This is a genomic window from Polynucleobacter sp. AP-Sving-400A-A2 (assembly GCF_018688155.1).
Lineage (GTDB): Bacteria > Pseudomonadota > Gammaproteobacteria > Burkholderiales > Burkholderiaceae > Polynucleobacter.
The window spans coordinates 284,174-340,666 of sequence record NZ_CP061312.1 but is presented as its reverse complement, the minus strand read 5'-3'; the positions used below and the strand labels follow the sequence as shown (position 1 = coordinate 340,666).

Sequence of the window (56,493 nt, the reverse complement as noted above, 5' to 3'; positions counted from 1 at the left end):
TTATCCCAATAGAGTTCCGCGTTTTCCTCATGCAAGACATCTAAGTCGATCGAGCGCATAGACATTGACTTGCTCTTGAGCAGATCCAGAATGTTGCCAGTCTCACCTGCCTGCGCATTGCGAGTCACTACCTCGTCATCTGCACCCATCACCACACCGTCCTCCAACACAGTGATCTTTTGAGTCCGAAAGAAGAGCTCACCCATGCGTGCATCCAAAGGATGGCAATCCTCACCCAAAATATGCCGAATAAATATTTGTGCCAATTGAGAAATAAATAAGGGTGGTACATCTACGCCATCACCCTTAAACAAGCTCATGTAAAAGTTCTCCAAAGAAGTGGCGGCTAATAGCTTGGTCCGATACCTGAGCCACACTTGGTAGTTCACCTGAATATCGGGATCTGCCATGCCAGCAATTTCCTCATCGGAAATCACTGCGCGGGGATTCTCAGTTAAGCGCTGATGTAGGATGCGCTCAACATTACAGGATTCAGGAACGAGGTTTAACTCAGGGCGTAATAAGTAAGTACGCAGAAAATCATCGCTTACTTGTAATTGCTTATCAGACCCCACCGTCAGGGTTTTGTAAGCAGAATGGGGCCAGAAGTTTGTCATGTTAGTTTGCTCGAACAAAAAGATTACGCTCAGAATATACTAGCCCCTCATTTTCAGCCAAAGAGGAAGATAAACGTGAGCGAACTCCAAAAAATAGATACCATTGTGGGCGATGGTAAAGAAGCGACTGCCGGCAACCATGTAGACGTGCATTACACCGGATGGTTATTTGATGAACAGGCGCCAGATCATAAAGGTCAAAAGTTTGATAGCTCCCTCGATCGCGGCCAATTATTTAGCTTTCCTTTGGGCGCTGGCCATGTCATCAAGGGCTGGGATGAAGGCGTACAAGGCATGAAAATTGGTGGCAAGCGCACCTTAATTATTCCATCTGAGATGGGTTATGGCCCCCGTGGTGCCGGTGGTGTGATCCCCCCAAATGCAACCCTGGTATTTGATGTAGAGCTTCATGGCGTAAATTAATTTCCGCCCCTGCATTAGAAAGTAATAAGGCCACTCAATTAAATAAACTGAGTGGCCTTTATTTTTTCCTGGGAAAAACTGTAGAACTTATGAGCGCAAATCTTTGCCGTTCAAAGTGAGTTTGTTAGGTGCCACTGGCTGACACAAACTAATCAAACGATTTCTTTCCGCCATTACCTTATCGGTATAACCGCCGTCACTCTCTGCATTTGCCGCACCTACATAGTATTTCAAGCCATTACGTAATGAACCGCTAGTGGCAATCAAATACTTCAAAATATAAGCGCCTACCCGAATATTGACTTCAGGCTTGACCGCATCGGTTGCGCCACCATACAGAGCATATTTATCTTTGTGGATGTTAGTCATCACCTGCATTAGACCTTCAGCACCAGCATGGCTTTTAATCAGGGGATTAAAGTTGGACTCTACCGAAATCACGGCGAGCAATAACACTGGATCGATTTTGACTTCTTTTGCAATCAACACAGTATTGGAGATGTATTCCTCAATCTTGGCACGATCTAATTTGTACTTCTTCTCAAAGAAGTCAGCTACTGCGCGTTGGTTTTGAATCGAGACCATCAGCTTTGAATCTAATGCCTGAGGATCAATTTTTGAAGTGGGAATGCGATCAGCCAAATGGGAGATCGGTTTTACCTGGGTGTGCGCCACTGAGGGCATCAACAGGGCAACTGTTTGTTGCTTAGCGCCCATCAAACCAGTGCCTGGGATAGCCGATGCATTTCCGTAAAGCACATTGGCTATTTCTTCATCCGCAGACGCCTTAGCAGTCGCTTCTTGATACTGATCGAGCATGCTGAAACCATTTTGCCAAACTATATGGCGAGCTTCGTCTGGAACCAGGATTCGAGCTAAATCGAAAGCACCTGCTTGAGTTCCGTTACCGGAAAGCCAGAGCCCAACGGTCATGAACACGGTCACAATCAATAGACCATTCATGACCCTGTACACGGGGGATAGAGCATGAGCGAGCAAATTCTTAGCGTGAGCCGTTGCTGGCTGTGCTAGTTGCGTGTCACTCGAATTGGTAGAAAAACATTTAATCATCCGTAGTCTTGCAGTACCCCAAAAACCCAGCTTCAGATTTATGTTGCAACGCAATAAGTAAAAAACATGACTCACTCTAAAAAGGTTCTTATATCAAGTCAAGAATAAAGAACCTGATTTCAATAACTTATAGGTCTTGAAACCGGGATGTTCCCTACTAACATCTCTAAAATGGATATTTATCCATTTAAATTCAATAGCTTAAAGAAGTTAGTGGGGGCTTATTTCATATAATAAAAAAGTGCTTAAATTCGGACTTTTTTACTAATTTTTCTCTTCAAAAGAGATGTCTGACCCGTACATCTAGTATTTGATGGGCTAAATTTTCTACTGGTAGTGTTTTTTCGTTCATGAGCTCAAGTTATGCATTGGTCTGTTGACATGTGTTTTGCACAAATGAAACATCAGATAAAAGAGTTCTAAGCGCTCATCAACACTAGCCATATAGCTAATTTGATCGCGAGATACGCACAAAACGTTCATACCCTGATGACGACACTCATTACACTGGCATTCAATGAAATTCTTGGCTAAAACCCTCTTATTAATCTCGCTTTGGCTCCCACTGAGCGCATCAGCTCTCTTTGATCAATGCCAGGATCTATTCCCAAATCACCAAATACCTAGCACTACACAGGTGGGGCGAGACCTGTGTTTTGATGATTTCGCGATCTACTACTCGCCTTTAGACAAAAAGCCTATCTACACCGTTGAGAGACTCAATGGTGAGCAACTCCAGGCACCTCATCCTCGCCGTACCAATCAATTCTATGAAGAGGCCAGACTCCCAGCCCATGAACGCGCCCTACTGGCAGACTATCGCGGCAGCGGATATGACCGGGGTCACAACGTGCCAGCTGGTGACATGACAACCGAGAGGGGAATGGCGCAGTCCTTCTCCCTGGCAAATATGATGCCGCAGGCTCGGCAAAATAATCAGGGCATCTGGGCTAAACGGGTTGAAGAGCCTACCAGGATGTATATCAAGCGCGTACAAGGCGATGTCTATGTCTACACTGGATCAGTGGGTCATGCTGGCAGTATTGGTAAAGGCAAGGTCACCATTCCGAGTCACCTTTATAAGCTGGTCTACGATCCTGCCAAAAAATTAGCTTGGGCTTATTGGGTTGAAAACACCGACGATGCGCAAATGAGTGCACCGATCTCCTATACCGAACTGATTCAGAAGACCGGCATCGACTTTCATCTACCGATTGAGCTTGGCGCAAGCCAGTCTAGCAAACCAGCTGAAAAGAGTAGTCCGGAGGCTAGGCCTATAGTAGGTGGCTGGTATCCCATTTTTTTCGATCAGTACTCTCCTGAAAAGCTTGCGTCACTCGCCGCGAACATCAAAGCGGGAAAGGTTGCCAGTGTGCAGATTCAATACGACCGCAATCTAGAGTTAGCTCAAAAGCTGGCGCTAGAAATTCAGGCGCAAAGTGTATTGCAGGCCGCCCTCTCCCAGAGCAGTCCGCCATATTCACCTAATGTGGTCTATGAACGCAATCGCGTGATAGTGATAGTTCACTCCAAGTAAATCTTGCCTACTCGCGGCTACGGGGAATAATTCCATGAGCCCGTTGGATAGGGGCCAATAAACCGCGCAAGCCATTGTGATCCAGGGTGTGCATTAACTCCAGCAATTTCCCAAGCTCACTCTGAGGAAATCCCTCACGAGCAAACCAGGCTAAATAATTACCAGGCAGTTCTGCAAGTGCACGGCCAGCATGCTTGCCGAATGGCATCTTCATTGTGACCAGCTTCACCAGGGCTTCTGAATCCATAGACCCAAATCTTACAAGCTCAGGCTAGTCCTAGGCAAAAACTCGACACCAAAGCGCGCAGGGTCAATTTCTCAATTGAGAATTGTTCTCATTTACTGTATATTGAGAATCATTCTCATTTACTTTTATTGACCACCCCACTAGACCATGAAAATGACCATCAAAAGACTTGTTGCCTTTAGCATCCTCTTAGCCACAGCCCTGCACTTCTCATTCGCAAATGCGGGTGAAGGTGCATTTGGCTGGATTTACACCCTCGACCTCCAGCCCAAAGGGAAGCTCGAGTTTGAACAACGCTTGCAACTCAACAAACAACAGGCTGCCGGTACCTATGATGCATGGACAGCTAGAACCGAGTTGGAATATGGCCTGACCAATGATTTACAAATTGCTGGCTATATCAATTCCTACTACACCAGCGCAAGTCAGAATTACACCAACTCAGAAGCCTGTGGCGATAGCCCAAGTTGCACAGGTGGGTATGGGGTGCCATCCAGCCATGACCCAGCTACTCCCTATAGAAAAAGTGGCATTGAGGGTGGATCACTAGAAGCTATTTATCGACTCACTAATCCAGTGACATCACCCGTTGGTGTGGGCCTCTACTTAGAGCCGACTATTGGTAGAAATAAAAATGAGATTGAGGCACGCTTACTTTTGCAATCAAATTTCATTGATGATCGCTTAATTTTGGCAGGTAACGTTGTTGTAGCGAATGAACGCTTAAAGTTTATTGAAAATGGCAACGTACCAGAGTCAATGCTCGACTTCCTTGTGGGCGCTAGCTATCGGTTTGCCCCTAAATGGTCTGCTGGCGTTGAGGCGCGCTTCCATAATGACTACTCAGAATTGAATTTGCGCAATCAAGTCCAGCGTGCCACTTTTGTGGGGCCCAATATGCACTACGCCGCCAAAGACTGGTGGGTCACTGGCGCTTGGCGCTATCAACTCAAAGGTGGCAACTGCATGGGTGGCGGAGAAGCCGAATGCTCCAATGCGCGTGTTTGGGATAGTCATTCAGTGAATGAATTTATCGTCAAAGTTGGATTTCCGTTGAACTAAAGAAATGAATATGCACTGGAAACCTAACCCCCTATTCATCATTGGTCTAGCTATGACAACCGCACCAATCATTGCACAGGCCAAGATTTATGTATCCATTGAACAAGCTCAAAAGATACTACTACCCAATAAATCACTTGTTAAAAATCCCATCATCATTACCGATGATCTACAAGATAAAATGCGCTCAGCTTCGAGTATTCGCCACCCCTTTCAAGGGGACCGAATTTGGAGGGCGGCTGACGGAAGCTGGTTCATCGTTGATGAGGTAGTCGGTAAACATGAAATGATTACTTATGCCGTATCACTCAATCCATCGGGCGTAGTAACTGGAATTGAGATTCTGGAATACGTTGAATCTTACGGATACGAAGTAGCAGAAGCCAATTGGCGTAAGCAGTTTGTCGGAAAGACCGCTGCAGATCCCATTAAGCTTAATCAAGATATTCAGAATATTGGTGGTGCAACGCTCTCCTGCAAACATTTGACTGATGGCGTTAAGCGGGTTGCGGTCTTATATGACATCGCTTTAAAAAATCAGACCTTGAGCCTAAAAGCAAAATGATTCGTTGCAAGCCGCTTTTAGGCACCTTCGTAGAAATCAAGATTGAAGATCCATCACCCCCATTGAAAGCGCTAGATGAGGCTTTTTTAGCTATTGAACAAGTACTATCTTTGATGAGCTTTCATAATCCTGACAGCGAGCTTTCCCAGATCAATGCTAGATCCTATTTAGAACCTGTTCGAATTCACCCGTGGACAGCTGAAGTTCTCAGGATCGCAAAAGAGGTTTACCTCCAATCCCAAGGCATATTTAATTGTGGAGTTGGTCATCGCCTAGTGGAAGCAGGTCTACTCCCTAAGCATGGCAAGCTCAATGATTGCTCATTTGGAGGTATTGAAGATCTCCAATTTATTGAACTCTCCTTGCTTCGATCGTCTCTACCGCTTTGCCTTGATCTTGGCGGTATCGCCAAAGGCTATGCAGTAGACAAAGCGGTTGAAGCATTAATCGCTAACGGTATCCAATCTGGATCGGTCAACGCAGGCGGGGATATCCGCGTATTCGGGGATCGCTCTCAAGCCATTCAAATTCGTAATCCATCAAAACCGCATGAACTCATCCAGATTGGTAGCATGTCAGCAGGTGCGATTGCCACAAGCAGTCTCTACTTTGCAAACCGCACTAGCAGCTCAAAGAGCTTTATGGTGAACCCCCTGAATCAAGGACATATTGAGTTTTCAGAGTCTTACTCAGTGGTCGCTACTAGATGTGTCTACGCAGATGCCTTAACTAAGGTAGTGAGTATTTCTAGGAATGTTCAGCATCCTTGCTTAAGTCATTTTTCTGCCCAAGCAATCCGCGTCCCCAACACCCAGTCTCTATGAAAAATACAAATCGCCTTGGCAAGATGCCAACATGGCAAAAATACTTTGTTCAAATCGGCATGTTGGCTTGCTCCCTCACTGGGACGGTTTATTTACTTGGCCATGAATTCCGTATTGAACGGGCCGTCTTGGGAACCCATTCGGTATTGGCATGGCACGGCATTGCTGCCATATTGGCTACGATAGCTCTAGGCTCAGTTTTACCCTTTCATCTGAAGGCGGGCCTGAAGTCCAAGAGGAAACTGTGGAGCGGCTTAAGTCAATTGGCTTTTTTAGCAATCTTATTAGTATCGGGCGCCCTGTTGTACTACGGCCCTGAGGAAATGCGAGATGGGGTCATTGCAACACACTGGATGATTGGTATTACCTTCTTTGCTATCTTTTTGCTACATGGCGTCTATGCTAAAAAACTACCGTCTTGAATGCAAATAAGCCATATTGAGTCACTTGATCTCAATATGGCTTAGTCCAGATTTGGGACGATTACTTAGAGCAAAAATTATTTCCTAGTAATAAGTAGGCTGGGCAAAAACGGAAAATACCAGTAACCATAGGGATGAGTCCGAGCCAACCCCACCAGCCTACGGTACCGTTAGCTGCAAGTGCAACCAGTAGAAGGCCTACTGAGATTCTTAAAATACGATCGATACCGCCGACGTTACATTTCATATTGAACTCCCTTGAAAAACGATTGAGGAATGATTACTTCTTACAGAAATGCTTGTAGAGCAAACTCATCACTGCGACAGCAACCTCACTGGATAGGGTGTAATAAATTTGCTTTCCTTCTCTACGTGTTTTAACCAGCTTTTCTTTGCGCAACACAGTCAATTGCTGCGAGAGGGTAGGCTGATGTAAATCCAGTGCAGCCTCTAACTCACCAACACATTTTTCTGCTTGACCGATTTCGCATAAGAGCATCATGCGATCTCGATTGGATAAGACCTTCATGAGCTTGCAGGCATCATCTGCCGCTGACTGCATCTTCTTCAATTCCGCTTTGGAGATAGGTATATTCATCGTCATTCTCCGATCAGAGGGCATTCAAAGGAATCTTTAAATACGAGACTCCATTGCTATCGGCATCAGGAAAATGTCCGGCTCGTATATTGACCTGAATAGAAGGCAAGATGAGTGTTGGCATCTCTAAAGTGTGATCTCGTGTGGTGCGCATTTCTATAAATTGCGCTTCAGTCACACCATCATGCACATGAATATTATTTGCCTTTTCATCAGCAACAGTACTCACGCCAGTTGCAGGTCGGTTATTTGGAGGGTAGTCATGGCACATATACAACTTAGTCTGGCCAGGATAAGACAAAATCTTTTGAATAGACTGATAAAGCATCTTCGCGTCACCGCCTGGAAAATCACAACGGGCTGTGCCGACATCTGGCATAAATAAGGTATCGCCCACAAAGATGGCATCGCCGATTTCATAAGCCATGCAAGCAGGTGTGTGACCCGGCACAAAGAGTGCCTTTAAAGAGAGATTTCCGAAGGCGAGTGATTCACCCTCTTTTAGTAAGCAGTCAAATTGAGTGCCATCCGCTTTAAAGTGGTCATCTAGATTGAAGACGCCTTTAAATACTGCCTGCACACTCTTAATGTGATCTCCAATCACCAACTTACCGCCAAGTTGTCTTTGTAAGTAAGGAGCAGCCGTTAAATGGTCTGCATGAGCATGGGTCTCTAGGATCCAATCCACTTGGAGTTGGCGCTTCTTAACAAAGGCAATCAACTCATCAGCAGACTTGGTGCCAGTCCTGCCTGATTTAGGGTCATAGTTCAAGACAGAGTCGATGATGACGCATGGACTTCCCTCATCCTCATAGACCACATAGGTGTAGGTCCAGGTTTCTGGGTCAAAAAAGTCTTTAATCAAGGGGGTGGGCTTTGTCATCAACCAATTCTTTCGGGTGTCTAAATAATATATATATTTATATAATATATTAATATAAAATAAATTGCAATGGATTACTCAACTCTCATTAGCCCCTCGCTAGGCATCCTAGTAGGTATCCTCATGGGCCTTACTGGAGCCGGGGGCGGGATTTTGTCTGTACCGCTCTTAGTCTTCTTTCTAGGACTGCCGATTGCAGAAGCGGCGCCAATTGCCCTATGTGCAGTTGCCCTAGCTTCTACCATTGGCGCCATTCTGGGCCTCAAAAATAAGATCTTGCGCTATAAAGCAGCAGGTTTTATGGCAATCTTTGGATTAGCGCTATCGCCACTAGGACTTTGGCTTGCGCCTCAGATTCCGAATGCGCCCTTACAGATCCTCTTTAGCTTGATCTTGTTATATGTGGCTATTCGCTTGTTGAGTCAGGCTCGCAATCTGATTCGGGGCATTCCGGAGGAAAATAGAAAGCCCCCACCCTGCCTCATTAACCCTACTATCGGGAAACTCCAATGGACCCTGCCCTGTGCTCGCGCCCTTATGATCGCCGGCAGTATTGCAGGCTTCCTATCTGGTCTATTGGGTGTTGGCGGTGGTTTCATCATCGTGCCTGCACTGAAACGCTATACCGACCTACCTGTTAAATCCATCGTTGCCACCTCACTGGGAGTGCTCGCTATCATCACCGGTGGCGGAGCAATATTCTCAGCCGTTAGCGGTAGCTTAAATATCTTCGTTGCTGCGCCTTTTGCACTTGCTGCCTTAGGCGGGCTATTGATTGGGCTACTACTGGGTAAAAAATTAAGTGGGCCGCATACCCAACTCATTTTCTCGATCTTCACTTTAGTAATTGCAGTGAGTTTACTAATTAAAGGCGTGCTAACTTTGAACCTGTGAGGCCATCTTGCTTATTCAGAACTAGCAAAGTAGAAGGTTGGTTTGCTCTCCAATAGAAAAAGCCCTCTTTCGAGGGCTTTTGAATAACACGGTGCTGCTAAATATTAGTGGCTGCTAGCTCCACCTAAGTAAGCCGCTTTAACTGCTGGATCATGCATTAACTTATCGGCTGGGCCATGCGTTGCAATCTTACCGTTCTCAAGAACATAACCGTAGTCTGCTACCTTTAGAGCCGCTGCAGCGAACTGCTCAACTAATAACATCGTCACACCTTGTGATTTAAGATTAGAAATAATTCTGAAAACTTCCTCAACCAAAATCGGCGCCAAGCCCATTGAAGGCTCATCCAAGAGAATGATCTCTGGGTTAAGCATCACCGCACGAGCCATTGCCAGCATCTGTTGCTCACCACCTGACAATGTTCCAGCCAATTGATTACGACGCTCTTTTAAGCGTGGGAACATTTCGAGAGATCTCTCAAGATCATTCTTAATGTCGCCTTTTGGACGACTACCCGTAAAACGTGGAAACGCACCTAACAGGAGGTTGTCATTTACAGACATAGTCGTAAATACACGACGACCTTCTGGGCTATGTGCCAAACCGAGACGTGCGATTTTATGAGAGTCGTAACCATCAATTTTTTCGCCGCCCAGGGTAACTTCACCGCTGGTTGGTTTAATCATGCCAGTGATAGCGCGCATCGTCGTTGTTTTACCAGCGCCGTTAGAGCCAATCAAAGTAATAACTTGTCCTTTTGGAACATCAATATTGATGCCGTGTAGAACTTTTACTTTGCCATAGCCTGCTTCAAGATTCTTAATAGATAACATGGTATTTACCGATTCAATATAGTTCTAGTGATTAAGTACCCAAGTAGGCATGAATCACCTTCTCGTCTGCCTGAACTTCAGCTGGTTTACCTTCTGCAATCTTCTGACCGAAGTCCAATACAGAAACGATATCGCAGACTGACATCACCACATCCATATGATGCTCAATCAGGATGAAGGTAATACCGCTATCGCGGATCTTACGAATAATGCGCAAGAGCTCTTTAATATCTGGAGCTGTCAAACCAGCAGCTGGCTCATCCAACAAGAGCAACTCTGGATCTAAAGCCAAGGCGCGGGCAATCTCTAAAGAGCGTTGTTTACCGTATGGCAAATTACGCGCCTCTTCATTCGCTAAATCTTCCAAGCCCACAAACTTCAACAAGGCCATCGCGCGAGCATGTGCTTCTTGCGATTCCTTTTTGTAGCGCGGCAAGTTCAGCGCAATCTCCAACATATTGGATTTAAAGGTGTGATGCAATCCAACCAAAATATTTTGGATGGCAGTCATCTCACCAAAGAGCTGTACGTTTTGGAAGGTACGAGCGATACCCGATAAGGCGATATCAGAAGACGTACGGCCAACGACGCTTTGACCGGCATACAACACATTACCGGCCGTAGGCTGATAGATACCAGTCAGAACGTTCATCATGGTGCTCTTACCGGAGCCGTTTGGTCCAATCAAACCATGAATGGTGCCGCGCTTAATGCTGAGGTCAACATTATTCAAGGCCTTCAGACCACCAAACTGCATCAGTACAGAGTCAACCTTCAGAAGCTCAGTGCCTGCATTTTGATTATTGACTGCGCTAATGAAGCTGATTGAATCATCAATGTCATCTGCTTTTTCACCACGAGTTGTCACTGTCTTGCCGATGATAGATTGGTAGAAGCTCTTCGCAAAGCCAACGATACCGTTTTGCAAGTAATACACCACTAACAAAATCATGAAGCCGAAAATACTCAAACGCCAATCGGAGATTCTGTCTAACCAGAATGAGAATGCTGCCAGACCAACCACTCCTGCCAAAGGCACCATCACGCGTCTTGGTGTGGTGACTTTCTTGGAGAGAGCCATAGCAGCACCTACTGCAACTACAACCGCGATCGTAGTAGCAACAATACGGAATAAATTAATATCGTCGAGGAGTTTAGGCAGCAGAACAATAATGGCAGCGCCTAGTAATGAACCCAAACGAGACTTACGACCACCCATAATGACCGCTAACAAGAAAAGAACCGCTAATTCATTGTTGTAGGTATTTGGGGAGATGTATTGCTCCGAGTAGGCATATAAGCAACCAGCCAGACCAGCAAAGCCAGCACTAATTACGAACGCAATGACTTTAAAGCGGTAAACCGAGACACCCATACAGTCGCAAGCCACCGGACTATCACGTAAGGCCTCAAAAGCACGGCCCATCTGGGATTTAACAAAACGATCGACCACTACCATCGCAATAATCAAAACAATACAAACCAACCAGAAAAACTGCGCCTTTGACATTGGGGCGCCCATCAAATCAGGCTTAGGAATCTTGATTCCTAATGGGCCTTCTGTGAGCCATGTCATCTCGTTAATTAAGATCTGGGTGATGGTTCCAAATGCCAAGGTCACCATCGCCAAGTAAGGTCCGATAACTTTTAGCGCGGGTAGAGCTAAGATTCCGCCAAAGATCGCTGTGACAACGATTGATGCTGGCAAGGTAAGCCAAATCGGAGTGCCGAAATGGAAAAACAATACACCGGCGGTGTACGAACCAATTCCGAACAATGCAGCATGACCCAAGGAAACTTGACCAACGTAACCCACCACGATATCTAAGCCATACAACAGAATGGTGTAAATCAGAATCGTTTCTATCAAGTGAATGTAGTACGGATTACTAATAAATAAAGGTAGGCTAAATAAGCCAACAATTGCAATTAATAGAGGTAATAGAGACTTCGATTTCATTATTAAACTTTCTTGATTGCAGTTTTACCAAAGAGACCAGATGGCTTAAATGCAAGCACTAATAAGAGCAAGATCAAGCCTGGTACGTCTTTGTAGCCAGTAGAAATATAAAAGCCTGTGGCAGTCTCAACAATTCCAAGAATCAATCCGCCCACAATGATTCCCATACCACTTGAGAGGCCGCCAATAATGGCCACTGCAAATGCTTTTAAACCCAGAGCGCCACCCATAGCAGCGCCAGTTAATGTCAACGGAGCAATCAGCACACCTGCAAAGGCAGCCGTTAAGGATGACAGTGCATATGAGAAGGTGATTACCAAGCTGGTATTAATACCCATTAAGCCGGCAGCATCGCGATCGTTTGCTGTTGCAACAACCGCTTTACCGTAAATTGTTTTACGATTAAAAAACTCTACCAACATCATCATCACTAAGGCGCCAACTACGACCAAGATTTCCATTGGCAAAATATTTGCTCCAAGGAATTCCATTGGCTCCATCGGCAGCGGGGATGGAAATGGCAATGCATCACGACCCCAAATGTTTTCAGCCACGTTTTTGAAAATAATACCGAGTGCGATAGTGGACATAATCCAACCAAACTCAGATTTGATCTTAATCGCAGGACGAACACCAATCAGCTCTACGAAACCACCTTGCACCATCCCGAAAAGACAGACGATTGGAATCATGAGCCAGTAGTTCATGCCGAACATATCAACGCAGGTCAGACCAACTAAGGCGCCCAACATCAAGGCCTCACCTTGACCGAAATTCAATGTGCCAGAAGTGGCAAAAGTCAGCTGAAAGCCGAAAGCAATGACCGCATAGATCATGCCGACCGCTATACCGCTGGAGAGGATTTGTGCAAACATTTCCATGATGTAGACCTAAAAAATTCTAAAACTGTTTTATGAACGATTCGACATTGTAAGCAAAACGCCGCTTTGTGGGCGGCGTTTTGTTCATTAATACCTCTTAAATTGCTGCAGTGCGGAAAATTTGAGTTTCCGCACCCACTCTAAGAAGTATTACTTCTTCTTAGCTGTTGCATCTTCAGCATTCAAGAACTCAACCTTACCGTCCTCAACAATGCCCATTACTACGTCTTTAGCTTTGATAGCCTCATGGTCAGCTGCGGAAAATGGCTTGTTATAAGACATTACAACGCCATCAACAGGAGTTTTCAGGTCTTGCAATGCTGCCAAGATCTTTGGTCCCTCTGTACCTTTAGCTTGCTTGATAGCAGCTGCCAAGAGGTATACAGAGTCGTAACCTTGAGCTGCTGATACTGGGGAAGCTATGATGCCGTTCTTTGGTTTGAAATCCTTCAGGTAAGCCTCAACGAAAGCTTTACGCTTTGGTGTTGTTGGGGGGTTCTGAATGAAAGTCTCTGGCATGGTTGCGCCGTTACCGTTCTTACCGGCTGTATCAATGAAGCTGGCCATAGACAATGTCCATGAACCGATCATTGGCTTTTTCCAACCCAATTTCGCCATACCGTTCGCAATTTGTGCCAACTCAGGTCCGATTGCGTAAGTCAAAATAACTTCTGCGCCAGCATTTTTTGCCTTAAGCAATTGTGAAGTCATATCAACGTCACCGAGGTTGAACTTTTCAGTAGCAACTGGAGTTACGCCATAAGTCTTGAGCGCCTTCTCTAAGTCTTCACGGCCTAACTGACCGTAGTTAGTAGAGTCAGCCAAAATAGCTACTTTCTTCAAGCCACGCTTCTCAACCGCTTCTTTAGCGATCATTGGAGCCTGGATGTTGTCAGCAGCAGAAGTACGGAAAACATAGTTCTCAGCGGCATTTGGAAATTGCTTAGTAATCAAAGTACCAGTTGCAACGTTGTTGATGACTGGGATCTTCGCCTCTTGGAAGAAGCGCTGTGATGCCAAGGCAACACCAGTGTTGATGTAACCCAAAGTAGCAGCTACTTTTTCGTTATTGATCAATTCTTGAGCGATTTGTACGCCACGCTCGTTTTTAGCTTCGTCATCGCGCTCAACTAAAACAATCTTGTTGCCGTCAATGCCGCCAGCAGCGTTAATTTCTTTAGTAGCCAAACGTACGCCATCACGCATACTCACGCCCATGGAAGCTGAGCCGCCAGTGAACGGGCCAATAACACCCACTTTGATATCGGCAGCGTAAGCTCCGGTTGATAACATGGCAGTAGCAGCTACTGCAAAAATGTGACGACGAATATTCATAAAGTCTCCATGACTAAAAATGCTAATTAAATAAGTTCTTTTTTGGGTACAACTTAAAACGAATAGCCATCTTACAGTCAATGTAGAGGCAAAAAAAGGGGTTTGTATTAGGGTTTTACATTAGCCCCTAGTGATAAAAGCCGTTTTAAAAAAAATGACGACTTCGCTCCCGCAATGCGGGCCAGAAAAGATTTACCACTAAACCAGCTATTACGAGGCCTGCAGCCATGATTTTCCAGCTTGGCAGGGCCTCGCCCAAGAAAAAAGCTGACGCCCCCATCCCAAAGATGGGTACCAGCAAGGGGGCGGGGGCTACTATGGCCGCTGGATGCTTTGAGAGCAGCCAACCCCAGGCGGCATAGCCAAACAGGGTATTAGCCCATGCCTGCCAGAGCACCCCAATCCAAGCACCCATGGGGGCCACTAGAGTGACCCCCCATAAATGAGTGGCACCGCCCTCAAAGATAAGGGAAATGATGAGTAAAGGGGGTATCGAGAACGCACTTGCCCAAACTACATAGGACAGCATATTGATGGCTCCAGCCCTGCGACTCACCGTATTGGCAACCCCCCAAGAGAGGCCGGCAAACACCACTAAGGCCAGGCCCAGGAAAGTCGTCATAGCATCGGTGTGCAGAGCAATGATGACCAAACCCGTCATTGCTACCGCTACGGCCACTGCCTGATAAAGCCTCAGACTTTCTTTTGCGAAGAACATCGCAAAGCCAATCGTAAAAAATACCTGCGTCTGAATTACCAATGATGCAAGCCCAGGGGAGATAAGCCCATCAATCGCGAAGTACATCACGCCGAACTGCCCTACCCCAGTTGCCAAACCATAGATGCACAGGTTAGTCCAAGAGACCTTGGGTTTAGGCATAAAAAATACTACTGGCAATAAAGCAAAAATATATCGCAGGGCAGCGAATAAAAATGGTGGAAAGCTCTCAAGAGAAATCTTGATCACTACAAAGTTAGTTCCCCAAACGGCAACGATGGCGAGCGCTAACAATAGATGGCTCGCAGGGAGCCCGGGATGTAACTGTGTACTTCCTAATGTTTTTGAACTACTCACCAGTAAGCAGTTCAGCAGCGCGTTGCGCAATCATCATGGTGGGCGCCGCAGTATTACCAGAGGTAATTGTTGGCATTGCAGATGCATCAACCACCCTCAGATGATGAATGCCCCTAACTCGTAATTGCGAATCCAGCACTGCCATCGGATCATCATCGCGCCCCATCTTGCAAGTGCCTACAGGATGAAAAATTGTTGTGCCAATGTCACCGGCAGCTTTAATCAGTTCTTCATCGCTTTGATATTGTTTGCCTGGCTTGTACTCATCTGGCGTGTACGGTTTGAGCGCAGGACTCTCCACAATCTTGCGTGTGAGACGCAATGCGTCTGCTGCTACTTTGCGATCCACGTCGGTAGATAAATAATTTGGCGCAATGACTGGGGGCGCTTCTGGATCGATCGAGCTAATGTGTACAGTACCGCGAGAGCTTGGTCGCAAGTTACAAACGCTGGCAGTAATTGCATTAAAGGAATGTAAATCTTCGCCGAACTTTTCTAGTGATAGTGGCTGTACGTGATATTCCAAATTGGCTGAAGGCTGCTCAGGTGAGCTGTATGCAAATGCGCCCAACTGAGATGGAGCCATCGACATCGGGCCAGAGCGCTTCAACACGTACTCCATGCCAATCATGAGCTTGCCTAATAAAGAGTTCGCTTTGGTATTGAGGGTCTTAATGCCATTGACTTTGTAGATCATGCGCAACTGCAAGTGGTCTTGTAAGTTTTCACCTACGCCAGGTAAATCTGCAATGACAGGAATGCCTAGTTTATTTAGATGCGCAGCTGATCCAATACCCGAGCGCTCTAGAACTTGCACGCTGCCAATGGCGCCTGCACTCAAAATCACCTCGCCTTGAGAATCAGGATTTTGATTGCTGCAATGAACGTCTACTGTTTTGCCATCCTGAATATATTGCACGCCGTAGCAATTTTTAGAGCTTGGATCAATCAATAATTTATTGACCATCGCTTCAGTAAGGACAGTGAGGTTAGATCGCTTAGCAGCATCACGCAAAAATGCTTTGGAGGTATTGAGACGCCAACCTTTGCGCTGACTGACATCGAAGTAACCTACCCCAAAATTATCGCCCTGGTTAAAGTCATCTGATACTGGTATGCCTGCTTGTACTGCAGCTTCTCTAAAGACGTCCATGATGGGCCAGCGCAAACGCTGCTGAGATACAGTCCACTCCCCGCCTTTGCCATGCCACTGATTTGCGGAGCCGTGATAATCCTCAAATGATTTGTATCGACGCAATGCATTTTGCCAAGACCAAGAGTCATCACCAGTGGCTTTAACCCAAGATGCGTAGTCACCCTCTTGTCCGCGCATGTAGATCATGCCGTTGATAGATGAGCAGCCACCCAAAACACGACCACGTGGATAGAGGAGTGAGCGTCCGTTTAGGCCTTTTTCGGCAGCAGTCTTAAAACGCCAATCTGCTCTTGGGTTATCGATGCAATATAGGTAGCCAACCGGTATATGTATCCAGATGTAGTTATCGTTCTTACCAGCCTCAATTAAAAGAACCCGTTTAGCGGGATTCTCAGTCAGGCGCTTGGCCAACATGCAACCCGCGCTGCCAGCGCCGATGATGATGTAGTCGTAGGTATTTTGATGGCTTGTTGTGCTCATATCTTTAGTTATATAGACGCCCATTTGTAAACTCCATTATTTACCAAATCTCCCCATAAGAAGAAATTAGACGATTCAGCTAGAAACGGTAAATACCTGTCTAAAATACCACCATGCATGTCAATGAAAAGAACCGCACCCCCAAAAAAGATGATCTTGATGATGGGCCCAGCAAATCCGAGCTAAAGCGCTTGATGACTGAGCGCCAAAAGCTAGCTGAAGTTCTAGCAGCGCTTAGCAGTGATGCCTTAAAGACCATACCTATGGATGAGGCTATTAAAGCCTCCATTGCGGAAACCAACAAGATTAAGAGTTTTGAGGCGATTCGTCGTCATAAGCAGTACCTTGGCAAGCTCATGCGCTTTTTGGATTCGGAAGAGCTCGATGCGATTCAAAAGCGCTTGGATGCAATTCAGGGTGTTAGCAAAGCAGAGACTGCAAAGCTGCATCATCTAGAGTCTTATCGTGATCGCCTAATCGCAAATGACGAAACCTTTACGAAGATGATTGAGCAATATCCCGATATGGACATCCAGAATATGCGCACGCTCATTCGTAATGCGCGCAAGGAAAAAGAAAGCAATAAACCTCCTAAGGCTTATCGTGAAATCTTTCGCGTCTTAAAAGAAATGGGACTTTAGAATTTAATTCTCCTAGATGGTAGTTCCACCCATCGATAGAGATAATTAGCAGCCTGCCAACTTGCCACAATAGAAAAAAACATCAGGGCGATCGCCATTGCGCCATCATGGTGCTGACTCATGCCCCAGCTGATATAAATCGTATTAGCCAGCAAAATAAAACAGAAGTGTATTAAAAAAACGCAGTACGACCTTCTGCTGCTCCATAAGATGGCATTCACCAACTTGTGCATTCGTGAATTTTTCTTTTCACGCCATCGATCAAGATATGCCCAATCACCCCAAAAGACTAGCGTAATCGCCACAACATAAGCCAGAAGATTACGAAACCAAATCTGCTGGAAACTGCCAATAACAATAGCAACCCCAATTACTATCATTAGTATGCTGGCAAGGCGATTAATCAATCGATCGGGATAGTTTTTGCAAAGCTGTGCTAGTACGCCCAAACCATAAGGACCCATGAAGTAAATAAAATAATTTTCATATTCACCATGTCTATTGAAGTACAACAAAGATAAAACGCAGACCACAGCCAAAATCCAGATTGCGGATCTAAAGGCAGGAAACATGCCTAAGAGGATCGCCAAGATAGCATATAGCTGCCAATCTATTCCCACATACCATATGCCAGCAGAAATTGAATCTAAACCTAAAATGCCCTGAAGGAAAAATAAATGCGCTAGAAATTGCCCTAAGGTTTCTGACTCTCCAACAAATTCATCTTGAACCCAAAAACGTGCAAGCCATGCGCAAGTAATAGTAATAATTAACGCAACTAAATAAGGAGTAAATAATCGTATATAACGATTGAAAATCGTCCTGAGGAGAATGTGTGGATTTTTTAAATCTTTTGCACGCGTGAGTGACTTAGCCGCCAAATAACCACCCAACACCAAAAAGATCTGCACAGCAAAACGACCATATTCAAACAGCCAGGCCATTATTGTTGGCAAAAAGTTTTGAGCATCCTCTGCCAATTGACCATAATTTGAAAAATGGTGAAGAACAATCGCAAAAGCTGCGAAAGTTTTTAAAAAATCAACTAGTAGGTAATGATTTTTAGATTGCAATGTAGCGATCTATTTTGACTTTGTCTTAGTCTTACCCATTAAAGAGGCGAGCATGGGATTGCTACTGGCAAGCTCTTTTTTGGTTTTAGCAATACCCTCTGCCGTACCCGGCTTTGGCGTCTTAGCAGCATTTTTCATACGCTGTGCAGTTGCCAGGGCGAGGTTTTTATAGAGATCCGTTTTTTTCATTGACATGGCGCTTTAATTTTTAAATACATTTCTACAAAGTGTTGTCCACTGTATCAATAAAGTCACGGACAGTGCGATTAAATTCTGCTGGTTGCTCGATGTTGGACAGGTGTGCAGCATCTTCCAATATGACTAACTTTGAGCCATCAATCATGCGATTGAGCACAATGGCTTGATCCACGGTACAGGCTGGATCCTGACGCCCTGTCAGAATTAGTGTGGGGGTCTTAATTTTTAAGAGCATCGTAGTTTGCGCCATATCTCTTACTGCACTTGCGCAACCTAGATAACCCTCAACCCCGGTACCCAAAATCATCTCACGCACTTTGGCGATATCTTGAGGAGCGCGGGCAATAAATGGAGCCGTAAACCAGCGCTTAATGGTGCCGTCTACTAAGCCGGCAATACCTTCTTTGCGCGCAAGCTCAAAACGCTCCTCCCACAAACTGCGTGGCGGCATTTCACTTGCTGTGTCGCAGAGGGATAGAGAATAAACACGCTCCGGAAAACGAGCGCCTAGTTGCTGACCAATCATGCCACCCATCGACAGTCCAATGAAATGCACTTTATCAATCTTTAAGGCATCGAGTAGGGCAACCGCGTCATCCGCCAATTGGGGAATGCTGTAGGGTGCTGGTGTTGTTTCAGAATCGCCATGCCCTCGCTTATCAAAACGGAGGACTCGATAACGATCGCTTAATGCAGGTACATTCCAATCCCACATACTGCAATCTGACATGAGGCTATTCGCCATCATCACCACATGGCCATCACTAGGACCATCAAAACGATAGGCGATATCGACCCCGTTGACCTTGATGATCTGTTTTTCTAGTTTTTGGCTCATTTGTCCCTGCTTTCTAGCTGGTGTAGCAATTTTTATATTTCCCATCTTGATCATGGAGATCTTGAAAGGAGCATGGTAGATTATCCAATGAAACTATAAAAATACTAAGGAGACATGATGCGAAAGACATTGCAATCCCCTCACTTGCTTAAGCGCAACTTATTGTTGAGCTTATTTATTGGTCTGGGCTTGAGCCTGAACCTGATTTCAACGGCCGTCAGCGCGCAAAGCTACCCCAATCGTACGGTAAAGATGATTGTGCCCCTGACTGCTGGTTCTGGTGCTGATATTGCCGGCCGTATTGTTGCCAAAAACCTTTCTGAGACTTGGAAACAATCAGTCATTATTGAAAATCGTCCTGGTGCTGGTGGCTTAATCGGCACCGGTGCAGTTGTTGGTTCCGAGCCAGATGGCTACACTCTTCTCGTGCAATCAGCCTCATACGCAGCCAATCCTGCAATCTATAAAAAACTGCCTTATGACCCACTGAAGAGTCTGATTGATGTCGATATCCTTGGACAAACTCCTTACGTCTTAATCACGTCTGCAGAAGGCCCATACCAATCCATCAGAGATCTGGTGATCGCAGCCAAATCCAAACCTGGTGAAATTACTTTTGCATCTGCCGGTGTTGGTAGCTCAACCCACCTTGCTGCCGAATACTTTAATCAGATGATGGGTATCAAGCTCATTCACGTTCCTTACAAAGGATCTCCAGAAGCCATTTCAGACACGATGGCTGGACGTACTGCTTTTTATATGGCTCCACTCGATACCGCTATCGGGCAACTCAAAGGTGGCAAAGTAAGAGCGCTTGGAGTTACTAGCAAAGTGCGCAATCCTGCCGTACCAGATATCCCAAGCATTGCTGAGTTGGGTTACTCCAACTTTGAAATTGGTCTTTGGTTTGGTGTGTGGGCACCTGCTGGCACACCAGCAGCAATTGTGAAAAAGATTAATCAAGATATCAATTTGGCAATGCAATCTCCCGAAGTGAAAACTGCTTATGAGGCCAAAGGCATCAAAGCAACTCCAATGAGCCCGCAAGAGTTTGCTAAGTTTGTTCGCGAAGAAATGGCGAAGTATCAGAAGATTGCTAAAGATGCCAACATTGAACCCCAGTAACTAGCTAAAGTAAATTGAACTCAATTCACGCTGCACCACTCTGCCAAGCCCCAGATCCAGAAATTCGATCACCCAAGATTCAATTTCCTCCTGGGGCGGTAGATTGTCATGCCCATATCTGTGGGCCAGCTCTAAAGTTTCCCTATGCTGATGAGCGCATCTACACACCACCCGATGCCACACTGACCCAATATGAATCTTTATTAAACATGCTGGGTGTTGATCGCGCGGTCTTAGTGCAGCCCAGCGTATATGGCACTGATAATCGGGCCATGCTCGCTGCGCTCACCAGCAACCCTAATAAATTTCGCGGGGTTGCAGTCATTGATCCGAAAATCTCCGATGCAAAATTGGAGTCCATGCATCACGCTGGTGTTCGTGGCATTCGTTGCAATGTAGTGGATGTTGCCGATAAATCAAAAGGTTTACCGATTAATGAATTAACTGCAATCGCCAAGCGCATTAAACCTTTTGGTTGGCATTTAGAGTTACTCGCCCACGTCAATGAATACCCCGATCTCGCCAAAACATTTACAAACTTTCCGGTGGATTTAGTATTTGGTCACTTTGGCTATTCCCACACAAGACATGGTGTAAATGACGCCGGCTTTCAAGGCTTACTAGAACTACTACGAGAGCAAAAGGCTTGGGTCAAAATGACTGGCCCCTACCGTATTTGTGATGGGGACTTTCCCTATTCAGATATGCGAGCATTGAATGATGAGGTAATTCAGGCCAACAGCAAGCGATTAATCTGGGGTAGTGATTGGCCCCATGTCATGGTCAAAAAACAAATGCCGCATGATGCCGATCTCTGTGATCTATTCGGGTCTTGGGCAGTAGATCCAAGCCTCAGAAAAGCGATTCTCTCGGACAATCCCTGTATGCTATATGACTATCCAGCCTTCATCGGCACCCAATAGACATCAGCAAGGAAGAATACAAGCCCCATGGATAACACGCTCACTATTATTTTCGGCATTGTTGCCATGATATTTCCACTGGTGATAGGTCGCCTGGTATGGAAACGCTTTGATCAATACTTTGGTCGTAATGATGAAGCGTATATGGATACTCTTGAATACTTTCTCAAGAAGCTCGGCCTCACGATCTTGGTTGCTTTTATTCTTTTGTGGATTGGTATCAGCCTTGTGTTTAGCGGTAGTGCTAACTCCTAAATATCTCACCAACAAAGACTGCCTACCGTGAATGATCAATTTAAAACTCTTTTCAATAAAGCGAAACTGAACTTTGCGGTACTTGCCAGCATTTTGATGTTGGCAGTCTTAGGAAAGATGACCAACCCTGAGCTCACCAATCAAATTTTTCAGACTGCAGATCAATTGGTTTCAGATCTGATTTTGTTATTTGTGGCCATTACGCTTGGCGCTTTTATTCCTAACTTCAAACTCGTAGTCTTCGGAGCGATTTCAGCCTTTATTGCAGCTGCAATAGCCATTCAAACAGGTGTATTTACATACCTGACGATTGAATACCTTTTTGCTGTTCTGATCGTGGTTCTAGGCTTCGCATCGATTGCGAATCTGTATCGACACTACAGAGAAGTTCAGTTTTAAGCCCTAATTTAGGCTATTTTTACTAATTTCTTGATTTTTCATGAAATTTCAAGAAAAATAATGAAAAATACTGGAACAAGTCTATGGGCACTATTCACTTAAGCAAATTCTCCTCTCAGGCAAATCCCGAGATACTCAATACCTTGCGTCAAATTGCCGATATTGAAGGTAAAAAGTTTCATGCGGTTTTGGATGAGGCCTTTCGTGACTTCTTAAACAAGAAGGGGGTATCAACCCCCGATCGCCAAGTAATGGCTAGCTTTGCACAAAGCCTGCATGAGTTTGAGGATCTATATAAAGAGCTTGCCAAGTAATGCTCTTTATTACCATGCAAGACATCATGCTAATGCACGGTGTCTTGATTAATAGATTTGGTGGATCACCGGGCTTAAGAGACAAAGCGAGCCTTGAGTCGGCGCTAATGCGCCCTCAATCAGGATATTACCCAGATGTTATTTCTCAGGCAGCAGCATTGTTTGAAAGCCTCATCATTAATCACCCTTTCATTGATGGCAATAAAAGGATTGCCTTTGCTGCAATGGATACTTTTTTGCGCATCAATAATAAAAGACTCAATACAGATTCGATAGAAGCCTACCGTCAAATAATGCACATGTTCAAAGTGCAGGAGCTCAAGTTCGAACAAGTTGATGCATGGCTCCGAACTATCTGCAAATAAACAAATTTTCCATTCCATGCTCATCAATGAGTCGTTGCATTAATAATCTTTCCCGCTCATCAATCTCGTGGATCTCGAGGAAGCGCTTGTTTCGCTCATAAATCCCTATCGCTTCTTTATCAGTTAAAAGCATGTTGTGATCAAGCTGCCATGACAAGCTTCTTAACTGTGGATAGTCTCGAATCCTAATATGCGCTCCATCAATATTGAATTCGCCTACATCCTTATTAATTTTAGACATTGGTAAACCCAACCATAATCATGCTGCTGATTTTTTCTTCTTAATGTACGTGACATAACAAACTCCTTTTTGATAATTACGTCATGTCGTTCCCCTTAAATCAATGTCATACAAAATGTTGATGGCTAAATTTTAGTTGCCCACAAAAACCATGAAATGGAAAAGGTTGGTGGCGACCCAGTAATCCCAAAGATGGTAATTGTCATAAAAGGTAAATATTGATTAGGGTATTTACTCATCAATACTAAAAAGGTGAGGCTGCCGAAGGATTTATTGCACCTCGCCCAATTACAGATGTGCCAAATCCTCCACAATCATTTAAAGTAATTCAAAACAGTAGAGGAGATCTTTATGCAGCTATCAGTTAATGGCAAGATTCACAATATTGATGTCGAGCCAACCATGCCCTTGCTATGGGCCATTCGTGAAGTAGTTGGCCTTACCGGAACGAAGTATGGATGTGGTGTGGCTCAGTGTGGTGCATGTACGGTTTACCTCAATGGTGAACCCGTGCGCTCTTGCTCATTACCAGTCTCTGCAGTGGGTACAGCCAAAATTACGACCATCGAGGCGCTTTCTAAAAACAATACGCATCTCGTGCAGCAAGCCTGGATTGCTCTTGATGTTCCTCAGTGCGGTTATTGCCAATCTGGACAGGTGATGGCTGCTGCTGCTCTATTAAAGAGAATTCCAAAACCTACTGATGCTGACATAGATAGTGCCATGGGTAATCTCTGTCGCTGTGGTACCTATCAAAAGATTCGTGACGGAATTCATGTTGCCTCTGGTCAGAAGAAATTGGCAGAAGTACTGGCTCAGTACGACGCATCTCCTTCAACACGCGGCTAAGGGAATCGATATGACACTCAATACACTAGACACTCCATTAGTTAATAGCTCACGTCGCGACTTCATCATTAAAGGCACCCTAGTAGGTGGAGGCTTAATGCTAGGCGTAGGCGTCCTACCCGAGGCATTTGCTCAAGCCGGGGCTAGTTATGATCCCAATACCCCTACCCGTTATGGTGATGCAGAGGTCAATGCCTGGGTCAGCATTAAACCGGATGACACTGTGTTCATTCGGGTTGCTCGCTCGGAGATGGGGCAAGGCACGCGCACTGGCTTAGCTCAGCTTGTCACAGAGGAGCTGGAGTGCAATTGGAGAAAAGTAAAAACGCAATCAGCAACCCCTGGGCAGAGTTTGGCTCGTAAACGGGTGTGGGGTGAGCATGGTACTGGTGGTAGTCGTGGCATTCGGATATCGGAAGATTATGTGCGCCGAGGTGCAGCAGCAGCACGCATCATGCTCGTACAAGCTGCCGCTAATCAGTGGAACGTTCCCGTTAGTGAATTAAAAGTAGATAAGGGTGTCATTACCCATCTTCCGACAGGGCGCAAGACTACCTATGGCAAAGTGGCTGAGCTAGCATCCACCCTCACTCCACCCGACCCAAAATCGATTACCTTAAAAGATCCCAGAACTTGGAAGGTTGCCGGCCAGCCTTATGCCCGATTAGATACAGCCGATAAAGTCAACGGTAGCAAGGTATATGGTGTTGATCTGCAATTACCTGGAATGCTTTGCGCATCAGTCAAGTCTTGCCCTGTATTTGGGGGTAAGTTAGTAAGTTATGACGAAGCCAAGATCAGTAATCTGCGCGGAGTAAAGGGTGTTGTCAAAATTGATGACAGCACTGTAGCGGTTGTAGCTGATACTTGGTGGCATGCCAATAGCGCACTCAATGCCTTACCCATAGTTTGGGACGAAGGCAAGGGAGCCAATACTTCACAAGATGGCATCAATAAAACATTGCGAGACGGATTGGATGAACAAGGTGATTTCTGGCAACGTAAGGTTGGCAATGCTCCTGAAGTCATTCAGTCGTCCGCTAAAAAAGTAGAGGCAATTTATTTCACACCATATAGAGCTCACGTCACGATGGAGCCTATGAATGCGACCGTTAAGATTTCTGGTGATCGCGCGGAGGCTTGGGTACCCACGCAAAACGGTGAAGGCTCTCATGCGGCTCTGTCTGAAGCTACTGGTATACCACTTGCTAATTGCGAAATCTACAAACTAGATTCAGGTTGTGGCTTAGGTCGGCGTGGATCGACTCAGGACTTTGTCACTTATGCAGCAAAAGTAGCGCAGAAATTTCCCGGAGTTCCAGTCAAGTTGATTTGGAGCCGCGAAGAGGACATGACTCAGGATTTTTATCATCCGATTGCCATGGCAAAAATGACGGCAGGCTTGGATGCGACTGGCAATATGACCGGCATGCATATTAAGGTTTCAGGCCCATCCATTAATGCGAGAGCTGCCCCTCATAATATTAAAGATGGTAAAGATGATCGTCAGATGCAAGGTTTTTATGAAAAGGGGCCAGATGCGCAATTAGGCTATACCTTCCCAAGCCTACTAACTGAATATGTGATGAAAAATACGCACATACCAGTCGGTCCTTGGCGCGGTGTGAATACCAATCAAAATGGTATTTTTATGGAATGCTTTATGGATGAATGCGCCAAGGCTGCAGGCAAAGATCCAGTGCAATTTAGGCGCGCTTTAATGCAAAACCATCCTAAGCATCTGGGTGTTTTAAATGCAGTGGCCAAAAAAGCGGAGTGGGATAAGCCTCTGCCAGCGGGAACCTATCGTGGCGTGGCGCAATTTATGGGATATGCCAGCTATTCTGCTTGCGTAGCTGAAGTCACGGTCCAAAACAATGTCGTGAAGGTCAATCGCTTAGTGTTTGCGTTAGATGCCGGTCACATTGTGAATCCGTATTTAGCTCGTGAGCAAATTGAAGGGTCCGTAGCAATGGCACTTGGAGCGATCTTTCTTCCAGAAATTACCGTGGAAAAAGGTCGTATTAAACAACAGAACTTAGATACCTATCCACTGCTGAAGTTGAGCTCCACACCTAGAATCGAAACCGTACTAGTTCCAACCTATGACTTTTGGGGCGGTGTTGGGGAGCCCACCATTTGCGTAGTAGGTCCTGCCGTAGCAAATGCAATTTCTGCAGCAATCGGAAGACCGGTGCGCAACTTCCCACTATCCAAGGAGAACCTGAGCTTAGCTTAATCGGCAATTTAATCGGAAGCTTATCCTGAGATGTTGCAGTAATACAATCCGAGCAAATCAAAAACCCCTCAGTGAGACGTGATGTTCAGCTGAGGGGCTTTTTTATGGGGAATCAGCGTTAACTTGCATTAACTTACTTCTCAAGCGCTCCATAAATTAATGCATTGAGCTTCTCACGATGCACCTTACGGATCTCGCCTGGAGCAACACCCATCATGACAACGACCATCTGCTCTTTTGGATCAACAAAAAAGATGGTTCCGTAAGCGCCATTCCAAGAGTAGTCCCCAACGTTACCGTTATTAGCCGATAGACCTCGCTCCGTTCTCACGGCTACCCCCAAGCCAAAGCCATAACCAACGCGGGCAGGCTCAGTACCGCTCACATTATTTTTAATATCTTTGTTTAAATGATTGGCCGTCATGAATGCCACTGTTTGCGGACCTAAGACACGCTTGCCATCAATACTGCCGCCATTGAGTAGCATTTGACCAAAGCGCAAATAATCTCCTGCAGTTGAGTAAGCACATGAACCACCACAATCAAACTTCACTTGCTTGGTATGAATATCAACCTTTTGCGGCTTTCCTGTTAAGGGATCTAATGGCAATGGTTGGGCTAAACGTGGGCGATCTTTTTCAGCCAACTGAAAGGATGTATTTGGCATACCTACTTTGCTCCACACTCGCTCTTGCAAAACACCGCCAAGAGACTTACCTGCAATTTTCTCCTCAATGATACCCAGTACATCAAGTCCAAAGCCATAATCCCAAACAGTGCCAGGTTCATATATCAATGGCGCGGCAGCTAACTTATCAATGAATTCTTCAGTCGAGAGATTGATTGCAGCGGGAGCTGAGCCAGCAGGATAAAACTGGTGAATCGGAGTTGCACCACGACCGCCATAAGTAAGACCATTGGTATGACGCATCAAATCTTGTACGGTGATGGGATTTTTTGCAAGAGTCGTAGTGAGCTTGCCATCAGCGTCTACCTGGCCGACTCTCATATTCTTAAATTGAGGTAACCAATCTGAGATTGGTGCATTGAGGGGCAGCTTTCCTTCTTCATAAAAAGTTAAGGCGCCTACTGTTGCCATTACCTTAGTCATCGATGCCAAATTAAAAATGGCATCGGTTGTCATAGGTTTTTGAGCATCTTTATCGAGATAGCCATAGGGCTTAAAAATACTTAACTTGCCATTTTTGGAAACTGCCAAAACGGCACCCGGCATCTGATTACTGGCAATTTGGTCTGCAAAGAAAGTATCAATACGCTTGAGACCTTCCTGCGTAAAGCCTTGACCTGATGCAGGTGGTAATGGGGATTTGCTAGATTGCGCACTAACAAAAGATGGGGTAGCCAGCAATCCAATGACAGCGCTAGCTAAGAGTAATTTTTTCATTTGTTCTCCGATATCTATTTTTTATGTCCAACTGAGCAATCTTAAGCCCCGGGATAGTCCAAATTAGTCTAGATCAGCTAGGACTTACCCATCCCAACCTATATATACTTTTCGTTATATAGATTCAATATTTAAGTATTTGTAGTTATGTTCATAGCCCCAGACAATACAGGGCTATGTACAAATATGACCATATTGACCAAACCCTTGTAGATCAACGGGTTATCCAATTCCGCGACCAGGTTGAGCGACGCCTCAACGGCACCCTAGCCGAAGAAGAATTCCGCCCCCTTCGTTTACAGAATGGTCTTTACCACCAGCGCCATGCGTATATGCTGCGTGTCGCCATTCCTTACGGCTTGCTAAATGCTAAACAGCTTCGCACCTTAGCCCTCATTGCCGATAAATACGATCGCGGTTACGGGCACTTCACAACCCGTCAAAACATTCAGTTCAACTGGGTGGAGCTAGAGCAGACTCCGGATATCTTGGCTGAATTGGCCAAAGTAGAGATGCATGCGATTCAAACTTCAGGCAACTGTATTCGTAACATCACAAGTGATGCATTCGCAGGCGTTGCCGCAGATGAATACATCGATCCAAGACCCATCTGCGAATTACTCCGCCAATGGTCAACCCTACATCCCGAGTTTGCACATTTACCTCGTAAATTTAAGTTTGCGATTAATGGTGCCAAAGAAGACCGTACAGTTTTGCTTTGCCATGACGTTGGCATTGAGCTCAAGAAAAATCCGAATACTAATAATGGAGAATTAACTGCAGATATCTATGCTGGTGGCGGCATGGGTCGTACCCCAATTTTGGGCTCTTTGATTAAGAGTCATGTGCCGTGGCAAATTCTGCCAAGCTTCTTAACGGCCCTCTTGCGCGTCTACAACCGCTTTGGCAGAAGAGATAATCTCTACAAAGCACGTATCAAGATTTTGGTGAAAGCCTTGGGTCCAGAAGAGTTTGCTCGCCAGGTTGAAGGTGAGTGGAATCAACTTCATAACGATATTAAGCAGAGTAAAGATAATTTCACTCAAGCTGAGTGGGAGCGCGTCGCTAAGCACTTCACTAAGCCGAACTACAGAGCTCTTACAGCATTGAGCAATGAACAATTGCAATCCCATGCTGACTCCAAACTCAACTCTAGTGAGAAAATTGGGTTTACTCGCTGGCTAGAGCGTAACGTAAAGCCACATCAAGTGCCTGGATACGCTTCGGCCATACTCTCACTAAAGCCTCATGGCTCTGCAGCTCCTGGCGATGCCACCAGCACCCAAATGAATGCCATTGCCGACTTAGCAGACCAATATAGCTTTGGCGAACTGCGCGTTACCCATGAGCAAAATCTAGTATTGGCAGATGTTGAGCAAGCTGAGCTATTGAATCTTTGGCGTGCAGCTAAAAATTACAACTTGGTCTTACCTAATATTGGCCTACTAACTGACATCATTGCTTGCCCTGGTGGTGATTTCTGCTCATTGGCTAATGCCAAATCACTGCCGATTGCCAAAGCCATTCAAGAACGTTTTGATGATTTGGATTACCTGCACGACTTGGGTGATATCACTTTAAATATCTCTGGTTGCATTAACTCCTGCGGTCATCATCACGTTGGAAATATTGGCGTTCTCGGTGTCGATAAAGATGGTGAGGAGTGGTACCAGATCACCCTAGGTGGCGACCAAGGTAACGATGCTTCTATTGGCAAAGTGATTGGCCCTTCTTTCTATGCCAATGAGATTCCGGATGTGATGAGTAGCCTGATCAATACCTATGTCGAGCAGCGTACAGCAGACGAACCTTTTATCGATACTTATCGTCGCCTGGGAGTGGCACCCTTTAAAGAGGCCGCCTATAGGAACAATGGTAAACACTCCAAAGAATCAAGCAAAGGTGCGATAGCCTAGCCATCAAAAAATAAGTATATGAATAAACAAATTATTTCTTTTCCAAAAGATGGCAAGCCCTCTCTTATCCCCAATGAATGGCAGGTATGGGATGGTGAACATGACGAAGGTGGCATTCCGGACCTAGAGCATGGAATGCATAAGGTACTGGGGCCATTTCATTGGTGGATCACGCGCTATAAAAATCCTGACATCATCCATCGCGCAAATCAAGGTGAGATTGGTGTTTGGTTTTCAGCAGATGATGACATTCTGAAACATGCTGACATCATTGAAGCTGGCAAATCACTATGGCCAGTAGTTGGCGCTCATTTTCCTATTTTTAGGGATGGTAGAAGCTTTAGTACTGCAGCACTACTGAGGGATCGCTTTGCATGGCAAGGTGAAATCCGTGCAATTGGTGATGTCCTTATTGATCAGCTCTTACAAGGTGCACGAGTAGGATTTGATGCTTTTGAGCTACGTGCAGATCAAAATCTGGATGTTGCCCTTAAACAATTTGATCTCTTCTCAGTAGTCACGCAAAACAGCTGGCGCGATCAACGCGCCACTATTGCAGCATCATGAAAAACGTTACCCTCGGCAAAGTCTATTTAGTTGGCGCAGGTCCTGGTGCCGCTGACCTGATTACCGTGCGCGGCGCCAAACTCCTAGAGCAGGCCGATATTGTTTTTCATGATGCATTAGTTGATCCAGCCATGCTGGAGCTATGCCCTCAAGCCATTAAAGTGCCTGTAGGCAAACGTTGTGGCAAGCTATCTTCAGCGCAGCACTTCATTAATAAGCGCTTAATCGATGCGGCACAGAAACACCAAATCATTGTTAGGCTTAAAGGTGGCGACCCCATGATGTTTGGTCGCGCTGATGAAGAAATTCAAGCGCTCAAACAGCATCACATTGAAGTCCAAGTGGTGCCAGGCATTACTGCTGCCCTAGCAGGTGCAGCAGCTATCCAGCAATCACTGACATTACGTGGCGTTAGTAGAAGTGTTGCTTTTGTGACTTTGGCGCAAGCTGATGAAGCGGAGGAGAACAAGAGCCAACCCTTGCAAAACCCAAGTGCAGATACTGTGGTGTATTACATGGGCCGCAAAGATGCTAGCAATATTGCCAAACAATTAATTGGAAGCAACTCCCAACACACCAATCAAACTCCAGTTCATATTCTAGAAGCGGTCAGCACCAAGAATGAGCGTCACTGGTCAAGCACACTAGGTGAATTAGCTAACGGCAAGGCCAATAACTGGTTTGATAGTGCCTCGCCTGCACTTATCATGGTTGGTCAAGCCCTAAGGGAGCATCAGCAAGCCACTACTCAAACCGATGCACTAGAGAGCTCTAGCGCCAAAATCGATGATGGCTTGCAAGACAGCGCCATCCTCCCCGACAGCAGGCGTTGTGCTTAATTTAACCCCAGGAAACTTCTCCTGACAGGATGACAGTAGCACCGGGAAGTCATTGCGTAAATGACCACCCTGACCAAAAAAAACAGGTACCACTACGACTTCGGTAGCGCCAGCAGTCCACAAGGATGAGATGGCTTCCTCAAGACTGGGTTGCATGAGTTCCAGAAAGGCTAATTCCACCATAACCTTGGGGTGTTGAGCCTTCCAAAGAGTGGCCAAACGATCAAACGGCTCGCGCCAACGTGTATCACGGGCACCATGGCCAAATAAGACGACTGCCTTCGTATTAATATACATGCAAACCTTTTACACTATCAGTGTTTAACCATCCTCTAGCTTAACCTGAAATTAAGCACCGCACCCTCTAGATAAATGACAAATCTTCTTAGCCAAACTTGGTTCATCGTCTTAATGGGCATCACTCTGTTCGGCGCAGTGCTCTCAGCCGTTCATCATGCAGAAGTCATTGCACACAAAACAGGTGAGCCATACGGAACTCTAGTGCTTTCGATTAGCGTCACAATTATTGAAGTCTCTCTCATCATCGCCATGATGCTATCGGGTCATGAGGGTTCTGAATTTATTGCCCGTGATGCTGTCTTTGCTACAGTCATGATCGTAGTTAATGGAGTAATTGGCCTCTGTATCTTTATGGGCGGATTTAAACATCATGAGATGTCTTTCCGTAATGAGGGTACCAATTCAGCGTTGGCCGTTCTAACCGCTATGGCGACCTTTATCTTGGTCATGCCAATTGTCACAACCAGTACGCCTGGGCCTGATTTCACCAAGAGCCAGCTTGCTTTTGCAGGTATTGCTTGTTTTGCACTTTATATCGCCTTCTTATTTTTCCAGACAGTCAGTCATCGTGACTACTACCTTCCGAAGAAGGAGGGAAATAAAACCAACAGTGAGACGCATGCTGATAAACCCAGCAATCTCAAAACAGCTGTCAGCGCAGCTCTGTTATTAACCTCACTCATCGTGGTTGTGGGGCTGGCGGAAGCGCTCAACCCAGCAATTGAGGCTGGAGTTAAAGCGGCAGGTGCACCAAAGACGGTAGTGGGAATCGCCATTGCGATGCTGGTATTGCTGCCAGAAGGCTATGCAGCAGTCAGGGCTGCTAGAGCCAATAGATTGCAAAGTAGTTTGAACTTGGCGCTGGGGTCGGCATTAGCAAGCATTGGGCTCACCATTCCCACAGTGGCAACCATTGCGATTGTTTTTAACCTACCCCTAAGCCTGGGCATCAGTAGCCTGAATATGACCCTAATGTATCTGTCATTCTTCATTGGAGCACTAACCCTGGCAATTGGCAGAACTACCCTATTGCAGGGCGTGGTGCACTTGATTATCTTCTTTGAGTTTTTGTTTTTGAGTTTGGTGCCTTAAGCCCCAAACCAAGCGAGGCTGCTACGATAGATTAAAATTGGTTCATCAAAAGTTATAAATTTTATAATTAAGGAAGTATGAGTGTTTTAGCCGTCTCTTTTCTTGCATCCGTATTAATCACTTTTTTGGTGATTCGTAGCAGCCATTTGCATTCCAAATTTAGTGCCGACTCTGACACTACCGCAATACAAAAATTTCATAGTCATATAGTTCCAAGAATTGGTGGCCTTGGAATCCTACTTGGGCTGATCGTCTCACTAATAGTTCGGCGCTTTGAGAATGAAGCCGTTGGTAATTTTGGTTTACTCTTAATTGCATCATCACTACCAGCCTTTCTGTTTGGGTTTCTCGAAGACATTACAAAAAAAGTGGGCGTTAAGGCTCGCCTGATTGCAAGCTTCATTGCCGCTGCAATTGCTGGTCACCTCTTGGGAGGCTGGCTAACCTCAGTCCAGATTTTGGGCATTGATAACTTAATGCTTGCCTACCCAGCACTGGCCATTGGAATTACCTGCTTTGCAGTTGCAGGAGTGGCAAATGCCTTTAACATTATTGATGGCTACAACGGTTTATCGAGCATGGTGGCAATTATCATTCTTGGTGGCCTGACTTATGTGGCTTTTCAGGTTGGCGATACCCAAATCATGATTGCAGCACTAGCTATGATTGGTGCCTTATTGGGTTTTCTGGTTTGGAACTATCCACGCGGTCTCATTTTCTTGGGCGATGGCGGGGCTTACCTAGTAGGTTTTTGGATTGCGGAACTCTCAGTCCTCTTAACAGCAAGACATCCAGAAGTATCCAAATGGTTTCCGCTATTACTTTGCATTTACCCTATTTTTGAAACACTCTTCACCATTTACCGAAGAGTGATTCTGAAGCGCGTTCATCCTGGCATGCCAGATGCTCTTCATCTGCATCAACTCATTTATCGCCGAATAGTGCGCTGGGACAATAGCGATCAGGATCAACAAACCCAGATCCATAGAAATTCAATGACATCACCCTATCTTTGGCTGCTCTGCCTTTTGGGCGCTATTCCTGCGGTGCTGTTCTGGCGCTATCACCTTGCGCTAAAGGGATTTGCAATGCTCTTTGCAATATCTTACGCTTGGCTCTATTGGGCTATAGTGCGCTACAAGGCGCCAGAATGCCTAATTATTAGAAGATAAGTTTGCCGAGGAGTATTAGCCTTCTTACATCGTTCTATTCAATAACAAATCAACAATTCTTAGGTCACTTTTAATCTTGAAAAAGAGGTGATTTTTTACCCTACTTTTACGTCAATAAACTATCGAGAAATAGAGAATATTGAATAGCAACATCAGGCTTTTCGGTTAACCAATTAAGAATGAATCATTTCTGTAAATATGCGATTTTTACCTGAAATTTTGTCTAAATTACGCTTTCCTAATGCTTGATACTTTTAGGCGCTAACTTTATATGGACATCAATCACCCCTTGCTTTTTGCGCCACTCAATTTGACGGCGTAGCTCTTCTAAAGTTTTAAAGTAAGCGCGCTCCAAATATTGAGCGACTCTTTGCGAGCGATTGAGATTTAAATATTCGACCAAACGTTTATCTCGATTTTGCAGACGCACTTTAATGAAACGCTCTTGATTCTGAATCACCCAAATCTCACCTTGTAGTTACTCCATCAATTAGTCAGTCATATCCTCATAGGAGGAGTTTCCGCACCATGTTGGTAGCGAGTCCCAACCGTGCCCGAGATGGATGAATCTTTAACACCAAGAGAACTTAGCAAAGATTGCAAGCGTTTGAATATTGCTGACAAGTCTTTCTTAAAAGATTGCATTTCATCTAAATCAAGATGACTTTTCTTAAGCACCATTAGAGCCCATTATCAGCTCTTGGCTTGATCAAAAAAGCCTATGATTATGAATAAGAGTCGGTGGTCTAAAACAGATACCGTGATGCGCCACCTAGAACTAACCAAATTAAATTAGACCATAGGTTGTATTATCAACATCCTCTGGATATTGCGTTTTAACAATATCATTTACTTTTACGTTCCATGATAAGAAAGAATCAGAGGTCTTCTTAAATAAAATACTTGAACCTTCAAACCCAGCAGACTTTTCAGCTGTAAATTTATCTGGGCGCAAAATGAATGGAATAACATAAGTAGGGTAATCAAGACTCCTATCTAAAATTTCAAAACCTGTAAATTTATTAAACAAACTGTCCCAAGCTGAGTCTGAAAATCTAAAAAAATCCCACGGTAGATCATGCATTCCAATTGTTTGGTGAGTAAAAATAAATCCTACGCCATCTCTTTTTAAAACCTTGTTAATCTCCAAAATCACTTTCCAAGGCATCAAAAGGTGCTCAAACACCGAGACAGAATACACAGCGTCAAAATAACCTTCAGAGAAACAACTACTCAGCTCATGCGCATCTCCAACTACATCAACGTTATCTCCAGGCAATATATCAATCACAGTGACATCACAACCAGGAAAAGCCTTTGATCGATCCAAGCCACTTCTAGCCCTCCCGCCAATATCTAAAACTTTGGGTCTATAAGCATTTTTTGAAGCGATATTATTGAGGCATAAGTTAAATTTCTCACCAAGGGTATTCCCATGTGATCTTGCTAATCTATCCGAACAAAGTTCGGATAAAGAAGCATTAATTACAAGTCCAGAAGATCTCATGAATGAGAGGGTTGAATCAAGCAAGTCATCGGGAACCTCATCAAAAAAAACTTCAATCCGAAAACCTAGGCTCGGCCCAAGCTCCGAAAGAACTCCGCCATAATCGAACCCTATTGTTTTTTTAACCGAATTGACATTGCATCCATGAATTGATAAATCTATCAATTTATCGCCCTTGCTTGAATGGAACCAGCCCTCAATAAATACATATGAATGAAATTTTGAAACTGAATCAACAATGAATTCGCAATCATCCACAAGCATGCCGACCCTCCTTAAGTTTAGAGCTGTTGCTAAGTAAAAAATAATTTATACAAGCCCACAAGAAGCCTTCAGCCGGAAATAGAGATTAGTTTTTGAAACAGACCCCTTAGCCACCATTTCTCTGATTGCATTTTGAGCCTCGCTGTAATCAACTCGCATTATTTTAAAAGCGCCACCAATTTGATTTAAAGAAAAGGTACCCCTGAAAACTAAATCTCGTTTTAAGATGCAAGTAGAGGTTACAAAAGGCGCGAGAAGCCCCAAAGAATGGGAAGAATTAATTTTTTCAGCTGCAGCTAAAGATCGGTTAATCGCAATTTTTTCCAAATCAATAATAGTTTTTGGATCTGAGTCTGTTGTAAATTGCATACGCCCGTTCATAAACTCAATCAATTCAGATCTTTCATCTCCCATATCTGGAAGCAGATCCAAGAGAACTCTACTTCCATCTTCCGTAAAAGCATCCTCAACAGAAAAAGCTTGAATAATCTTATCTACTCCATAATAAACTTCTCTATCTTCTGCATAAAAACTTAAAACATCCCTAGAGAATTTAATTTCACCATTAACAATAGAATGTGGCCTGGAATTAAAAGGTCTATATTCACTCCAAAACTTTTTGAATTTATTAGATAAAAATATATTTTTATCTAATCCTAAAAAATGTGTCTGAGCGTGCCAAAACCTATCAAAGTTTTCAGTGAGGGCTACAAGCATTCTAGGACTATCAATAAAATTCTTAAAAAGAGTATTTAGATTTTTAGAAAAGTAAATCAATGAATCATTGATAAGAAGCAGCTTCTGATATGACTTAAGATCAAGGATATCAATTGCATCCTTGTATGCACCAAAATCTCTCCCAAAATTTTTCCGCAAAATACATAAATGACAGTTCTCAACTAGCCAATTAATTTGCTCACTACCTATATCGTCATTTACCGTAACAACAACGTTTACATGTAGCGAATTCAAAATATTAAGTACGTTTTTTACGTAAAATGGTATAGGTCCATTCTGATAAATCACAAAAATTGCAACGGAAGTTTTATTATGCAATTTTTTACCGTCAATAATATTTGAAACTCTCATCTTTTTAGAGTGGAGCTTAGGGTTAAATAAGTCCCCCATCTTATGAAAAGCATCAAATATCAAACGAAATAATGTACGCATTATTTGTTTTACAAAATTCATTATTTTTCTTTCGCTATATAAACTTGAGATGATGTATCTACATCAGACCGTAAACGAATAATTTCCTCTACCTCAGAATTGTTCATTTGATTCTCTCGGGGAGCAAATAATGCGCGGCCGACTTGTGATGCATTACTGGCAGGCTGACAAAGATAATAAATTGCCAAACTTTTTCGATAAATTCCAGCTGGTTGAGTCAGTGGCCTACTCATTCCATGCCAAGAATTTTGAGTAGTATCAAAAATAACGGCGCGATTAAATAAGGGTTCGATCTCTCTCTCCAAGCTCTTAGGCCTATTGGTTGAAGGATCATGACCCCACAAACCCAGATGTCCGCCATGATTCTTAGGGTCCAACTCTTTTGAGAGATAAATAATGATGTTTAACCGCCTTTGTAGACCCACTTTGGGGTGAATGGAGTAATCCAAATGAGGGTTTAAAATTCCGCCGGTGCTATGGATGTGCCATCCACCACCATGAAGCCCATGATCAACATAAAGCCTCTCTCCAACGGCGGCTGACAATAACTGCACAAATTCATCTGACTGTAGTCTAAAAAAACTTTTATATGTAGTTGGTGGAAAAGCGTTCCAGTCATTTAATGCTTTTTTATCCTCAATTGGATTCTGGTAGCAAAACCATTTATCAGAGTCATAATCAAGATACTCATCTGATATTTTTCTTGCAAAATATTCTGTAAAAAAATTATCAACTATGCAGTGATCAAAAGGGATAGCCCCTTTAAAATTTTTGAGGGAGGCCTCTACGTTTATTATATTAATCATAATCAACCCAATGATCTTTTGAGATACTGATCGATAACAACTTTTGATGCGCCATCATCGACAACTACGCCATGCTCAATACAAATTACTCGATCACAAAACTGCATCAACAAACTTGGATCATGCGAAACCATCACCATAATATTTGATTTATTTATCATTTGATTCATTCTCTCAGTTGCTTTTTTAATAAAGCTCGCATCACCACCAGCAAATAATTCATCAAGAACCAAAATGTCGGGCTGAACAGCAGTGGCGATCGAAAATGCTAACCTCAAATATATGCCTGTCGAATAATATTTCACTGGCGTATCAATGAATTGCTCAATCTCTGCAAATTTAATAATTTGCTCTTCGTAATTTTTTAAATCCGACTTAGAAAACCCCAGTATTGAGCCATTAAAGAATAGATTTTCCCTACCTGTAAATTCAGGATGAAATCCAGCACCAACCTCCAATAATGGAGCAATATTTCCATGGACGGCAATCCACCCACTAGATGGCTCATATATACGACAAAGGGCTTTTAACAAAGTACTTTTTCCAGCTCCGTTCGCTCCAATAATGCCAACTCTTTCACCCGAATTAATCTCCAGCGATACATTCTTAAGGGCAAAAAAATCCTCAGCGCCAATCATCATTTTTCGATTAAAGATGTTTGCAAAAGACTCCTTCAAGGAAGGGGTTCGATTGTGATAAATTTTGAACTGGATCGAAAGGTCGTTAATTCTGATATGTGACATCTCTAAAGTCTATAAACAATGATATTTTTATATCGATTAAATACGAATACCCCAAGAATCATAGAAACAAATGCATAAAGACTGCAGATAAAGATAATCGCTTCGCTAGGAAGCTCATGAAGATAAATAGGGGCCCTGAACAATTCAATAAAAGGGGTTACTGGATTGGCATTAATTAAAATTGCAGCTTTTTCTGAGACACCATCAACCTTATACATCACCGGTGTCAAAAAGAACCAGCCCTGCATCAAAATTGAGAGAATGTATTGCAAATCTCTGAAAAATATTGTTGCAATACTCATAGACAAAGCAATTCCAAAAGAGAAAATAAATAGTATTAAATACGCAATCGGAATAAAAAGAATAGCGCTTGTTGCAACAGGATTCATAAATAAAACAATAAGATACATGGCCAAAAAATTAAAGAAGCAGTCAATAAGCACCCCAAAAGATTGGCCTAAAGGGAAAATTATTTTGGGTAAATATATTTTCTTAATTAATGCTTCATTTGCAATAAATGCTCCGCTGGTTTGAGTCACTATCCCACTAAAACAGTTCCAGACTATCAATCCAGAAAAGAGATAGACAACATAAGATTTCAACTCCATTTGAAATAAAGAGGAAAATACAAAGGCGGTAATGGACATAGTGATGAGGGGGTTAATTAATGTCCATAAATACCCAAAAACAGTCCTTCGATACTTGAGGATTAGCTGCTGTGAAACCAGCTGCCACATTACAGGCCAATATTTAATTAATTCTGCCATCTCTTTATTAATTTGCATTATTAAATTTTATTGATCAAAGTTGCTAAGTAAAGGTTGAGTGTGTCTTTTTTTGTTTGGCGGTAGAGACCACAAACTTCTATGAGCCTAAAGCGGTCTTTGAGTTTTGCTTCTCTCATTTTTTTAAAGAAGTAAAGCACATCTAAATTTTGGGGTGCAATAATTGACTCGCAGGTAATTAGTGCAGATACATTTTTTTGATTCCACTCCTTAAACCTTCCCGTCAATACCAACCAAGTTCTCTGTAGCCTTGAGGCGATAGAAGTATTTCCGCCAACTAAAGTATTTTTGTGCTGGCGATATAGCAATTGAGGAGCGGGATCATAATAAATAATTCCATTGGAGGCGCTAATTAACTGATATACCCACCAATCATGTGATGGCACATCAACCACTCCCACTTTTTCAATTAAATTTTTTGTAGCAATATTAAAGACCATCGTATTACCACCAGCAATACTTTGCACTAAAGCGTTTCTAAAGCTTGGCGGAAATACAAACAGTGGCGACATGCCGCACGGTTCTAGATTCTCGGTAACGTAATTAGTGCGGCCACAATAGAGGTAAGCTACATCATCAGATTGATTGCTAACAATATTTTCAAGCGCAACTTCTAGCTTTTCGGGCAACCACACGTCGTCTTGGTCACAAAATGCGTAGTAGTCAGTCTTAATTTCAGGATCACAGGCAAGGGATAAAAAATTCTGGCAAAACCCCTTTTGCGGACCACTACGAATCGTCAATTTCCCGACAGGCCATTTGGCTTGATATTGCTGCAATATTTCTAGGGTTTGGTCGGTAGAGCCATCATCACTGGCGATAACGACCCAATTTCGGTGGGTCTGACTTTCCAAAGAATCAAGCTGCTCAGCCAAAAACCGTGCCCCGTTATATGTACACAGCAGTATTGCCATCAAAGAGGCATCAGAAAGAGGGCCCAAATGAGAATTTTTCTTAATTAGATCGGTTATTTACGATGATTTTACCCAACATTGACCAATTTATTGGCAACAAAATCTACTCTACAGAGATTTGATCCTATCCATATATGCCAATTATAAGGATTGGAGTATAAATTTAGTCTTTATCCGCACAAATTCTCAGGAGCCCCCCTAATTTAGAGGATAGAAGCGCTAATGCAGTCTAGCACTCTGGGACACGACCTCATTACTCTGCTGCTTACAAATAAATCATTTAGCAGATTTGAGAATTTGACCAACCTTGCTAATATTTTTCCAAATCAAGGCACCAAAACCACCAACCCTGTTTTGACGCAACGCACGATAGTCTTCAACCATTTTTCTCATAATTTGCCTGAGGGATCTATTGCTTTCACCACCAACACGCATTTTTACTAAAACGCGCTTTAGGTATATCGCCCTAGCTTTACCGCGCCCAAAGTAACGGAGTAAGGAGTCATAATCACCAGAAATTCGATAGCCAGTATCGTAAGCCCCATATGCCTCAATAATGGAACGTCGAATAAATACCGTTGGATGAGGCGGCATCCAGCCCCATGAAAGCTTTTTCTGTGAAAACTCTCCCGCTAACCAGTGGCGGATAATCTTATCCGAATCGATGCTGGAAACATAATCCAAGTCACCGTAAACAATATCTATTGATGGATCTTCAAATAGCTTTGCCACTTGGGAAATCACCAACCCATCCGAAAAATAATCGTCAGAATGGAGTACACCAATAACATCGCCAGTTGAATTTACAATCCCTTTATTAAGAGCATCGTATATACCGCCATCCGGCTCACTAATAAGAACTGTTTTTTCTCCAACCAATTTCTGAATAAGCTCCAGAGTTCCATCGGTAGATGCGCCGTCAATAATTACATGCTCTATATTCTGGCAATCTTGACTTTGAACACTTGAGATGGCTTGGCCGATCACCTTTATGCGATTTCGTACTACAGTAATTATTGATATTTTAATATTCGACATTTTCAATCAACGGCCAGTGGATTAATGGCTAAATCTAAAATTTTGGATGCAACACCGTCCCAATCTTTTGGAATGCCTCTAAGCTGCCCACTCCAATCTGGCCTCCAATTATCAGATAACAACCCCTTTAATTCCATCAAAGCGGCTCGTAAAGACTCAACACTAACGGGGTCGAAGTAAATTCCCTGATCACCACATAGCGTTCTAGCGTATGGCAAATCAGGGCAGATGACTGGCAAGCCAAAGAACATGGCTTCTACCAGAGGAAAACCCAAGCTCTCTTTTTTTGAGAGGAATAGGATTCCATCAACACTTCCATATGCATGAATCATTTCAGCAGGTGAAAGATGGCCAACGCATTGGACCCAGCCAATACTGGGTGCTGGATTCACAATCTCCCTAATCGTGAGATGTAGCTCCTCAACAGGCCATAACCTAGATTCAGCAACATCAATTTGACTCAACAGGGAATGATTCTTGTGAGGATATTCTGCAGCAGGATAAATGAGTCTCAAATTGCGAATCTCAGCCTTACGATGCCGCTCTGGTATTTTGCAGTCTAAAAGCCATCGAGGTGGCGGATGGGAAATAATTCTAACCCTGTCCTTTATTGATGGATAAGAAGCAATTAAAGAGGTCTTCATTATGTCTGTTTGGACAATGAAGGTGCTTACCCTATTCATATTCAGACGGAAAATGAATCTTGTTATTAAATACTTCCACTCCTTCGGATGCCACGCAAAAATTTTGGAGGAAATTAAATGCGGGGTTTGCACAAATAGGGTTTGTCTACACTGAACTCTCAAGGGGAGATCGCCCAGAACCAATATAGGGGTTGAGTCGTTAAATTTATAGGCAAATAATGTGCACTCTAAAAATCTTGAAATAGCCTTTGGAAGAAATCGTCGGTATTGTTTAATGATGACACTCTCAGATACCAATGAAAATCCAGACAAAATCCCCGTATCTGGTAGATAAATTTGCGTAACATGCGCTTGCTCAGAATCAACTAAGGCGGGAAGCAGGGATTCTAAGAGTTGACTTGCTCCCGTTCCAGTTACATTCGTAAGGTGGATCCTGATGGATCGTTTGGGTGAAGTTGTGGAGTGCATTTCAGTACCAAGGCGAATCAATCATCGCCCTTCTTGATGGTGAAGATTCAAATACTGAAAGCATGTATTTAGCAGCAATCTTTGGCTCAATACGCTCTCGGTTACTAATAGCTCGTTCGCTTAAGGAATTTAATAGCTCAGGATCATCTTCGATCTTCCTCAAGATCTCAAGAAGAGCGTGATGATCTCCTGACTTAAATTCAAGGCCGCAGGCAAACTTATTAACCAGAGTACCAGCCCCAACCTGGTCGCTACAAACAACAGGGGTGCCAGCAAGAATAGCCTCATTAACTGCAACACCCCAGCCATCATGACGACTTGGAACAATCACCAAGTCATATTGAGCCATCTCTTTCTGAGCCATTCCAAAGGGTATTGCTCCTTTATAGCTCAGGTTTGGGAAATTCAAGAGGGGCATATCCTTACTCTCTGGACCATAAACATCAATAGAAATTCTGGAGCCCCGGGCCAATAGGGCTTTACTTACATCGATGAGTAAATCAACGCCCTTTCTCCTAATTAAACTTCCAACAAAAATAGCATTAATACTAGAGTGGGGCTGTCGATGCAATCTAAATCTCTCTTCATCCTTAGATCCAAATTGGCCTGGAACAAAATATCCAAATGGAAATAACTTGGACGCTGGAAAGCCAAGTACTTGAAACTGAAAAAGGGCGAGGCGAGATATTGCAAATATCCCCGTAACAGATCTTCTCAAAAGTAGTCCATACAACCTATACAGTTTAGGACGAAGGAGCGCCTTAATTTGTCCCATTACTAAAGAGGTGTCACTTAAATATCCCTCCGATTCCGGAGAATATGGCTCAGAGATAATGAAGTACTCAACATTTAACCAGGCTGCATAGAGCATGCATGGAATAAATCTCCAGTCTGAGAATGGCGCAGCAAATATGTGAATAGAGTTTTGATGATCCCGAATAACGCCAAAACAATATTTAAAGAAATTATTGCGGGGAATTAAAAATCTAGAAAGTGATTTAACCTGAAGATCAAGCCAGCCTTGCTTTTTTCTGGCCTCATCCTCCAGCACTACGACATGGGATAACACCTTGACTCCAGCTGAATCTGCAAGAGCCTCATAAGTAAACGCTTGATGATCCGTTAAAACTACTTGCCAGGTTACGATCGGGGCCTTAGTCATCAAGCCCCTCCAAAGATAAACTTCTGCAATATATTGCCAACCAATTTTGGCGAGCAAATTTCTTGAACGGCTTGTTGGCCAGTCTTTGCAATCATGAATACTTCATTTGGGTTAGCCGCAATAAACTCAAGATGCCGGATAAGCTCTAGAGGATTGTCTTGATTTAAATACAGCGCACCATCCCCAAAAATAGTGCGAACATCGCTAATATCCGTAGTCACAATTAATAATCCTGCAGCTGCATACTCAATCACTTTTGAGGGGAAGGTAGTATTTGCGTAAGGGCCCTCATTCAACTTAAGAGATAAACCAACATCAGCCCTATTCAGGACTTCAGCGTAATCTAAGTCAGTAAGACGCCCATGAACCACTATTTCAGGAACGACTGTAGTTCTTGCTAATTTCACAAATTCATCAAGCGACTCGCCTTTACCGGTGATTTCAAACCGAATATTTTTCAGCCGCGGCGTCTCGCTAGAGGCAATCATTCGAATAGTATCGATTAATAAATTGGAACCTGTCTCCTTGCTTAAAGTCCCACTCATCAGTACCGTTATAACTTTAGGATCAAACTTAATTTTTTGGTGAAATTTAAATATAGCACCGTAGTAACAAAGTATGGGGCGTATTGAGGTGGCCTGTTTAAGTGCAGAACAGGCAAGTAAAGCGCGATCGCATAAGACATCAAATGTGCAGGTGATCATCCTTGCAAAACCACAACTTAGGAGACGCCTACTCCTACGGACTTCGCCATCCTCAAGGTCAAGGATATTTTTAAACCTTAATACTGAGCTCGCCAACAGCGATGGAAGAAATGCCTCCATACGATTATAAAAAATGAGGTGCTTAATCCTTCTAAGACGCAGCTTACAGACAACATACATCAATGCAAAGGCCGACAACAGCTGGGATAGAATTGGAATTGATGTAAACGGAATGTATAGCAATGGCAAGCCATCAACTCTTCGCACTACACTTGAAAAACTTTTCCACTCCGACATTGATCCCCCTCGACCCATGCTCAAAATGATTGGCCTCACGCCGGCAAGACGTAAAGCTTTGCACATTAAGATTATTTTTCTTGTGGCAGCTGGGCTATCAGTTGATATTCCCCGCTCTGAACGAGTCAAGTCATCCAAAGCATTGCACATGAAAACCACCCTCTTTGTCATAGAGGCAGAGATCGCTTAACTACTGCTGGAACTCCAGCAACCAATGAATTGGGTGGCACATCAGATCTAACCAAAGAACCAGCCGCAATGATTGATCCAGATCCAATAGTGACTCCACCTAAGATAATGCTCTTAGCTCCGATCCAAACCCCATCTTCCACAGTGATTGCTTTTGCAAACCCATTTCCGGCACGTCTAAGCGAGGTGCCAATATCATGACTGCCGGTGATGAACTCTACGCCCGGCCCAATATCGCACTGAGAGCCAATATTGATAGCTACACTCTCATGAGTGAAAATAATTGCACCTGGACTAATCCAAGTGTCGTGACTAATAAGTAAATCCCCTCGGCCGTAAATCCAGGAGCGCCCACAAAATCTAACGTTTCGACCCAATCTAATACCGGCAATCTTTAGGAGAAAATTTCGCAACAGAAATAATCTTGTTGGCGGAAGAAACCATAAGAAAATATTAACTATATGTCTAATCATATTGAAGGGATAACCATTTAAAACCTAATAAGGTAGGGCTGCAATTCGGTTGGGGCTAAGAGACCAACTGCTTATAAATTGCAAGGGTTTGATCGGCACATTTTTTCCAAGAAAAATTTTGCAAACGCTCAGCACCCAACATTTTAAGCTCCTGCATCATAGACTCATCGTAAACAACACTCTCGATTGACCTATACATATCACCGACATCACTCGGATTGAAATATTTTCCGGCGCCTCCGACAACCTCTGGGATAGAGCTCGTATTACTACATATTACAGGGCAATTATTAGCCATCGCCTCAAGCGGTGGAATCCCAAATCCTTCATATAAAGAAGGGCATACGAAAGCTTTAGCCCCCCTATAGAAAGATCCAAGCAGCTCATCACCCCCACTTATCTGAAGAATTTGTCCCTCTTTAAAGCCCATCTGCTTAAAGAGGGTAGTTTCATTCTCATCAAAGGATCCGCCGCCAAAACAAATAATATTGATATCGGACATTAAGCCTTCCGATGAGGCGACAGCCTCAACAAAACCAGTGAAGTTTTTATACCCGGCTCGAGATCCTACGTACAACAAGTATGGAGCATAAGAATCGGCAGCGCTTCCCTTCAGATGAGGATTTTGAGAGAGTTGGTCAAAGCCTAATAGAACAACCGAAACTTTATGGTGGGGCACATTAAATATCTCGATCAAATCCTTTTTTGTGCTTTCAGAAATGCATATTATGTGATCAGCCCGATTTATTGACTCAAGCTTTAATCTAGATGTTCTACCGCCATCAGAAAAATCTTCTTTAAAAATTTCATGGATCATATCGTATACGGTGGTAACGATAGCGCATTTTTTTGGAGCCAGGCTCGCCCTTGAGTAATAGGTTTCATGTAGTAAATCGGGTTTCCACGCTCCAATTTGATGCTTAGAAATGACATTGTTATAAGCATTTACCAGCCTTATTGTTTTCGGTGGATATTTTGCGATGTAATGCCCCCGAACAATATTTTCAGGCAAAGATCCCAGGTAACGATTGCAATAGATCGGACTAAAAATATTGACCGCTTCACCCGCCTCAAGAATTTGAGAAGCTAGATTTGTAAAGTAACGAGAAATACCACCAAAGGGTTGCTGGTAGAAAATTTGATGGTCGTAAGCTACTTTCAAATTCACCTTACTAGTAGATTGAGAAAAACACTCTAAAAACTACCCTATCTCGCCAACTTAAGATGATCAGAGATGGTAAGCCCACCTAATTTTCGACGAATTAGCGCTGCAAATATATAAGAAAATCTACCCATTCTGACTTTTAAAGTTCTATTGAGGTGAAACTTTTTATCACTTATTATATGAATTCCATTGATGCTATAAAAATTAAGATTTAAAACTTTTCCAATTTTTTCAAGCGTTTCTTTCTTGTAAAAGGAAATATGCTGGCCGGTGCTAAATGTGTAATACCACCAATCAATGGGTGGGGCTTTGGGGCCAGAATACAGCTCGGTTGTGAAAATGAGGGTTTTACAGTTGTATTGATTAATTTGCTCGCTGATGAATGCTAGAGGATCATGGATGTGCTCTAAAACCTCAAAAGCCGTTAACGCCAGGTAAGAATGCTTTTCAACATCTGCCTCGAAGCCACGAGCCAGAAGATTCTCACAATACTTATCACTCCAAAAGTAATTAAAACCATAATCTCGCATTATTCTCGCTAGCATGCCGTAACCTCCAGCAATGTCAAGATAATATGCGGACGGATCGAGCTCGTCATAGATCAACACTGCCAACTTAGATGCAAGCGAGATGTTCCTCATCACAAGACCCGTATCAGCAATAGCTATCGCATTGTCGTATGCTTCATCAAGCCAATGAGGAGCTTCAGTTTGCAACAATCCGCACTCATTACACTCAAAATAATCCACCTTGTATTTCTTCAATACAGTTGATTGAAAAGTAAATTTCATTAAATTTTTACAAACTGGGCAAGTTTTTATCTTAGTTGCATGCATTTAAAAATTTAATGGGATTGTTACTTGAATTTCATCTGTTTTATAGAGCCCTTAAGGCTTGAAGCATTCTTAAAGAATCGCTCCCCAAAAATTACCATAGCAATGAATTTAATTAAATTAATAATTAATGCATTCCACCCCCCCAACGAAGAGAAGAATGGGTTATTGGGATAATAATGCCTCGTTTTATCTAGGCCGACATGAATCATCTTTTCTTTATTATAGGGCTGACTTTCATAGGTAAGGTCAAACATGCAATTCTCTCCCGTTCCATCATTACCCATATTACGAACAAGAGAATATGATGGAAATAGGCATCTTTTCTTTGTTTTAATCATGTGGAGTAAAAATGCAAAATCAGCAGCAACTAAGCCATTGGATACTGCCCTAGCACCCTGAAGTAAATCAGGCCTATTCAGATTCATTCTTAAAAATAATTTTGGATTCCACAAGAATTCAGCAGCCAGGTCTTCAAATTTTGGAACCTCATAAAATCTATCCTTCCAAATGCCATAACCCCAAGCTGCAAAACCAGGAAGTAGCACGGCATCAGTAGAGGAGTTTATAGATACAGATTTATCGAGATACCCGCAAATAGCAAAGACACTTTCATCCCCCTTATAGAGGGCAAGTCCATCATTAATATACCTAAGAAATCCCCTACCAACGATAGTATCATCTTCGATAGAAATTAAACTTTCAGCCTTTTTAAACACCTCATCTACTAAAAGCCTAGAATTATCATAAGCCCCTAAATTTTCCTCTCGAAATATTGCAGTTACCGATTTAAATCCACTTATCGATTTAATATACTCCCGTAAAAGGCAAACATCAGGTTTATCGACGTCACTCCTAGGTGCATCTGATGCAATAAATAAATCCGTCAATCCAGCTAAATCATTTTGCAAAAGCGATTCAATAGTATTTTTAAGATGATCAATTCTTATATAGGTATGAATAACTATCGGAGCAAAGCGATGTTCACTATCTTGATCACTCATTTCTTCTCAATCATTTCCGCATATGTTCCAATCCTCTTCACCCGCCCTCGCTCCATTTCTATAATTCGGCTACAACCCCTCAATGTTGACAATCTATGGGCAATAACAATAATAGTAAAGCACATATCTAGAGAGTAAATGCAATTCATAACAGAATTTTCAACGCTAGAATCTAAAGCACTTGTTGCCTCATCAAAAATTAAAATCTGTGAACTTTTATAAAGAGCGCGTGCTATTCCAACCCTTTGTTTTTGTCCACCAGAAAGAAACGCACCTCGCTCGCCAATCATTGCATCAATACCAGCAGGAGCAACATCAATAAAATCCATTAACTCCGCCTGCTTTGCAGAACTTAAGACTTTTTCGACTGAGATTTCAGACTCAGGAATTCCGAAAGTAATATTCTCTTTAATTGAGCCATCGGTTAAAAATATTGATTGTGGTACATGGGCAACTATTGACCGCCAAGACTTAATATTTTTCGAATTAAGCGCAACAGAGTCTATCTCAACCTTACCACTTGTTGGTAACAATAGACCCATTATGACATCGACAAGCGTACTTTTTCCTGAGCCAGTCTTGCCAATTATTCCAATTCTTTCGCCTTTAAAAATTTCAAGATTAATGTCCGATAAAATTACCTGATCTAACTTTCCAAGCTTTAATTCGATATTATTTAATTTAATTGACCCGCTGAATTTAAGAGGCGAACTCACTTTATCATCATTTGCAATTTCTCTATTGAGTTTTAATAGTTCATTTATTTTGATTAATGGCAGTAGCGTGCCGTTTATTGAATTTACTGCTATGTAGCATTGCTGCAAAGAGGGCAATAATCTTTGCCCAATCATGACAAGGACGGCAAGGGTGGGAAGAGCAAGAATCATTTCGGCACCATTTGATAAAAAATAGCCAATAATTGCTATTGAAATTATTGCGACTACCTCAACCGCAACCCTCGGTACCGCGCTAATGAATTGACTGTTCCCCTGAACCTCTCTAAGGGTTGAATCTGCAGCAGCATGAATGCGTAGAAAAGTATTTTGGCTGCTGTCGATTATTATGTCCCTTATTCCACCGATCGCTTCCTGCAAGGCCTTTAATGTTTTGGTGGACTCAGCATTTAGCCGTTGGCCATTATCTATAAATTTTTTCTTATTCATCATATAGATAGATATGTATATGATGAATAAGAAAAGAAATGCAAGTATAGAATTAAAGGGATATATAAAAATAATCAATAAACATAGTGAGATAATTAGAGATAATCCACTAAAAATTAATGTAAGAGGATTTATTACTTGATAAATAAGTAAATTAACATTTACAAAAATATTGTTTATTATTTCACTGCTGTGATCGTCAATAATATTGATATAAGGTTTGTGTAAATACGCTCTGAAGCAGGCTGTGCTTATTTCAGCTCCAAGTGAAAAAGAGAACTTTGTACCCGCATACAAGGCTAGAATTCTAACTAAACCGGACATGGAAACCAATAAAATAAAACAAATAACTATTGGAAGAACAATATCTTTGGCTGCCGTAATATTGAAGTAATAGGCGATATTTATTTTTGAAATATACCCAAAGGGAATGTCGGGACTCATTAATGCAAGCATCAATGGTCCAATAGCACCAATGCTAATTAGCTCAAAAGCAGAAGAGGTTACATTTAGCGCAACCAATAGAATTAACTGTTTTTTTCTTCCGTAGCTTAAGTTACACAAAAAGAATTTTAGCGCGTTTAAAGTATGCAATCTGGTCTTTTTATCTTAATTTGGCGTTTAAGTATGCTTCACAATTTTAGCAATATTCACAACTTATATGCGCTTTAATAATGTCAATAGATGTGATGAGATACATGCAGCTTGGTTGAGAAATAAGGAGCCTATGCATTTTTTTAGCTCCATTCCCCTTATCTTTATAAGTTGATTTAAATTATTAGGGGATTTTGGAGATGGGGCAGGCTCGAGTTATTCCTGAATTTTCTGATAGAGAGCTTTTAATTTTTGAGATCTAGAATTAGAAAAAATTTCATCATGGCTCAAATTCAAAATCCACTGGCCATCACTTGCTCCAGTTAACGTCTGAGAACTTGATGGTTCATTTGCATCCTGAATATGAACATCGAGGTACACTCGCTCCTCGCCACTTAAATTTTCGCCGGACGAATGCCAAAGTGCAGAATGCATAAATAAAATATCGCCTGGAAACAATTCAGGCGTTAGGCGCGGATAGGCTGCTGGTAAAAAATCTCTAATCTCCCCAACATCACCCAAATATCCAAACTTATGCGTTCCTGGATATAGTTTTAGACCGCCGTTTTCAACCCAACACCTTGTCAGCGGTATAAATAATGAGTAGCGTTCAAACCCGCCCTTATGATAACCGACATCTTGATGCAAGAAAACCGGGGAAAAATCTTCCGCATCCTTCTTAACAATTCTAAAGTTATATAACCCAACATTACCCAAAAAGAATTTTTCAATGGATTTCAATAATTGGGCATTCTTTAAAATCTCCCTCAATGGATTGCCGTCCTCGACCCCAACCTCGGTTAAATGAAAATTAGTACGATTGAAATGATCTGAATTTTGATAACTCTTATATTCACGATAGTAGCGCTCAATAGTTTTGCTATCGATTGCTTTACGCAGAACATACATACCGAAATAATCGAGAACTTCCATATTGAGTACCCTTGCATCTAAAGCGCCCGAGTTAATTGCCTCATTCATGAACTTAATTGGAGCATTAAATTTCATTTAGTATTTCCTAATTCCTCTAGAATGACATTACAAATAAAATCTTGTTGGTCAATGGTAAGCTCTGGATAAATAGGCAAACAAAGCACCTGAGCTGCAGCCTGAATTGCATGCTTTAAGTTCTCATCCCTTGCAGATGGTAATCCAGAATACATGGGGAATTTGCTAATTAAAGGATAAAAATACCGTCTTGAATAAATCTCTTTATCTTTTAGCTTTTGATATAGGGAATCTCTGTCTATTTCAGCATTTTGCTCAACAAGTATCGGAAAGTATGAATAATTTGCAACCGACGCTTCACTTGCATCAAGGCAGCGCATGCCGCTTATTCCAGATAATTTTTTCCTGTACGCAGCATCAATTAGCTTGCGCTGCTGAATGACCTTATCTACATACTTAAGTTGCAGCAATCCAAAAGCTGCATTAATTTCACTCATCTTGCCATTGATGCCGGCAGTTGTAACGGTTAGCTCATCAACAAAACCAAAGTTTTTTAATTGATCAATTTTTTGCTTCATTTCCAAATCTTTTGAAATTATTGCCCCACCTTCAAATGTATTAAATACCTTGGTAGCGTGAAAACTGAGAATTGATAGATCGCCATGATTGAGAATGCTCCCGCAATGACACTGCACTCCAAATGCGTGGGCTGCATCGTAAATTACTTTTAGATTATGCTTTTTAGCAATTAATTCGATATTTTCGACATCGCATGGATTCCCATAGCAATGGACGGGGAGAATCGCAGTTGTATTGGATGTAATTGCATCTTCAATCTTTTGTGGGTCCAAATTTAAAGTTTTTGGATCAACATCTACGAATACTGGCTTAATATTATTCCAAAGCAATGAATGTGCAGTTGCAACAAATGAATAAGGTGTAGTAATAACTTCCCCCCTAATTCCCAGGGCCTGCAAAGCAGTAATTAAAGCAATCGTTCCATTAGAAAATAATGAAATGTTGCTGACACCCAAATATCTAGCTAGCTCATCTTCTAGCTCTTGATGAAATTTTCCACCATTTGTTATGACGCCACTATTCCAAATCTCTTGTAGATATGGCATAAATTCGTCCAAAGGCGGAAGAAATGGTTTGGTAACTAGAATTCTACTCATCATGAATTATATTATTGTCAGGCAACTGGAGCAAGCTAAGTGCAATGCTGCCTTAAGAGAACGGGCAGTGGATGGGCAAAAAAAACATCCCCCCTGGTTAATTGAAGTAGAAGTAACGGCACATCAATACATATATATATAAATTCAACCAACCCCTAAATTTTATCTTTTAAAGTCGCCCACTTTGGCTTTACCATTAAGGCATTGGAAGGCAAATAAAAATCTATATACAATTACAATATAGCCAGGTGCAATTAGCTAATTATAATTATACTTTCTTTGTATTTGTAAAAAATAGTGCTGCCATTTTCAACATTCTTATCAATCACCATGCCAGCTTGAATGGTGTTTTCATCTCCAATTCTAATTTTTGGAATTACGGTTGATCTAATGCCAAAAAAATTTGAACTTCCAACAATTACCCCGCCCGCCAATCCAGCAGTAGAAAAAAAATTGTAACTATCAATTTGACAATCATGGCTTATGAAGCTGTAAGCGGTAAATACATTTCCATCCCCAATTTTTACATTTGGGCCAATAACGACATTCTGACCTACTATATTGCCAACACCCATTTTCACTGAGTCAGGAATTTTTACACTCGGGTGTATTAGGTTTTCTAGATTGACTTTTTTACCAAGTAACGTCTGAAAAAATTCCCGCTTCTTACCTGTAGAGAATGCAACCAGCACATTCTGACTTTCTTTGAATTTATATTCAAAAGTTGTGCCTAAATACTCTTCCTTGTAGCCATACCTTGCTTTATTGTTTTGGTAGTTTTCATAACCACCATCATCTAAATAGCCCTCAACTTCCAAATCATCAAAGCACTTAATAGTTTCAACGCACTCAGCTGCGAGAGCCCCACTACCTACAACTATCAACCCTTTTTGACTCATTTTTTAACCCGTTAGATTGATTGATCTGCCACCATCAACAACAACTTTTTGTCCAGTTATCCACCTAGATTTATCGGACAATAAAAAGGCAACAGTATCAGCTATATCGGTTGTTAACCCCAATCCTAGCGGATAAGCTGCCTCCATCCTATTTTTTTTATCCTCATCCCCCAAAATGCTGGATGTCATAGCGGTATAAATTGCACCAGGAAGCACCGAGTTAATTCTAACTTTTGGCGCTAATTCAACAGATAGGCACGCCATTAATCCATCTAATGCAGATTTTGAGGCACCGTAGCTACTTAATGCTTTAGCACCTGAACCACTTAAATTACTTGAAATAAAAACAGCTGATCTGAGATTACTAGAGTTAACTTTTTGGGATGCCAAGGATTTAACAATTAGCGCAGCAGAAACCACATTAATATTAAAAATTTCAGAGAAATCCAAGTGGTTAAGCATCTTAAGAGGCTTTAACTGCATAATCCCAGCGCTATGAACAAATTTATCAACAGTAATGTTATTTAACGTAAGCAGATCAGAAATTGACTGCTCGACATTCACCGTATTCACCAAATCATGATTCCAGATCAAGTGATCATCAGGACGCTTCAATTCGGATTGGATATTTTGTAATTTTTGTAGATCTCTTCCATGAATTATAAGCCTGCTATCATCTTGTAATCGGTGGATCACCTCCCTGCCGATTCCTGAAGTTGCTCCAGTTACCAATGTAAATTTAATTAAACTCATTGCGCTGTATAGCCCCCGTCTACTACAAGCTCAGATCCTGTTATCCATCTTGATTTTTGTGATAGTAGAAATACGATGGCGTTAGAAACATCAGAAACCCCACCCAACCCAAGGGGGTGAAGCGCTCTCAATCTATCAACGTATTCGGCGTCAAAATTTTCGGACAGCTTATTTAGCATTGACGTTTCAATAAATCCAGGAACGATAGAATTTACTCTAATCTTTTTTGGCGCCAATTCTATTGCTAAAGATTTGACGAGCCCTGTAATGGCGGATTTTGACATTGCATACGCCGAATTTGCAGCTGATCCAACTTGTCCATATATTGAAGATATAAATACAAATGAGGCGCCTAATTTTGAGATCACCCTATATGAAGAGCAAAATTTTGACAAAAAAATGGCTGCATGGCTATTTATAAGATACGTATTAAGCGCCCTATCCATGTCTAGTGATTTTAGGGGGGATAATTGAGATACTCCAGCACAATGAACAAGCCCATCCAAACGCTCACCCTCTAATGCCGCAATCAAAATATCCTCAAGAGCACCAAACTCGCAGAGATCGGCATGAATAATCTTGATTTTTTCACTCTTACATAATTTCGCCGTTTCACATAACCCATCCTTATTGATATCCAGCAGATAAATAAATGCGCCCAAGCTAGCTAAATCGAGCGAAATCTGCCTACCTATACCAGAGCCAGCACCTGTAACTAGAACATTCTTACCGCTAAAGGTGGGGGACTCCATCTTAATTTTGACTTTTTGAGCTTATGAAAGCAAACAGTTTTTCAGGGCTCTGTAATTCTATGATTTCCTTTGATGTCAAGCTTATGTTGTAGTCAGCTTTACACCAAGCGATAATTGACAGGATTGTCAAAGAATCCCAAGCGTCAAAATTACAAAAATTATCCGATGGGGAGAGTTCATCAACCTCCAACAAATCAGCCAACTTACTAAGAAAAAATTCCATTACACCTCCAACATTTCGCAAAAATCTAATTTACCGACATTTAAAATTGTCGCTCCCCACGCAAGACCAACACCAAAGCCACAAAAACATATTTTCATAGTTTCACTTAATAATTGTTTGGAGAAATTATGTACTAATGTAACCGGAATCGTTGCGCCACTTGAATTCCCATACAAGCCGACCGTATTAGAGGGAAGCTTTGCATACTCAATAGACAATTCATCAGCTAATTTTTCAAGCATAAATTTATTTGGCTGGTGGAAAATAAATTTATCAATTGAATCAATCGTCTCGCCAGACTCCTCGAGAATTTCACGAACCAGAGGTGGCACACTGTTCATAACAAAGTTAAATACCTGGTCCCCATGCATAACAAGATGATTTAGACTTCTAGAATTCCCACTATCGTCTCGATACATAACTTCAGTTTCAGGGGAATAAGGCATTCTAGCCAATCCAGCGGGGATATTTAAGGCCATTGCACCTTTACCATCCATTTTTAATGATGCAATTATCGCAGCATTCAATCCATTATTCTTTTTGATAATTGTTATGGAGGCGGCATCCCCAATCAATGGGGCGCTATTTCTATCATCAGGTGAAACTTTCGGACTGAGAACATCCACATTCAAAAGCACAACCTGATTAACCTTCTTTTGGTCAAGCAATTGAAAGGCCTGTATTAAGCCAACTATAAATCCAGCGCAACCTTGATTGATATCCAAACAAACCACATTGCTGCTCAAACCCAATTTTCCATGCAGCAAGTTACTAGTAGGGGGCATCTGATAGTCCGGAGTTTGACTAACAAAAAGTAGAGCGTCAATTTCATCCCTATCAAGCAACTTTTTATCAATCAAATAAAGTAGTCCAGCCAAACATAGATCTGATGAGCAAGTTCCAGGAATTGCCACCCTCCTTTTATCCAACCCCATTATGCTCGCAAGCTTCAAGGATTGCTTTTCAGAAAATGCATAGTTAGCTAACTCATCTTTAAAGTTAACGCTATTTTTTGGCAAAATAGTTAGTACTCCAGAGATATATTTATCAGCATACTCAAAAATCATTTCATTGTTCTCTCTACCAATCTTATAATTTTCTCAGTATTATTAAAATTCTCAGGAAGAACATCTAAGCCAGATATTTTTATACCAAACATCATCTCTAATTCACTCACAATGGTAACGATATCAAATGAATCAAAATAGCCATCATCAATATAGTTGACATTTTCATCAAAAACCAAATCCGGCCTAATACTTAGGAGGATTTGATGAATCTTATTTTTTATTTCATTCATAATATATCGAAACTTTCTAATAAAATGTTCCCATCCTTTAGCTTTAAATAGTAATCAGCCCCCACTTTATTTAACCCTAGATTGAGATAAGTATTGTTAATATTATCAGAGGCTATTTTAGCTTTCCAGATAATAAGATCTTCAAATCTAGCGCCAAAATATGGTCTGGAAGCCGCTCGAATCATCCCATGGGCCGCCTCCACCCCCACCTCAGTTTTGATCGTTACGTCTTGAATTTTTAATCTTCCATAGTACGAGGACCCTACATTATTTTGCTTGGAGCCCAGATTTCCAGAGGCAACTAACTCAATTGCTCTCGCAATCATTCTGGGATACATTTCCATCATTTTATTTTGCAAGTCTGCTACATAGCATTCACCGTCCAAATAGACCGTCTCTTGGACAAGAATGTTTCCAGTATCTACCCCCTCATCAATATAGTGGATCGTAATACCCGTTTCAAAATCTCCATTAATAATTGGCCAGTGCTGAGGACTCATTCCACGATACCTCGGCAATAAGGAGGGGTGAAGGTTTATGCAGCCAAAATTTGGAATGTCAATAATTTCCTTTGGCAATACTTTTTGAAAATGGCAGGTGATTAGCAAATCAGGACGAATATTTCGTAACTCAGACTCAAATTCAAATGATTTAATGTCTTTAAAGCGCATGTATTTAACACCTAAGAGAGATGCGCTGCGCTCCATCTTTTTATAAATAAAATTCTCATACCAAGGAGAGATGGCCAGCTCCACGCTATGTGGACCTTTTCCGAGTGAGTCCAACACTACAGCACTGAATCGATCCTCACCACAAAATACTATTTTCAACTTAATTCACCCTCTTTGATTCTCAAGCGATCAATCTTCCCGTTTGGATTCATTGGTAACTGTTTTTTGTGGATAT

At 42.7% G+C, this 56,493-nt stretch carries 66 protein-coding genes (2 of these 66 only partly in view); 22 read left to right on the top strand and 44 right to left on the bottom strand.

The window, feature by feature from the left end:
- On the bottom strand, positions 1–617 hold the 5' portion of the coding sequence (locus tag C2758_RS01855; protein ID WP_215328898.1) for a DUF6352 family protein. It extends 400 nt beyond the left edge of the window; 617 of the gene's 1,017 nt are visible here — the first part of the coding sequence; the start codon lies at positions 615–617; its stop codon lies beyond the left edge, outside the window.
- A 75-nt stretch (positions 618–692) separates the two neighbouring features.
- Here C2758_RS01855 and C2758_RS01850 point away from each other — a divergent pair, with 75 nt between their 5' ends.
- Positions 693–1,040: an FKBP-type peptidyl-prolyl cis-trans isomerase gene (locus C2758_RS01850; RefSeq protein WP_215328897.1), complete on the top strand. Its 348-nt coding sequence runs from the start codon at positions 693–695 to the stop codon at positions 1,038–1,040.
- Between the two features lie 87 nt (positions 1,041–1,127).
- Here the strand turns inward: C2758_RS01850 and C2758_RS01845 are convergent, their stop codons facing one another.
- The gene (locus C2758_RS01845) at positions 1,128–2,111 is read right to left on the bottom strand and encodes a lytic transglycosylase domain-containing protein (RefSeq protein WP_215328896.1); all 984 of its coding nucleotides are present in this window, start codon (positions 2,109–2,111) and stop codon (positions 1,128–1,130) included.
- A 517-nt stretch (positions 2,112–2,628) separates the two neighbouring features.
- On the opposite strand from C2758_RS01845, the gene C2758_RS01840 reads away from it, so the two are divergent.
- Positions 2,629–3,648: a DNA/RNA non-specific endonuclease gene (locus tag C2758_RS01840; protein WP_215328895.1), complete on the top strand. Its 1,020-nt coding sequence runs from the start codon at positions 2,629–2,631 to the stop codon at positions 3,646–3,648.
- Positions 3,649–3,655: 7 nt separating this feature from the next.
- Here the strand turns inward: C2758_RS01840 and C2758_RS01835 are convergent, their stop codons facing one another.
- A complete protein-coding gene (locus C2758_RS01835; protein WP_215328894.1) occupies positions 3,656–3,895 on the bottom strand; it encodes a DUF3820 family protein in 240 nt (79 codons plus the stop codon).
- A 153-nt stretch (positions 3,896–4,048) separates the two neighbouring features.
- On the opposite strand from C2758_RS01835, the gene C2758_RS01830 reads away from it, so the two are divergent.
- From C2758_RS01830 to C2758_RS01815, 4 genes are read left to right on the top strand one after another with little or no spacing between them, the layout of a single operon-like run.
- Positions 4,049–4,957, top strand: a complete 909-nt coding sequence (locus C2758_RS01830) for a DUF6662 family protein (protein ID WP_251369230.1) — start codon at positions 4,049–4,051, stop codon at positions 4,955–4,957.
- A gap of 10 nt (positions 4,958–4,967) precedes the next feature.
- Complete coding sequence (locus C2758_RS01825; RefSeq protein WP_215328892.1) at positions 4,968–5,522, top strand: FMN-binding protein; 555 nt, start codon at positions 4,968–4,970, stop codon at positions 5,520–5,522.
- Positions 5,519–6,346, top strand: coding sequence for an FAD:protein FMN transferase (locus C2758_RS01820; RefSeq protein ID WP_215328891.1), 828 nt, complete (start codon positions 5,519–5,521; stop codon positions 6,344–6,346). The genes C2758_RS01825 and C2758_RS01820 overlap by 4 nt, the downstream gene beginning before the upstream one ends.
- Positions 6,343–6,768, top strand: a complete 426-nt coding sequence (locus tag C2758_RS01815; protein ID WP_215328890.1) for a hypothetical protein — start codon at positions 6,343–6,345, stop codon at positions 6,766–6,768. Before C2758_RS01820 ends, C2758_RS01815 begins: the two co-directional genes overlap by 4 nt.
- 61 nt (positions 6,769–6,829) lie before the next feature.
- On the opposite strand, the gene C2758_RS01810 is transcribed toward C2758_RS01815, so the two are convergent.
- Genes C2758_RS01810 through C2758_RS01800 form a run of 3 tightly spaced genes read right to left on the bottom strand, consistent with a single transcriptional unit; the run spans position 6,830 to position 8,249 of the window.
- Entirely contained in the window at positions 6,830–7,015 is a 186-nt protein-coding gene (locus C2758_RS01810) for a DUF2892 domain-containing protein (RefSeq protein ID WP_215328889.1), read from the bottom strand.
- A 33-nt stretch (positions 7,016–7,048) separates the two neighbouring features.
- On the bottom strand, positions 7,049–7,366 hold the full coding sequence (locus C2758_RS01805) for a metalloregulator ArsR/SmtB family transcription factor (RefSeq protein ID WP_215328888.1): 318 nt from the start codon (positions 7,364–7,366) through the stop codon (positions 7,049–7,051).
- Between the two features lie 13 nt (positions 7,367–7,379).
- Positions 7,380–8,249 carry an MBL fold metallo-hydrolase gene (locus tag C2758_RS01800; protein WP_215328887.1) on the bottom strand — a complete coding sequence of 290 codons (870 nt, stop codon included), beginning with the start codon at positions 8,247–8,249 and terminating at the stop codon, positions 7,380–7,382.
- A 69-nt stretch (positions 8,250–8,318) separates the two neighbouring features.
- Between C2758_RS01800 and C2758_RS01795 the strand changes: the two genes are divergently transcribed.
- The gene (locus tag C2758_RS01795; RefSeq protein WP_215328886.1) at positions 8,319–9,143 is read left to right on the top strand and encodes a sulfite exporter TauE/SafE family protein; all 825 of its coding nucleotides are present in this window, start codon (positions 8,319–8,321) and stop codon (positions 9,141–9,143) included.
- 104 nt (positions 9,144–9,247) lie between these two features.
- Here C2758_RS01795 and C2758_RS01790 read toward each other — a convergent pair whose 3' ends face one another.
- The 6 genes from C2758_RS01790 to C2758_RS01765 form a co-directional block, all read right to left on the bottom strand.
- Complete coding sequence (locus C2758_RS01790; RefSeq protein ID WP_215305893.1) at positions 9,248–9,976, bottom strand: ABC transporter ATP-binding protein; 729 nt, start codon at positions 9,974–9,976, stop codon at positions 9,248–9,250.
- A gap of 31 nt (positions 9,977–10,007) precedes the next feature.
- Positions 10,008–11,936, bottom strand: a complete 1,929-nt coding sequence (locus tag C2758_RS01785; protein ID WP_215328885.1) for an ATP-binding cassette domain-containing protein — start codon at positions 11,934–11,936, stop codon at positions 10,008–10,010.
- Between the two features lie 2 nt (positions 11,937–11,938).
- Complete coding sequence (locus C2758_RS01780; protein ID WP_215328884.1) at positions 11,939–12,817, bottom strand: branched-chain amino acid ABC transporter permease; 879 nt, start codon at positions 12,815–12,817, stop codon at positions 11,939–11,941.
- Between the two features lie 150 nt (positions 12,818–12,967).
- Entirely contained in the window at positions 12,968–14,152 is a 1,185-nt protein-coding gene (locus tag C2758_RS01775) for an ABC transporter substrate-binding protein (RefSeq protein ID WP_215328883.1), read from the bottom strand.
- Positions 14,153–14,297: 145 nt separating this feature from the next.
- The gene (locus C2758_RS01770; protein ID WP_215328882.1) at positions 14,298–15,227 is read right to left on the bottom strand and encodes an EamA family transporter; all 930 of its coding nucleotides are present in this window, start codon (positions 15,225–15,227) and stop codon (positions 14,298–14,300) included.
- A complete protein-coding gene (locus C2758_RS01765; protein WP_215328881.1) occupies positions 15,220–16,863 on the bottom strand; it encodes a GMC family oxidoreductase in 1,644 nt (547 codons plus the stop codon). Before C2758_RS01765 ends, C2758_RS01770 begins: the two co-directional genes overlap by 8 nt.
- Positions 16,864–16,976: 113 nt before the next feature.
- Here C2758_RS01765 and yjgA point away from each other — a divergent pair, with 113 nt between their 5' ends.
- On the top strand, positions 16,977–17,504 hold the full coding sequence (gene yjgA, locus C2758_RS01760; protein WP_215328880.1) for a ribosome biogenesis factor YjgA: 528 nt from the start codon (positions 16,977–16,979) through the stop codon (positions 17,502–17,504).
- On the opposite strand, the gene C2758_RS01755 is transcribed toward yjgA, so the two are convergent.
- The 3 genes from C2758_RS01755 to pcaD are packed head-to-tail and all read right to left on the bottom strand — an operon-like array spanning position 17,501 to position 19,658.
- A complete protein-coding gene (locus C2758_RS01755) occupies positions 17,501–18,577 on the bottom strand; it encodes an acyltransferase (RefSeq protein ID WP_215328879.1) in 1,077 nt (358 codons plus the stop codon). The two genes, yjgA and C2758_RS01755, sit on opposite strands and share 4 nt — an antisense overlap.
- A 9-nt stretch (positions 18,578–18,586) precedes the next feature.
- Positions 18,587–18,772 (bottom strand): hypothetical protein, encoded by a 186-nt coding sequence (locus C2758_RS01750; protein ID WP_215328878.1) that lies wholly within the window; start codon positions 18,770–18,772, stop codon positions 18,587–18,589.
- 25 nt (positions 18,773–18,797) lie between these two features.
- Complete coding sequence (pcaD, locus tag C2758_RS01745) at positions 18,798–19,658, bottom strand: 3-oxoadipate enol-lactonase (protein WP_215328877.1); 861 nt, start codon at positions 19,656–19,658, stop codon at positions 18,798–18,800.
- Positions 19,659–19,727: 69 nt separating this feature from the next.
- On the opposite strand from pcaD, the gene C2758_RS01740 reads away from it, so the two are divergent.
- The 6 genes from C2758_RS01740 to C2758_RS01715 all read left to right on the top strand — a co-directional run bounded on the left by C2758_RS01740 (position 19,728) and on the right by C2758_RS01715 (position 22,994).
- Positions 19,728–20,738 carry a tripartite tricarboxylate transporter substrate binding protein gene (locus tag C2758_RS01740; protein ID WP_215328876.1) on the top strand — a complete coding sequence of 337 codons (1,011 nt, stop codon included), beginning with the start codon at positions 19,728–19,730 and terminating at the stop codon, positions 20,736–20,738.
- A gap of 14 nt (positions 20,739–20,752) precedes the next feature.
- On the top strand, positions 20,753–21,661 hold the full coding sequence (locus tag C2758_RS01735; protein WP_215328875.1) for an amidohydrolase family protein: 909 nt from the start codon (positions 20,753–20,755) through the stop codon (positions 21,659–21,661).
- 27 nt (positions 21,662–21,688) lie between these two features.
- Positions 21,689–21,916, top strand: a complete 228-nt coding sequence (locus C2758_RS01730; RefSeq protein WP_215328874.1) for a hypothetical protein — start codon at positions 21,689–21,691, stop codon at positions 21,914–21,916.
- Between the two features lie 27 nt (positions 21,917–21,943).
- Positions 21,944–22,315, top strand: coding sequence for a hypothetical protein (locus tag C2758_RS01725; RefSeq protein WP_215328873.1), 372 nt, complete (start codon positions 21,944–21,946; stop codon positions 22,313–22,315).
- Between the two features lie 83 nt (positions 22,316–22,398).
- Entirely contained in the window at positions 22,399–22,629 is a 231-nt protein-coding gene (locus C2758_RS01720; protein WP_215328872.1) for a hypothetical protein, read from the top strand.
- Entirely contained in the window at positions 22,629–22,994 is a 366-nt protein-coding gene (locus C2758_RS01715; protein ID WP_251369229.1) for a type II toxin-antitoxin system death-on-curing family toxin, read from the top strand. The genes C2758_RS01720 and C2758_RS01715 overlap by 1 nt, the downstream gene beginning before the upstream one ends.
- On the opposite strand, the gene C2758_RS01710 is transcribed toward C2758_RS01715, so the two are convergent.
- Positions 22,981–23,235, bottom strand: coding sequence for a hypothetical protein (locus C2758_RS01710; RefSeq protein WP_215328871.1), 255 nt, complete (start codon positions 23,233–23,235; stop codon positions 22,981–22,983). The genes C2758_RS01715 and C2758_RS01710 overlap by 14 nt on opposite strands.
- 351 nt (positions 23,236–23,586) lie before the next feature.
- On the opposite strand from C2758_RS01710, the gene C2758_RS01705 reads away from it, so the two are divergent.
- Both C2758_RS01705 and C2758_RS01700 read left to right on the top strand, forming a co-directional pair.
- Positions 23,587–24,084 (top strand): (2Fe-2S)-binding protein, encoded by a 498-nt coding sequence (locus tag C2758_RS01705; RefSeq protein ID WP_215328870.1) that lies wholly within the window; start codon positions 23,587–23,589, stop codon positions 24,082–24,084.
- Positions 24,085–24,094: 10 nt separating this feature from the next.
- Positions 24,095–26,323 carry a xanthine dehydrogenase family protein molybdopterin-binding subunit gene (locus tag C2758_RS01700; RefSeq protein ID WP_215328869.1) on the top strand — a complete coding sequence of 743 codons (2,229 nt, stop codon included), beginning with the start codon at positions 24,095–24,097 and terminating at the stop codon, positions 26,321–26,323.
- Between the two features lie 133 nt (positions 26,324–26,456).
- Here C2758_RS01700 and C2758_RS01695 read toward each other — a convergent pair whose 3' ends face one another.
- Positions 26,457–27,728 carry a serine hydrolase gene (locus C2758_RS01695; RefSeq protein WP_215328868.1) on the bottom strand — a complete coding sequence of 424 codons (1,272 nt, stop codon included), beginning with the start codon at positions 27,726–27,728 and terminating at the stop codon, positions 26,457–26,459.
- Positions 27,729–27,904: 176 nt separating this feature from the next.
- Between C2758_RS01695 and C2758_RS01690 the strand changes: the two genes are divergently transcribed.
- The 3 genes from C2758_RS01690 to cobA are packed head-to-tail and all read left to right on the top strand — an operon-like array spanning position 27,905 to position 31,050.
- On the top strand, positions 27,905–29,644 hold the full coding sequence (locus C2758_RS01690; RefSeq protein WP_215328867.1) for a nitrite/sulfite reductase: 1,740 nt from the start codon (positions 27,905–27,907) through the stop codon (positions 29,642–29,644).
- Positions 29,645–29,662: 18 nt separating this feature from the next.
- Complete coding sequence (locus tag C2758_RS01685) at positions 29,663–30,211, top strand: DUF934 domain-containing protein (protein ID WP_215328866.1); 549 nt, start codon at positions 29,663–29,665, stop codon at positions 30,209–30,211.
- The gene (cobA, locus tag C2758_RS01680) at positions 30,208–31,050 is read left to right on the top strand and encodes a uroporphyrinogen-III C-methyltransferase (RefSeq protein WP_215328865.1); all 843 of its coding nucleotides are present in this window, start codon (positions 30,208–30,210) and stop codon (positions 31,048–31,050) included. Before C2758_RS01685 ends, cobA begins: the two co-directional genes overlap by 4 nt.
- Here the strand turns inward: cobA and C2758_RS01675 are convergent.
- Complete coding sequence (locus tag C2758_RS01675; protein ID WP_215330016.1) at positions 30,973–31,341, bottom strand: sirohydrochlorin chelatase; 369 nt, start codon at positions 31,339–31,341, stop codon at positions 30,973–30,975. The genes cobA and C2758_RS01675 overlap by 78 nt on opposite strands.
- 81 nt (positions 31,342–31,422) lie before the next feature.
- On the opposite strand from C2758_RS01675, the gene C2758_RS01670 reads away from it, so the two are divergent.
- Positions 31,423–32,442, top strand: coding sequence for a calcium:proton antiporter (locus C2758_RS01670; RefSeq protein WP_215328864.1), 1,020 nt, complete (start codon positions 31,423–31,425; stop codon positions 32,440–32,442).
- A gap of 77 nt (positions 32,443–32,519) precedes the next feature.
- The gene (locus C2758_RS01665; RefSeq protein ID WP_215328863.1) at positions 32,520–33,614 is read left to right on the top strand and encodes a glycosyltransferase; all 1,095 of its coding nucleotides are present in this window, start codon (positions 32,520–32,522) and stop codon (positions 33,612–33,614) included.
- A gap of 238 nt (positions 33,615–33,852) precedes the next feature.
- On the opposite strand, the gene C2758_RS01660 is transcribed toward C2758_RS01665, so the two are convergent.
- The 11 genes from C2758_RS01660 to C2758_RS10695 form a co-directional block, all read right to left on the bottom strand.
- Positions 33,853–34,074, bottom strand: a complete 222-nt coding sequence (locus tag C2758_RS01660; RefSeq protein ID WP_215328862.1) for a hypothetical protein — start codon at positions 34,072–34,074, stop codon at positions 33,853–33,855.
- A 327-nt stretch (positions 34,075–34,401) separates the two neighbouring features.
- The gene (locus C2758_RS01655) at positions 34,402–35,385 is read right to left on the bottom strand and encodes a class I SAM-dependent methyltransferase (RefSeq protein ID WP_215328861.1); all 984 of its coding nucleotides are present in this window, start codon (positions 35,383–35,385) and stop codon (positions 34,402–34,404) included.
- Positions 35,386–35,430: 45 nt separating this feature from the next.
- Entirely contained in the window at positions 35,431–36,576 is a 1,146-nt protein-coding gene (locus C2758_RS01650) for a rhamnan synthesis F family protein (protein ID WP_215328860.1), read from the bottom strand.
- Positions 36,576–37,361 (bottom strand): 2OG-Fe(II) oxygenase, encoded by a 786-nt coding sequence (locus tag C2758_RS01645; RefSeq protein WP_215328859.1) that lies wholly within the window; start codon positions 37,359–37,361, stop codon positions 36,576–36,578. Before C2758_RS01645 ends, C2758_RS01650 begins: the two co-directional genes overlap by 1 nt.
- A 2-nt stretch (positions 37,362–37,363) precedes the next feature.
- Positions 37,364–38,002 carry an ABC transporter ATP-binding protein gene (locus C2758_RS01640; protein WP_251369228.1) on the bottom strand — a complete coding sequence of 213 codons (639 nt, stop codon included), beginning with the start codon at positions 38,000–38,002 and terminating at the stop codon, positions 37,364–37,366.
- 104 nt (positions 38,003–38,106) lie between these two features.
- Entirely contained in the window at positions 38,107–38,889 is a 783-nt protein-coding gene (locus tag C2758_RS01635) for an ABC transporter permease (protein WP_215328857.1), read from the bottom strand.
- 2 nt (positions 38,890–38,891) lie between these two features.
- Positions 38,892–39,830 carry a glycosyltransferase family 2 protein gene (locus C2758_RS01630; protein ID WP_251369227.1) on the bottom strand — a complete coding sequence of 313 codons (939 nt, stop codon included), beginning with the start codon at positions 39,828–39,830 and terminating at the stop codon, positions 38,892–38,894.
- A 249-nt stretch (positions 39,831–40,079) separates the two neighbouring features.
- A complete protein-coding gene (locus C2758_RS01625; protein ID WP_215328856.1) occupies positions 40,080–40,841 on the bottom strand; it encodes a glycosyltransferase family 2 protein in 762 nt (253 codons plus the stop codon).
- Positions 40,842–40,843: 2 nt separating this feature from the next.
- Positions 40,844–41,356 (bottom strand): glycosyltransferase, encoded by a 513-nt coding sequence (locus C2758_RS01620; protein WP_215328855.1) that lies wholly within the window; start codon positions 41,354–41,356, stop codon positions 40,844–40,846.
- A 598-nt stretch (positions 41,357–41,954) separates the two neighbouring features.
- A complete protein-coding gene (locus tag C2758_RS01615; protein ID WP_215328854.1) occupies positions 41,955–43,115 on the bottom strand; it encodes a glycosyltransferase family 4 protein in 1,161 nt (386 codons plus the stop codon).
- Positions 43,115–43,819 carry a glycosyltransferase gene (locus C2758_RS10695; protein ID WP_256441917.1) on the bottom strand — a complete coding sequence of 235 codons (705 nt, stop codon included), beginning with the start codon at positions 43,817–43,819 and terminating at the stop codon, positions 43,115–43,117. Before C2758_RS10695 ends, C2758_RS01615 begins: the two co-directional genes overlap by 1 nt.
- 133 nt (positions 43,820–43,952) lie before the next feature.
- On the opposite strand from C2758_RS10695, the gene C2758_RS10690 reads away from it, so the two are divergent.
- The gene (locus tag C2758_RS10690; RefSeq protein WP_251369225.1) at positions 43,953–44,306 is read left to right on the top strand and encodes a hypothetical protein; all 354 of its coding nucleotides are present in this window, start codon (positions 43,953–43,955) and stop codon (positions 44,304–44,306) included.
- Here the strand turns inward: C2758_RS10690 and C2758_RS01605 are convergent.
- The 15 genes from C2758_RS01605 to C2758_RS01535 form a co-directional block, all read right to left on the bottom strand.
- Positions 44,284–44,718: a DapH/DapD/GlmU-related protein gene (locus C2758_RS01605; protein WP_251369224.1), complete on the bottom strand. Its 435-nt coding sequence runs from the start codon at positions 44,716–44,718 to the stop codon at positions 44,284–44,286. The genes C2758_RS10690 and C2758_RS01605 overlap by 23 nt on opposite strands.
- Before the next feature lie 115 nt (positions 44,719–44,833).
- Complete coding sequence (locus C2758_RS01600; RefSeq protein WP_215328851.1) at positions 44,834–45,940, bottom strand: glycosyltransferase family 1 protein; 1,107 nt, start codon at positions 45,938–45,940, stop codon at positions 44,834–44,836.
- A gap of 44 nt (positions 45,941–45,984) precedes the next feature.
- Complete coding sequence (locus C2758_RS01595) at positions 45,985–46,779, bottom strand: class I SAM-dependent methyltransferase (protein WP_215328850.1); 795 nt, start codon at positions 46,777–46,779, stop codon at positions 45,985–45,987.
- 20 nt (positions 46,780–46,799) lie between these two features.
- Positions 46,800–47,780 carry a hypothetical protein gene (locus C2758_RS01590; RefSeq protein WP_215328849.1) on the bottom strand — a complete coding sequence of 327 codons (981 nt, stop codon included), beginning with the start codon at positions 47,778–47,780 and terminating at the stop codon, positions 46,800–46,802.
- On the bottom strand, positions 47,777–49,537 hold the full coding sequence (locus tag C2758_RS01585; RefSeq protein ID WP_215328848.1) for an ABC transporter ATP-binding protein/permease: 1,761 nt from the start codon (positions 49,535–49,537) through the stop codon (positions 47,777–47,779). The genes C2758_RS01590 and C2758_RS01585 overlap by 4 nt, the downstream gene beginning before the upstream one ends.
- Positions 49,538–49,753: 216 nt before the next feature.
- Positions 49,754–50,545, bottom strand: a complete 792-nt coding sequence (locus tag C2758_RS01580) for a phytanoyl-CoA dioxygenase family protein (RefSeq protein ID WP_215328847.1) — start codon at positions 50,543–50,545, stop codon at positions 49,754–49,756.
- Entirely contained in the window at positions 50,542–51,663 is a 1,122-nt protein-coding gene (locus tag C2758_RS01575; RefSeq protein ID WP_215328846.1) for a DegT/DnrJ/EryC1/StrS aminotransferase family protein, read from the bottom strand. Before C2758_RS01575 ends, C2758_RS01580 begins: the two co-directional genes overlap by 4 nt.
- 251 nt (positions 51,664–51,914) lie before the next feature.
- Positions 51,915–52,559: a hypothetical protein gene (locus C2758_RS01570; RefSeq protein WP_215328845.1), complete on the bottom strand. Its 645-nt coding sequence runs from the start codon at positions 52,557–52,559 to the stop codon at positions 51,915–51,917.
- A gap of 3 nt (positions 52,560–52,562) precedes the next feature.
- Positions 52,563–53,312 carry an SDR family NAD(P)-dependent oxidoreductase gene (locus C2758_RS01565; RefSeq protein WP_215328844.1) on the bottom strand — a complete coding sequence of 250 codons (750 nt, stop codon included), beginning with the start codon at positions 53,310–53,312 and terminating at the stop codon, positions 52,563–52,565.
- A complete protein-coding gene (locus C2758_RS01560; protein ID WP_215328843.1) occupies positions 53,309–54,064 on the bottom strand; it encodes an SDR family NAD(P)-dependent oxidoreductase in 756 nt (251 codons plus the stop codon). The genes C2758_RS01565 and C2758_RS01560 overlap by 4 nt, the downstream gene beginning before the upstream one ends.
- Before the next feature lies 1 nt (position 54,065).
- Positions 54,066–54,287 (bottom strand): phosphopantetheine-binding protein, encoded by a 222-nt coding sequence (locus tag C2758_RS01555; RefSeq protein ID WP_215328842.1) that lies wholly within the window; start codon positions 54,285–54,287, stop codon positions 54,066–54,068.
- Positions 54,287–55,354, bottom strand: coding sequence for a 3-oxoacyl-ACP synthase III family protein (locus C2758_RS01550; protein WP_215328841.1), 1,068 nt, complete (start codon positions 55,352–55,354; stop codon positions 54,287–54,289). The genes C2758_RS01555 and C2758_RS01550 overlap by 1 nt, the downstream gene beginning before the upstream one ends.
- Entirely contained in the window at positions 55,351–55,587 is a 237-nt protein-coding gene (locus tag C2758_RS01545; protein WP_215328840.1) for an acyl carrier protein, read from the bottom strand. The genes C2758_RS01550 and C2758_RS01545 overlap by 4 nt, the downstream gene beginning before the upstream one ends.
- A complete protein-coding gene (locus C2758_RS01540; protein ID WP_215328839.1) occupies positions 55,584–56,417 on the bottom strand; it encodes a methionyl-tRNA formyltransferase in 834 nt (277 codons plus the stop codon). Before C2758_RS01540 ends, C2758_RS01545 begins: the two co-directional genes overlap by 4 nt.
- Positions 56,414–56,493, bottom strand: partial view of an amino acid adenylation domain-containing protein gene (locus C2758_RS01535; RefSeq protein WP_215328838.1) — the final stretch only. The gene runs 1,441 nt beyond the window's last position; 80 of the gene's 1,521 nt are visible here — the last part of the coding sequence; the start codon falls outside the window, past its right edge; the stop codon is at positions 56,414–56,416. Before C2758_RS01535 ends, C2758_RS01540 begins: the two co-directional genes overlap by 4 nt.

Coding starts and splice junctions, on each gene's coding strand:
- C2758_RS01845 (WP_215328896.1), bottom strand. CDS start 2,111: ATGATTAAATGTTTTTCTACCAATTCGAGTGACACGCAACTAGCACAG.
- C2758_RS01840 (WP_215328895.1), top strand. CDS start 2,629: ATGAAATTCTTGGCTAAAACCCTCTTATTAATCTCGCTTTGGCTCCCA.
- C2758_RS01835 (WP_215328894.1), bottom strand. CDS start 3,895: ATGGATTCAGAAGCCCTGGTGAAGCTGGTCACAATGAAGATGCCATTC.
- C2758_RS01830 (WP_251369230.1), top strand. CDS start 4,049: ATGACCATCAAAAGACTTGTTGCCTTTAGCATCCTCTTAGCCACAGCC.
- C2758_RS01825 (WP_215328892.1), top strand. CDS start 4,968: ATGCACTGGAAACCTAACCCCCTATTCATCATTGGTCTAGCTATGACA.
- C2758_RS01820 (WP_215328891.1), top strand. CDS start 5,519: ATGATTCGTTGCAAGCCGCTTTTAGGCACCTTCGTAGAAATCAAGATT.
- C2758_RS01815 (WP_215328890.1), top strand. CDS start 6,343: ATGAAAAATACAAATCGCCTTGGCAAGATGCCAACATGGCAAAAATAC.
- C2758_RS01810 (WP_215328889.1), bottom strand. CDS start 7,015: ATGAAATGTAACGTCGGCGGTATCGATCGTATTTTAAGAATCTCAGTA.
- C2758_RS01805 (WP_215328888.1), bottom strand. CDS start 7,366: ATGAATATACCTATCTCCAAAGCGGAATTGAAGAAGATGCAGTCAGCG.
- C2758_RS01800 (WP_215328887.1), bottom strand. CDS start 8,249: ATGACAAAGCCCACCCCCTTGATTAAAGACTTTTTTGACCCAGAAACC.
- C2758_RS01795 (WP_215328886.1), top strand. CDS start 8,319: ATGGATTACTCAACTCTCATTAGCCCCTCGCTAGGCATCCTAGTAGGT.
- C2758_RS01790 (WP_215305893.1), bottom strand. CDS start 9,976: ATGTTATCTATTAAGAATCTTGAAGCAGGCTATGGCAAAGTAAAAGTT.
- C2758_RS01785 (WP_215328885.1), bottom strand. CDS start 11,936: ATGAAATCGAAGTCTCTATTACCTCTATTAATTGCAATTGTTGGCTTA.
- C2758_RS01780 (WP_215328884.1), bottom strand. CDS start 12,817: ATGGAAATGTTTGCACAAATCCTCTCCAGCGGTATAGCGGTCGGCATG.
- C2758_RS01775 (WP_215328883.1), bottom strand. CDS start 14,152: ATGAATATTCGTCGTCACATTTTTGCAGTAGCTGCTACTGCCATGTTA.
- C2758_RS01765 (WP_215328881.1), bottom strand. CDS start 16,863: ATGAGCACAACAAGCCATCAAAATACCTACGACTACATCATCATCGGC.
- yjgA (WP_215328880.1), top strand. CDS start 16,977: ATGCATGTCAATGAAAAGAACCGCACCCCCAAAAAAGATGATCTTGAT.
- C2758_RS01750 (WP_215328878.1), bottom strand. CDS start 18,772: ATGTCAATGAAAAAAACGGATCTCTATAAAAACCTCGCCCTGGCAACT.
- pcaD (WP_215328877.1), bottom strand. CDS start 19,658: ATGGGAAATATAAAAATTGCTACACCAGCTAGAAAGCAGGGACAAATG.
- C2758_RS01740 (WP_215328876.1), top strand. CDS start 19,728: ATGATGCGAAAGACATTGCAATCCCCTCACTTGCTTAAGCGCAACTTA.
- C2758_RS01730 (WP_215328874.1), top strand. CDS start 21,689: ATGGATAACACGCTCACTATTATTTTCGGCATTGTTGCCATGATATTT.
- C2758_RS01720 (WP_215328872.1), top strand. CDS start 22,399: ATGGGCACTATTCACTTAAGCAAATTCTCCTCTCAGGCAAATCCCGAG.
- C2758_RS01715 (WP_251369229.1), top strand. CDS start 22,629: ATGCTCTTTATTACCATGCAAGACATCATGCTAATGCACGGTGTCTTG.
- C2758_RS01710 (WP_215328871.1), bottom strand. CDS start 23,235: ATGTCTAAAATTAATAAGGATGTAGGCGAATTCAATATTGATGGAGCG.
- C2758_RS01705 (WP_215328870.1), top strand. CDS start 23,587: ATGCAGCTATCAGTTAATGGCAAGATTCACAATATTGATGTCGAGCCA.
- C2758_RS01700 (WP_215328869.1), top strand. CDS start 24,095: ATGACACTCAATACACTAGACACTCCATTAGTTAATAGCTCACGTCGC.
- C2758_RS01695 (WP_215328868.1), bottom strand. CDS start 27,728: ATGAAAAAATTACTCTTAGCTAGCGCTGTCATTGGATTGCTGGCTACC.
- C2758_RS01690 (WP_215328867.1), top strand. CDS start 27,905: ATGTACAAATATGACCATATTGACCAAACCCTTGTAGATCAACGGGTT.
- C2758_RS01685 (WP_215328866.1), top strand. CDS start 29,663: ATGAATAAACAAATTATTTCTTTTCCAAAAGATGGCAAGCCCTCTCTT.
- cobA (WP_215328865.1), top strand. CDS start 30,208: ATGAAAAACGTTACCCTCGGCAAAGTCTATTTAGTTGGCGCAGGTCCT.
- C2758_RS01670 (WP_215328864.1), top strand. CDS start 31,423: ATGACAAATCTTCTTAGCCAAACTTGGTTCATCGTCTTAATGGGCATC.
- C2758_RS01665 (WP_215328863.1), top strand. CDS start 32,520: ATGAGTGTTTTAGCCGTCTCTTTTCTTGCATCCGTATTAATCACTTTT.
- C2758_RS01655 (WP_215328861.1), bottom strand. CDS start 35,385: ATGCTTGTGGATGATTGCGAATTCATTGTTGATTCAGTTTCAAAATTT.
- C2758_RS01650 (WP_215328860.1), bottom strand. CDS start 36,576: ATGAATTTTGTAAAACAAATAATGCGTACATTATTTCGTTTGATATTT.
- C2758_RS01645 (WP_215328859.1), bottom strand. CDS start 37,361: ATGATTAATATAATAAACGTAGAGGCCTCCCTCAAAAATTTTAAAGGG.
- C2758_RS01640 (WP_251369228.1), bottom strand. CDS start 38,002: ATGATGATTGGCGCTGAGGATTTTTTTGCCCTTAAGAATGTATCGCTG.
- C2758_RS01635 (WP_215328857.1), bottom strand. CDS start 38,889: ATGCAAATTAATAAAGAGATGGCAGAATTAATTAAATATTGGCCTGTA.
- C2758_RS01625 (WP_215328856.1), bottom strand. CDS start 40,841: ATGTCGAATATTAAAATATCAATAATTACTGTAGTACGAAATCGCATA.
- C2758_RS01615 (WP_215328854.1), bottom strand. CDS start 43,115: ATGACTAAGGCCCCGATCGTAACCTGGCAAGTAGTTTTAACGGATCAT.
- C2758_RS10695 (WP_256441917.1), bottom strand. CDS start 43,819: ATGATCACCTGCACATTTGATGTCTTATGCGATCGCGCTTTACTTGCC.
- C2758_RS10690 (WP_251369225.1), top strand. CDS start 43,953: ATGAGGTGCTTAATCCTTCTAAGACGCAGCTTACAGACAACATACATC.
- C2758_RS01595 (WP_215328850.1), bottom strand. CDS start 46,779: ATGCATGCAACTAAGATAAAAACTTGCCCAGTTTGTAAAAATTTAATG.
- C2758_RS01590 (WP_215328849.1), bottom strand. CDS start 47,780: ATGAGTGATCAAGATAGTGAACATCGCTTTGCTCCGATAGTTATTCAT.
- C2758_RS01580 (WP_215328847.1), bottom strand. CDS start 50,545: ATGAAATTTAATGCTCCAATTAAGTTCATGAATGAGGCAATTAACTCG.
- C2758_RS01575 (WP_215328846.1), bottom strand. CDS start 51,663: ATGATGAGTAGAATTCTAGTTACCAAACCATTTCTTCCGCCTTTGGAC.
- C2758_RS01570 (WP_215328845.1), bottom strand. CDS start 52,559: ATGAGTCAAAAAGGGTTGATAGTTGTAGGTAGTGGGGCTCTCGCAGCT.
- C2758_RS01565 (WP_215328844.1), bottom strand. CDS start 53,312: ATGAGTTTAATTAAATTTACATTGGTAACTGGAGCAACTTCAGGAATC.
- C2758_RS01560 (WP_215328843.1), bottom strand. CDS start 54,064: ATGGAGTCCCCCACCTTTAGCGGTAAGAATGTTCTAGTTACAGGTGCT.
- C2758_RS01555 (WP_215328842.1), bottom strand. CDS start 54,287: ATGGAATTTTTTCTTAGTAAGTTGGCTGATTTGTTGGAGGTTGATGAA.
- C2758_RS01550 (WP_215328841.1), bottom strand. CDS start 55,354: ATGATTTTTGAGTATGCTGATAAATATATCTCTGGAGTACTAACTATT.
- C2758_RS01545 (WP_215328840.1), bottom strand. CDS start 55,587: ATGAATGAAATAAAAAATAAGATTCATCAAATCCTCCTAAGTATTAGG.